The organism is Pseudomonas persica, assembly GCF_900291015.1.
GTDB lineage: Bacteria > Pseudomonadota > Gammaproteobacteria > Pseudomonadales > Pseudomonadaceae > Aquipseudomonas.
Window position 1 is genome coordinate 1 of sequence record NZ_OLKL01000020.1, and the last position, 57,066, is coordinate 57,066.

The following is a 57,066-nucleotide window of genomic DNA, read 5'->3' on the forward strand; positions in this document are numbered from 1 at the left end:
TCTGAACAGTCAGAATCGGGCATTTAGTCCCACCACCCCTTCAAGTCTAACCATACAAGCGGGTTTACCCGCGAAAGGGCCGGCACAGACCACATCAAACATCGGGCAAATGCGGCCAATCATCAGCCACCAGAAACACCCGCTCGGCCTCCTGCCAGGCCCCATCAACATCCGGCTCCAACCGCACCAGCAACTGCGCCGGTGCCTGCCGCTCCAGCACGTGCAGCCACGCCGCAAACTGCTCCACCGCCCAGCACTCATGCGCTTCGACCCGCGCCGGCGCCAGCCAGGCGTGCCGTTGCAGCGGCTGCCACCGCTCGCCTTCAGCCAGCGCCCAGTCCCGCCGCCGCACCCAGCGCCCGCGCAAATGCTGCGGGTTGGCGCCCTGCGGTGGCTGCGCATGCCCAGGCCACGGGTAGAACAGATAGCCGCCCAGCCACACATGCGCCTGTACCTGCGCTACCCCCAGCTGCGCCAGCACCTCGCGGCTGTGCGCCCCCGCCGACATGGGCAACTGGTGCCGCGCCAGGTGCGCCAGTTTGCTTCCCAGTCGGTCATGGCAGCCCGGTCCCAGCCAGGCGGCGGGGTCCTGCCCGGCGTGTTCCGGGCCCAGGTACAGCTTGATGGCCAGTTCCAGGTGGTGCACGCCGTCGCGGTCGCGCAGTACCACGTCGAGCTCGCCCAGGGTGCGCCCGCCGTCGCGAATCGCCAGGTTGGCCGCCAGCAGTTCGATGCCTGGCGCCAGGCCCAGGGCGAATTGCCACAGGCGTTCGTAGTAATGCCCCAGGCGCCGGCTGCCCAGTTGCGCCAGCCAGTCGCGCAACGGGCGGTCATCGTCATCCAGCGCCCGCAGCCAGTTTGCAAGGTGCTGCGGCTGGTCCGCCCACAGGCTGCCCGCCAGCGGGTGGCGCTGGGGGCAGGGCGGGGCGTTGAGCAACGGCGGCGACAGCAGGGCCCAGGCCAGGTCGCGCACGCTGGGGCGGCGTAGCTGCCGGGGCAGGTGGTGGAGCAGGGCGAATGGCATCATCCTGCGAGCATAGCCGGTTTGCCGCTACCCGGTGGTTTCGCCCATAATCGGCGCATCGTCACCCGCCGCAGAGCCTCGCAGGAGCCCCATGGAGCAATTTCGCAATATCGGTATCATCGGCCGCCTTGGCAGCTCGCAGGTGCTCGACACCATTCGCCGACTGAAAAAATTCCTCCTCGAGCGGCACCTGCACGTGATCCTCGAGGACGCCATTGCCGAGGTGCTGCCCGGCCATGGCCTGCAAACCTCCACCCGCAAGCTGCTGGGCGAGGTCTGTGACCTGGTCATCGTGGTCGGCGGCGACGGCAGCCTGCTGGGCGCCGCCCGCGCCCTGGCCCGGCACAACATTCCGGTGCTGGGCATCAACCGTGGCAACCTGGGCTTCCTCACCGACATCCGCCCCGACGAACTGGAAGAGAAGGTCGCCGAAGTGCTCGACGGCCACTACCTGGTGGAAAACCGCTTCCTGCTGCAGGCTGAGGTCCGCCGCCATAACGAAGCCATTGGCCAGGGTGATGCGCTGAACGACGTGGTACTGCACCCGGGCAAGTCCACACGCATGATCGAGTTCGAGATCTACATCGATGGCCAGTTCGTCTGCAGCCAGAAGGCCGACGGCCTGATCGTCGCCACCCCCACCGGCTCCACCGCCTACGCGCTGTCGGCCGGCGGCCCGATCATGCATCCCAAGCTTGACGCCATCGTCATCGTGCCGATGTACCCGCACACCCTGTCGGGTCGGCCGATCGTGGTCGACGGCAACAGCGAGCTGAAGATCGTGGTGTCCAAGGACCTGCAGATCTACCCGCAAGTATCCTGTGACGGCCAGAACCACTTCACCTGCGCCCCCGGCGACACCATCACGGTGAGCAAGAAACCGCAGAAGCTGCGCCTGATCCACCCGCTGGATCACAATTACTACGAGGTCTGCCGCACCAAGCTCGGCTGGGGCAGCCGGCTGGGAAGCAGGGACGACTGATGCTCGATCCGGCGCGAAGTTTCGACATCATCGGTGACGTGCACGGTTGTGCGCTGACCCTTGAACGCCTGCTCGACGCCCTCGGTTACAAGCGTGTGGCCGGCGTGTGGCGGCACCCGCGGCGCCAGGCGCTGTTCCTTGGCGACATCGTCGACCGCGGGCCACGCATTCGCGAGGCGCTGCACATCGTCCACGACATGGTCGAGGCCGGCCAGGCGTTCTGCATCATGGGCAACCACGAGTACAACGCCCTGGGCTGGGTCACCCCGGCGCTGCCCGGCAGCGGCAAGGCTTTTGTGCGCGAACATACGCCGCGCCACGCCCGGCTGATCGACGAGACCCTGACCCAGTTCGCCAACCACCCCGCTGACTGGCACGACTTCGTCAACTGGTTCTACGAATTGCCACTGTTCGTCGACGCCGGGCGCTTCCGCCTGGTGCATGCCTGCTGGGACCCGCGGCTGATCGAGCCGCTGCGCCAGCAGTACCCCGACGGGCGCATCGACGAGCACTTCATCCAGGCCTCGGCGGTGAACAGCAGCTTTGCCGCCACCGTGTGCAACCGCCTGCTGCGCGGCACCGACATGCGCCTGCCGGACGGCCTGACCCTGACCGGCGGTGACGGCCTGACCCGCGCCTTCTTCCGCACCAAGTTCTGGGAAGAAGACCCGCAAACCTACGGCGACATCGTGTTCCAGCCCGACGCCCTGCCTGCGGAAGTGGCCAGCACCCCGCTCAGTCACAGCCAGAAGAACGCCTTGCTGCGCTATGCCGAAGACGAGCCCATGCTGTTCGTCGGCCATTACTGGCGCAGCGGCCGCCCGGCGCCGATCCGCGCCAACCTGGCCTGCCTGGACTACAGCGCCGTGCTCTACGGCAAGCTGGCTGCCTACCGGCTGGATGATGAAACCCGCATCGACCCGCACAAGTTCGTCTGGGTCGACGTTGACCGCCCACAGGCCAACCAATGAACGTTATCGAAGTGATGCGCCTGCCGCTGTCGGTCGACCTCAGCGGCTTCGTCCAGTTGCTGCAGCGCCTGCAGGTGCCGCACCGGGTCAGCGAGGAAGGCGAGGTACAAGTCCTCTGGGCCCCCGATACCCTGGCCGCAGACGTCCGCGAACTTTACCACCGCTACCCCGACGGCAACGCCGATCTCGAACTTGCACAGGACCCTGTGGGAGCGGGTTTACCCGCGAATAGCCCCACACAACCCTCCCTGGCAGAGCAGGCCAAAGCCTGCAAAGTCACCACTATCACCCTGCTGCTGTGCTTCATCGTCGCCGGCCTCACCGGCCTGGGCGACAACTTCACCACCATCAGCTGGTTCACCTTCCTCGACTTCCGGGTCCAGGGCGCCTACCTGTACTTCAGCCCGCTGGCGCAAAGCCTGGACGAAGGCCAGTGGTGGCGCCTGGTATCGCCCATGCTGCTGCACTTCGGCGTGCTGCATCTGGCCATGAACAGCCTGTGGTACTGGGAACTGGGCAAACGCATCGAACTGCGCCAGGGCCCGTGGGCGCTGCTGGGCCTGACCCTGCTGTTCAGCCTGGTGTCCAACCTGGCCCAGCACTACACCAGCGGGCCGAGCCTGTTCGGTGGCCTGTCCGGCGTGCTGTACGGCCTGCTCGGGCATATCTGGCTGTACCAGTGGCTGGCGCCCGATCGTTACTTCAACCTGCCCAAGGGCGTGCTGGTGATGATGCTGATCTGGCTGGTGGTGTGCCTGACCGGTGTGATCGACACCCTGGGCCTTGGCCAGATCGCCAACGCCGCCCACGTCGGCGGGCTGCTCATCGGATGCCTGACCGGGCTCTTGGGTGGGGCGCTGGCCCGGCGTAAACTGTCGGCTTGAATCAGGAGACACTATGTCCACTTTCGCGCAAATGATCGAAAACATCACCCCGGAAATCTACCAGAGCCTGAAGCTGGCCGTGGAAATCGGCAAATGGTCGGATGGCCGCAAGCTCACCGCCGAGCAGAAAGAGCTGTCGCTGCAGGCGGTCATCGCCTGGGAAATGAAAAACCTGCCCGAAGACCAGCGTACCGGCTACATGGGCCCGCAGGAATGCGCATCGAAGTCCGCGCCGATCGCCAACATTCTGTTCAAATCGGACTCGGTACATTGATCGAACTCGCTCGTGGCTCGTTGAGCAAGATGGCGGTCAGCCTGCAGGCACCGGTGGTGCAGTACAGCTTCCGCCTGGATGACACGCAGGTGCCGGTCAACCCGCTGATCGGCCAGCGCCTGCGCCTGGAATACCTTGGCGCCATCCACTGCAGCCATTGTGGCAAGCGCACCAAGACCAGCTTCAGCCAGGGTTACTGCTACCCGTGCATGACCCGGCTGGCCCAGTGCGACGTGTGCATCATGGCCCCGGAAAAGTGCCACTACGACGCCGGCACCTGCCGCGAGCCGTCCTGGGGCGAACAGTTCTGCATGACCGACCACGTGGTCTACCTGGCCAATTCCTCGGGGATCAAGGTCGGTATCACTCGCGCCACCCAGCTGCCCACCCGCTGGCTCGACCAGGGCGCCAGCCAGGCCCTGCCGATCATGCGCGTGGCAACTCGCCAGCAATCCGGCCTGGTCGAGGACTTGCTGCGCAGCCAGGTGCCGGACCGCACCAACTGGCGCACCCTGCTCAAGGGCGACGCCGAGGAACTCGACCTGGTTGCCATTCGTGAACAGGTCTTCGACGCCTGCACTGATGGCCTGCGCGAACTGCAGGGCCGCTTTGGTCTGCAGGCGATCCAGCCGCTGCGCGACGCCGAAGTGGTACAGATGAAATATCCGGTCGAGGCCTACCCGAAAAAGATCGTCAGCTTCAACCTCGACAAGGACCCGGTAGTGGAAGGCACGCTGCTGGGCATCAAGGGCCAGTACCTGATCTTCGACACCGGTGTGATCAATATTCGCAAGTACACGGCCTACCAGCTGGCCGTGCTCCAGTAAAAGGACCTCTACATGCGTACCGAACAACCGCAAGTGATCTACCTCAAGGATTACCAGGCGCCCGAGTACCTGATCGACGAGACGCACCTGACCTTCGAGCTGTTCGAGGACCACACCCTGGTTCACGCGCAACTGGTCATGCGCCGCAACCCGGCACGCGGGGCCGGCCTGCCGCCACTGGAACTCGATGGCCAGCAGCTGGAACTGCTGCGCGCCTCGCTGGATGACCAGGAACTGCAGCCGGGTGACTACCAGCTCGACGCCGACAGCCTGACCGTGCAGCCCAAGGCCGAACGCTTCACCCTCGACACCAGCGTGAAGATCCACCCCGAGAGCAACACTGCACTGGAAGGCCTGTACAAGTCGGGCAAGATGTTCTGCACCCAGTGCGAGGCCGAAGGTTTCCGCAAGATCACCTACTACCTCGATCGCCCGGACGTGATGAGCACCTTCACCACCACGGTCATCGCCGAGCAGCATCGCTACCCGGTATTGCTGTCGAATGGCAACCCGATCGGCAGCGGGCCGGCCGAAGATGGCCGCCACTGGGCGACCTGGGAAGACCCGTTCATGAAGCCGGCCTACCTGTTCGCCCTGGTGGCCGGTGACCTGTGGTGCGTCGAAGACAGTTTCACCCGCCAGTCCGGCCGTGACGTGACCCTGCGTATCTACGTCGAGCCCGAGAACATCGACAAGTGCGACCACGCCATGGTCAGCCTGAAGAAGTCCATGCGCTGGGACGAAGAAGTCTATGGTCGTGAGTACGACCTGGACATCTTCATGATCGTCGCGGTCAACGACTTCAACATGGGCGCCATGGAAAACAAGGGCCTGAACATCTTCAACTCCAGCTGTGTGCTGGCCCGTGCCGAAACGGCCACCGATGCCGCCCACCAGCGCGTCGAAGGCGTGGTCGCCCATGAGTACTTCCACAACTGGTCGGGCAACCGTGTGACCTGCCGTGACTGGTTCCAGCTGTCGCTGAAAGAAGGCTTCACGGTGTTCCGCGACGCCGAGTTCAGTGCCGACATGAACTCGCGCACGGTCAAGCGCATCGAGGATGTGGCTTACCTGCGTACTCACCAGTTTGCCGAAGACGCTGGCCCCATGGCCCACCCGGTACGCCCGGACAGCTTTATCGAGATCTCCAACTTCTACACCCTGACCGTGTACGAGAAGGGCGCCGAGGTGGTGCGTATGGTTCGTACCTTGCTGGGTGCCGAGGGCTTCCGCAAGGGCAGTGACCTGTACTTCGAACGCCACGATGGCCAGGCGGTGACCACCGACGATTTCATCAAGGCCATGGAAGATGCCAACGGCGTCGACTTCACCCAGTTCAAGCGCTGGTACAACCAGGCCGGCACCCCGCGCCTGGAAGTCAGCGAGGTCTATGACGCGGCCGCACAGACTTACAGCCTGACCTTCCGCCAGAGCTGCCCGCAGACCCCGGACAAGGCCGAGAAGCTGCCGTTCGTGATCCCGGTGGAGCTGGGCCTGCTGGACGCCGCAGGCAACGACCTGGCGCTGCAACTGGCCGGTGAAGCTACGGCGCAGGGCACTAGCCGCGTGCTGTCGGTGACCGAGGCCGAGCAAACCTTCATCTTCCAGGGCATCCAGGCCAAGCCGCTACCGTCGCTGCTGCGTGGCTTCAGCGCACCGGTCAAGCTGAGCTTCCCCTACGACCGCGACCAGCTGATGTTCCTGATGCAGCACGACAGCGACGGCTTCAACCGCTGGGAAGCGGGGCAACAGCTGTCGGTGCAGGTACTGCAGGAGCTGATCGGCCAGCATCAGCGTGGCGAAGAGCTGAAACTCGACCAGCGCTTGATCGCCGCCCTGGGCACTGTGCTCGGCAACGAGTCGCTGGACCCGGCCATGGTTGCCGAAATGCTCTCGCTGCCGGGTGAGGCCTACCTCACCGAGATCAGCCAGGTGGCCGACGTGGACGCCATCCACGCCGCCCGCGAGTTCGCCCGCCAGCAGATCGCCGAGCAGCTGTTCGACGCCCTGTGGGCGCGCTACCAGGCCAACCGCGAAGTGTCGCGCAGCACCGCCTACGTGGCCTCGGCGGAGCACTTCGCCCGCCGCAGCCTGCAGAACATCGCCCTGTCGTACCTGATGCTGAGCGGCAGGCCGCAGGTGCTGCAGGCGACCCTGGAGCAGTTCGAGCACTGCGATAACATGACCGAGCGCCTGACTGCGCTGGCGGTGCTGGTCAACTCGCCGTTCGAGGCCGAGCGGGCCAAGGCGCTGGAAGCCTTTGCCGAGCACTTCAAGGACAACCCGCTGGTCATGGACCAGTGGTTCAGCGTGCAGGCGGCCAGCGCGCTGCCAGGCGGGCTGGCGCGGGTCAAGGCGCTGATGCAGCACCCGGCGTTCACCCTGAAGAACCCGAACAAGGTCCGTGCGCTGATTGGCGCCTTTGCCGGGCAGAACCTGGTCAACTTCCATGCGGCGGATGGCTCGGGCTATCGCTTCCTGGCGGACCTGGTGATCGAGCTGAATGCGCTGAACCCGCAGATTGCTTCGCGTCAACTGGCACCGCTGACCCGCTGGCGCAAGTATGACGCTGCGCGTCAGGCGCTGATGAAGGGCGAGCTGGAGCGGATTCTGGCGTCCGGCGAGTTGTCCAGTGATGTGTATGAGGTTGTGAGCAAGAGCCTGGCTTGAGCCCGTTAGAAACTGGGGCTGCTGTGCAGCCCATCGCCGGCAAGCCAGCTCCCACAGGTATTCCACTGCCGTCAAGGCCTGTACAGTACCTGTGGGAGCTGGCTTGCCGGCGATGGGTCGCACAGCGGCCCCAGCTTCATAAGGCCGACAACAAAACATAACACCCCGCCCGTTGTATTCCCGCAAACATCCCCGCTACGATCCCCTCAAGCTATTGCAGGCTTCTAGCTCAGGCTTTTCGCGGTACCTGCAGTGCATTGACCCGTCAAATAAGAACACCAAAGGGGACAGTCATGAGGGAACAGAGCAGGCGCCTCGCCTGGCCATTGGCAGCCGCAGCGGTACTGGCGCTGACACTTGGCATGTGGGCTGACAGCGTGCAAGCCGCTGCCGCCGACGAATATTCCACCGAATCGGCCAAGGCCAGCCAAAGCCTGCTGATCGACGCCACTCATGCCGGCAAGCGCCTGGTGGTGGCGGGCGATCGCGGTCATATCCTGTTCTCCGACGACCAAGGCAGCACCTGGACCCAGGCCCGGGTGCCCACCCGGCAACTGCTCACCGCGGTGTTCTTCCTCGACGACAAGCGCGGCTGGGCCGTCGGCCATGATGCGCAGGTTCTTGCCAGCAGCGATGGTGGTGCCACCTGGAGCAAGCAGTTCGAAGACCTGTCCCGTGAAGCCCCCTTGCTCGATGTCGCCTTCCTCGATGGCCAGCACGGCTTTGCCGTAGGTGCCTACGGCGCCTTGCTGGAAACCACTGACGGCGGCCAGCACTGGCAGGACGTGGCCGAGCGCCTGGACAACCCCGACCAGTTGCACCTGAACGGTATCGCCCAGGTGCGTGACGCCGGCCTGTTCATCGTCGGCGAGCAGGGCGGCATGTTCCGCTCCGCCGACAACGGCCAGACCTGGGCCAAGGTCGAGGGGCCCTACCAGGGCTCGCTGTTCGGCGTAATCGGCACTGCCCGGCCGCACACCCTGCTGGCCTACGGCCTGCGCGGCAACCTGTTCCGTTCCACCGACTTCGGTGACAGCTGGCAGCCGATCGAACTCAAGGCCGCACGCGGCACCCTCGAATTTGGCCTGGCAGGCGCTACGCTTGTCGAAGATGGCAGCCTGGTGCTGGTCGGCAATGGCGGCAGCGTGCTGCGCAGTACCGATGATGGCCAGACCTTCAGTGTCTACAACCGCGCCGACCGCATTGCCCTGGCCGGCGTCAGCGGCCTGGCCAATGGCGGCCTGCTGCTGGTAGGGCAGGGTGGCGTGCACCTGGCTGACCCGCAGGGTGCTGACCAGGAGGTGCGTCCATGACCAGCAGGGAGAGCATCACCATGCATCCGCATCACCAGGACAAGGCCACGCTGCTTGAGCGCCTGATCTTCAACAACCGCCCCGTGGTCATCGCCCTGTGCGTACTGGTCAGCATCTTCCTGTTCTGGCAGGCCACGCAGATCCGCCCGTCCACCAGCTTCGAGAAAATGATCCCGCTGCAGCACCCGTTCATCGAGCAGATGATGGCGCACCGCAGCGACCTGGCCAACCTCGGCAACACCGTGCGCATCTCGGTGGAGGCGGTCAATGGCGACATCTTCGACAAGGACTACATGGAGACCCTGCGCCAGATCCATGACGAAGTGTTCTACATCCCCGGCGTCGACCGTGCCGGGCTGAAGTCGTTGTGGAGCCCCAGCGTGCGCTGGAGCGAGGTCACCGAAGAAGGTTTCTCTGGTGGCGAGGTGATCCCCAACAGCTACAACGGCTCGCAGGACAGCCTCGACACCCTGCGCGACAACGTGCTCAAGTCAGGCCAGGTGGGGCGCCTGGTAGGCAACAACTTCAAGTCCAGCATCGTCGACGTGCCGCTGTTGGAGAGCTACCCCGACCCGCAGGACCCGGGCCGGCAGGTGAAGCTGGACTACCAGCAGTTCTCGCACCAGCTGGAAGAAAAGATCCGTGACAAATTCCAGGCGCAGAACCCCAACGTGAAGGTTCACATCGTTGGCTTCGCCAAGAAGGTCGGCGACCTGATCGATGGCCTGGTGATGGTGGTGATGTTCTTCGGTGTCGCCCTGGCGATCACCTGGGTGCTGTTGTACTGGTTCACCTGGTGCATCCGCAGCACTATTGCCGTGCTCATCACCACCCTGGTGGCGGTGGTCTGGCAGCTGGGCCTGATGCATGCGGTGGGCTTTGGTCTGGACCCGTACTCGATGCTGGTGCCGTTCCTGATCTTCGCCATCGGCATTTCCCACGGGGTGCAGAAGATCAACGGCATCGCCTTGCAGTCGAGTGATGCCGACAACGCGCTTATCGCGGCACGGCGCACGTTCCGCCAGTTGTTCCTGCCGGGGATGATCGCCATCCTCGCCGATGCCGTGGGCTTCATCACCCTGCTGATCATCGACATCGGGGTGATCCGTGAACTGGCCATCGGCGCCTCCATCGGGGTGGCGGTGATCGTGTTCACCAACCTTATCCTGCTGCCGGTAGCCATCTCCTACGTCGGCATCAGCAAGAAGGCCGTCGAGCGCAGCAAGCAGGACGCCACCCGCGAGCACCCGTTCTGGCGCCTGCTGTCGAACTTCGCCAGTGCCAAGGTGGCCCCGGTGTCGGTGGCTCTGGCGCTGGTCGCCTTCACCGGTGGCCTGTGGTACAGCCAGAACCTGAAGATCGGCGACCTCGACCAGGGCGCGCCGGAGCTGCGCCCCGACTCGCGCTACAACCAGGACAACAACTTCATCATCAGCAACTATTCGACCAGTTCCGACGTGCTGGTGATCATGGTCAAGACTCCACCGGAAAGCTGCTCGATCCACTCGACCATGGCGCCGATCGACGAGCTGATGTGGACCATGCAGAACACCCCGGGCGTGCAGTCGGCGATTTCCCTTGTGACCGTGTCCAAGCAGGTGATCAAGGGCATGAACGAGGGCAGCCTGAAATGGGAAACCCTGTCGCGCAACCCGGACATCCTCAACAACTCCATCGCCCGCGCCGACGGCCTGTACAACGGCGACTGCTCGCTGGCGCCGGTGCTGGTGTTCCTCAACGACCACAAGGCCGAAACCCTGGAACGGGTCACTGCCGCGGCCAAGGCGTTTGCCGACAGCCACAACAAGGAAGGCCTGCAGTTCCTGCTGGCGGCGGGCAACGCCGGGATTGAGGCGGCGACCAACGAGGTGATCAAGTCGGCCGAGCTGACCATCCTGATCCTGGTGTACATCTGCGTGGCGGTGATGTGCCTGATTACCTTCCGCTCGTTCGCTGCCACCCTGTGCATTGTCCTGCCGCTGGTGCTGACCTCGGTGCTGGGCAACGCGCTGATGGCCTATATGGGCATCGGGGTCAAGGTGGCGACCTTGCCGGTGGTGGCGCTGGGTGTGGGCATTGGCGTGGACTATGGCATCTACATCTACAGCCGGCTGGAAAGCTTCCTGCGCGCCGGGTTGCCGTTGCAGGAGGCTTATTACCAGACCCTGCGCTCGACCGGCAAGGCGGTGCTGTTCACCGGGTTGTGCCTGGCCATTGGCGTGTGCACCTGGATCTTCTCGGCGATCAAGTTCCAGGCGGACATGGGGCTGATGCTGACCTTCATGCTGCTGTGGAACATGTTCGGTGCTTTGTGGCTGCTGCCGGCGCTGGCGCGGTTCCTGATCAAGCCGGAGAAGATGGTGGGCAAGGAAGGGGGCTCCATTTTCGCCCATTGAATCGCAGGGGGCCGCTGTGCGGCCCATCGCCGGCAAGCCAGCTCCCACAGGTACAGCGCAAGCCTCAGAATTTGTGTGGCCTCTGTGGGAGCTGGCTTGCCGGCGATGGGCTGCAAAGCAGCCCCGGGGCTATAATGCCAACTCATTTCAGATTGGTACCCCCATGTCCCCCCTCGCCACCGCCCTGCAGTCCTGCGACATGCTCCTGATCGACGGCCTGCACGCCTTCGACTTCAGCTCCAGCGAATCCGGTCTTACTATCGAATGCATGGACGGCCGCCAGCTCCGGCGCTGGTCCTTCACCCCCGAGCAAGTTAATGCTGCCATCGCCGTAAGTGATGAGTGGCAACTCGACGATGCCAACGGCGAGCATCGACTAGTCTGTATGAGTGCCTTTCGTGCCCCGGATGAAGAAGAAGATGAACCGGATCTGGACGAGCCTGCTGACCGCTAGCCTGATGAGCGTGACTCTCCACGGCCACGCCGCCACCTTGCTGGTGGGCAGTTACACCGATGGCGCCAGCCAGGGCATATATCGCTATCAGTTCGACGAAAAGACCGGCCATATCGACCCTGCACCGCAGCAAGTGGTGAAGAGTGTCAGCCCTTCGTGGCTGGTATTGTCGGCCGATCAACGCCAGCTGTTTGCGGTCAATGAAGCGCCGGGCGGCCAGGTCAGCAGTTTCAGCGTCAGTGCCAAAGGCGAGATCAAGCCTCTCAACCAGGTGGCCAGCTTAGGCGACGAGCCGACCCACGCCAGCCTCAGCCGTGACCAGCGCTACCTGTTCGTGGCCAACTACGCGGTCAAGCCCGACCCCGGCGGCAGCCTGGTGGTGGTTCCGGTGGCCAGGGACGGCAAGCTCAAGCCGGTGGTGCAACAGGCCCGGCACAACGCGAGCGGGGTCAACCCCGAGCGCCAGGCCAGTGCCCATGTGCATTCACTGGTGCTGTCACCGGACGGTCGGCACCTGTATGCCAGCGACCTGGGGGCTGACAAGGTATTCATCTACCGCTACGACGGTGCCAGTGCCGACCACCCGCTGACGCCGGCGATCCCCGCGTCGGTGGATTTGCCGCCGGGTAGCGGGCCACGCCACCTGCTGTTCGACGCCAAGGGCCGGCACGCCTACCTGACCCTGGAGATGAACGCCGAAGTGGTGATGTTCGATGTGCAGGAGGGCAACCTGGTCGAACGCCAGCGCCTGCCGCTGACCGAGCGCCAGGAAGCTGCGGCGAAAGCGGCAGGTGGCTTGCACCTGTCGGCAGACGGGCGCTTCCTGTATGTGAGCAACCGCGGCACGGCCAACGAGATCGTGGCGTTCAGCGTGGGCAAGCAGGACGGCCAGCTGACGTTCCTGCAGCGCCGTTCGGTGGAGGGGGATCATCCCCGCGAGTTCGCCCTCGACCCGAGCGATAACTTCCTGCTGCTGGCCAACCAGAAGAGCAACCAGATCGTGGTGATACGCCGCGATCCGCGTAGCGGCAAGCTGTTGGAGACGGTGCAGAGGCTGAAGCAAAATGCACCGTCGGACCTGAAGTTCATCGAGTGATATCGATCGGCGTGATAAACGATACTGCCGCAATGAATTTTTGCCGGCGGCTTCGGCGGCGTAAGTTTGACCCAAGGCCCAAACGGGCCAACGTCAAACCACCGCCGTCGAGGTCAGCCCAGATGAACTTCAATCTCTTCCCGGTCATTGCTGCATCGGCCATTTCCGCTTCGGTCGTATTGCCGACGCACGCCCATGCCGACAGCAGCGGCAAGGCGTCCGCTACCCACAGCTACACCGAGCAGTACCTGCGCCAGAGTGCCAACTTCCATGCGGCATTGAGTGTTAAACACAACCACTGAATCCTGTACTGGCCCTATCGCCGGCAAGCCAGCTCCCACAGGTGCGGCGCTGGACCTGAGGCCTGCTCAACCCCTGTGGGAGCTGGCCGATAGGGCCAGTACAGGAAACAGGGTTCATTTGGCCATTACGGCCTTGAACAGGTCCGAAGCCAGCCACCCCTCCAGCCAGCTCCGCACCCGCGGATAAGCCGCCTCGGCGAACCACTGCGGTTCGACCCCGGCAAACTGGCGCATCAGGGGCAGCAACGCGGCGTCGGCAATGCTCGGGTGCGTGGCCAGCAAGCAGGGCCTGCCTGCCAGCAGGCCTTCGAGCTCCGCTAGCCACGCCTCGGCCTGCTGGCGGTAATGCTCGCGGGTATTCTCAGGATAGCGCTCGGCATACTTGTACAGGTTCACCTGCGCCTTGAACGTGTTGTCGTTGCGCGTAATCAGTGTTTCAGCCTGCTGCGCCGCCACAGGGTCAGCCTGTAGCCGCCAGTCCTGCGGGTCGTTTTGCGCCAGCGCCCAGCGCATGATGTCCAGGCTTTCTTCGAGTACCCCGGCACCGGTATCCAGTACCGGTACCGTGCCCTTGGGCGACAAGGCCAGCAGTTCTGCCGGTTTGTTCTTCATCGCCACCTCGCGAATCTCCACTTCGCAGCCTGCATAGCGCAGGGCCAGGCGCGCGCGCATGGCCCACGGGCAGCGGCGGAACGAGTAGAGGATCACCCGCACACCTCCACGTCACTCAGGCCGTTGCCTTGGCGGCGCACCTGGATCTGCACCGGGATGCGTTCGTGCATTTCCTGCACGTGGGAAATCACCGCTACCTTGCGGCCCTGGGCCTGCAAGCCGTCGAGGGCATCCATGGCCAGTTGCAGCGACTCGGGGTCGAGGCTGCCGAAGCCTTCGTCGATGAACAGCGATTCGATGCGCAGCGTGCTGGAGGCCATCGACGCCAGGCCCAGGGCCAGGGCCAGCGACACCAGGAAGGTTTCCCCGCCTGACAGCGAGTGCACCGAACGCAGTTCGTCGCCCATCTCAGTGTCCAGCACCAGCAGGCCGAGGGCACTGCCGCCGCGCTTGAGGCGGTAGCGGCGGGCCAGTTGGCGCAGCTGGGCGTTGGCGTGGTGTAGCAGCAGGTCGAGGTTGTAGCCCTGGGCGATCTTGCGGAACACATCGCCCGAAGCCGAACCGATCAGGGCGTTCAGGCGAGCCCAGCGTTGCCACTGCTGATGGGCCTGCTCGATTTCCGCGGCCAGCGCCTGGTGCGCCTGTTGGCGACGCTGGTCATCGGCCTGCTGTGCACGCAGTTCGGCGCATTGCTGCTCGTGGCTGGCCAGGCGTTCGCGCAGTTCGGTCAGGGCCTGTTCCAACGCGTCGGCCGAGGTGTCTACGGTCATTTGCGCAGCATGTTGCTGCAGGCGTTGTTCACGTTCCTGCAGCAGCACGCGGCCCTGTTCGATGGCTTTTTCGGCGTTTAGCAGGCGCTGGCGCAGTTCATTGACCTGCGCGTCATCCATGCCCAGCAGGCGATCCAGGCCGGCGTCGTCCAGCTCCGGGTGCTCACCGCGCCACTGGGCGATCTGGCCCTGCAACTGCTGGCGCTCGGTGTCCAGCGCCTGCTGCTGTTGGGTGTTGGCCTTGAGTTCGCTGGCCAGTTGCACGCCTTGGGTGCGCAGGTCCTGCAAGCGCTGGGCAGTATCGGCGTCGAGGGCGCGGGCCTGCTCCAGCGCGGCGTCCATGTGCTGTTGCCAGGCTTCGGCGCTGGCGTGCTCGCCAAGCAGTTCGCCGAGCGAGGCCTGGGCTTGTTGGCGCTGCTCGTCGAGGACGGCACGTTTCTGCTGCAGCTGCTGCAGGGTCTGCACGCGCGCCTGTTGCTGGTCGCGTAGTTTGTCCAACTGGGCCTGGCGGGCTTGCTGTTCGTCCTGTTCGTCCTTGCGCTGCTCCAGTTGCTGCAAGCGCTGGGCGATCTGCTGGTCCAGGGCGAGGAAAGCATTGGCCGGGTCGTCGTTCAAGGCCTTGAGAGCCTCTTCGGGCAATACGCCGGCCAGGTCGTCAAGGCCTTGCTGCAACTGCTGCTCGTCGCTGGCCAGGGCCTGGTGCTGTTGCTCCAGGTGGCGCTGGGCCTGCTGTTGCGCCTGCTGGGCGGCCTGCAGTTGCTGGTTGAGACGGGCTGCATCTCTTTGCAGGGCGAGCAGGGCGCTCTGGCGTTTCTCGTCCAGGCCGATTTCGTCGTCCAGGCGCTGCAGCTGGCTGTCGAGCCAGGCACTGCGGGCCTTGTCGTCCTGCGGGGCGAGGGCAGGCCACAGGCTGTGCGCCTGCACCTGGGCCACCAGCGGTTGCAGCTGTTCGCCCAGTTGCTGCTGTTGCTGCTGGTAGTCCTTGAGCTGGGCATTGACCACACCCAGCTGGGTGCGCAGCTCCACCAGCGTGCTGTTGAGGGTTTCGACCTGCTTCTGCGCGGCGTCTTCCTCGGCCTGGTCATGGCGACCCAGGCTTTGCAGCAGCGCTTCAGGCTGGTGGAACGGGTGCTCGGCGCTGCCGCATACCGGACAGGGTTCGCCGTCGCGCAATTGGCCGCGCAACTCTTCGACGCTGGTATTACGTGCCAGGCGCTGGCGTTCCAGCAACTGGCGGGTGAGGTTGAGCGCTTGCTCGGCGGCTTCCAGCTCGGCCTTGGCGGCGGTGCCTTCGGTAATCAGCTGCTGGCGTTGCTGCATGGCCTGCTGTTGCCGCTGGCGCACGGCCTCCAGCTGCTGGCGCAGTTCCAGTTCACGGCCATGCAGGCGGGACAGTTCTTCCACGGCGCGCTGCTGCTTGCGGTTGTCCTGCAGCATGCCACCCAGCAGGTCGATCTGCTCTGCCAGGGCCTGGGGTTCGGCCTTGGCTTCGCGGAACAGCAATTCGAAGGCATCGCGCTCGGCCTGCAAGTGCGCATTGGCCTGGCTGGCCTGGGCTTGCAGGCCCGGCAGTTCTTCACGGCCCTTGGCCAGGCGGGCACCGATCAGCATCACCTGCTTCAGTTGCGGCAGGTACGCGTGCCAGGCATTGGCCAGGCCCGCCAGGTGCTGGCTGTCGGCAAGCGCGGCGTCGATCTGCGCCAGTTGCTGCAGGCTGCGCTGCTGGTTGTCTTCCAGCTGCTGCAGGTGCTGCTGGCCTTCGGCGACCTGTTGCTCGGCCTGTTGGCTGGCGCTGCGCTGCGCTGCCAGCTCCTGGTCCAGGCGGGCCAGGTTGTCCTGGGCGGCAAAGGCCTGGCGCAGACGAGGGGCGTTTTCGCTGTGTCGGGCCTGGCTATCGGCAAGCGCCTGACGCGCGGCGTGCAGCGCCTGTTCGAGCTCACTGGTGCGCACCAGCAGTTCGGCTTGCTGCTGCTGTTGCTCGGCGATCTTCGCAGCCACCGGTGCCAGTTGCGCGGTCAGTGTCTGTTGGCGGTGGAACTGGTGGCGTTGCGGAGCCAGGCGCTCCAGGCGCACGAGGTCCAGACGCTGGTCAGCCAGTTGTTGCCAGTCCTGTTCGGCGGCCTGCAGCGCGGTGCCGGCTTCGGCGTGCTGGGCCTGCAGCTGGCGCTGCTCGTTCAGCCAGTTGCGTTGCTGTTCCAGCTGGCGCTCGCCGGCCTGGTCGGCCTTGAACTGCTGCTGCGCCTGCTCCAGGCGCCGGTCGAGCTCGGCACGGGCTTCGGCGGCCATCGGCAGAAGGTGGCTGGCACGCTCCTTCAGGGCATTGTGGGCCTCGCCAGCTTCGCGGGCCTTGCTGAAGGCGCGCTGGCCAAGGCGGGTGTAGATGGCGGTATTGGTGAGCTTTTCCAGTAGCTCGCTGCGCTCTTTGTCGTCGGCCTTGAGGAAGGCGCCGAACTCGCTCTGGGCCAGCATCACCGCGCGGGTGAATTGTTCGAAGTTCAGGCCCAGGCGGGCTTCGACCAGTTGTTTGTATTCGTTCTTGCCGCTACCCAGGACCTGCTCGCTGTCCAGGTCGTAGAAGCTCTGGCGGCTGTGCTGCAGCTTGCCGTTGGCCTTGTCGCGGGCGCGGTTGGCTTCCCAGCGGGCGCGGTAGCGGCGGCCATCGATGCCGACGAAATCGACTTCGGCAAAGCCGCTGCCGGTGCCGCGGCGCAGCAGGTTGCGTGGGTCGGAGGTGGGGATTTCACCGTCGGCGTCCGGCACCTTGGCTTCGCGGCCAATGTCGTTCAGCCGTGGCACGGTGCCGAACAGTGCCAGGCACAGGGCATCGAGCAAGGTGCTCTTGCCGGCACCGGTGGGCCCGGTGATGGCGAACAGGCCGGCGCTGGCCAGCGGCTCGGCGGTGAAGTCGATGTCGACCGGGCCGGCCAGGGATGCCAGATTCTTCAGGCGGATGGCGAGAATCTTCATGGCTGTTCCTCTTCCTGCTGCACGTCCTGCAACAGCAGGGCGAAGTCGGCCAGCGCCTGTTCGTCGGCAGGGTTGCCATAGGCCTGCTCCCAGGCGCGGCTGAACAGGTCTTGCGGGGTCATCTGGGCCAGTTCGACAAAGGCCAGGTCATCGTCTTCGGCGTTGTTGCGGCCAGCGTATTCGGCGCTGATGCGGATCAGGCGCACGGCCTTGCCTTCCAGTGCGGTTTCGATCTGCTGGCGCAGGTCGGGTTGCGGCTCGTCCAGTATCACTCGCACTTCCAGCCAGGGCTGGCGGTTGGGGTCTTCGAGCAGGTCGATCACTGGCAGCTCGGTCAGTTGCTGCAGCAGTTCGCCCAATGGGGCCGGGCCGACCCGTTGCAGGGCCACGGCGCGCGGTACCGGGCGCGGTTCGACGCTGACCAGACCGGTGCCGTCCAGCTCCACTTCCAGCACCTGGTGCGGGTAGTTGATTTCGGCGAACGACAGCGGGATCGGCGAGCCGCTGTAGCGGATGCGCTCTTCGCGGTTGACCTTCTGCGGCTTGTGCAGGTGGCCCAGGGCGACGTAGCTGATGGCCTTGTCGAACAGCTTGGCCGGCAGCGCCTCGGCGTTGCCGATGATCAGGCTGCGCTCGGAGTCCTCCGACACCGCGCCACCGGCCATGTGCGCGTGGCTGATGGCGATCAGCGCCTGGTCCTTCTTGCGTTTTTTCTGCGCGGCGGCGATCAGTTGCTGGTGCACCTGGGTGATGCCTTGCAGGTAGTCGTCGCCCAGTTGCGGGCCGGTCACCTCGGCCGGGCGCAGGAACGGCAGCGCCAGGCACCAGGCGGCGACCTTGCCACGGCCGTTGGTCAGCGGAATCAACAGGCGCTCGGCGTCCAGCTGGCCCTCGTCCAGCCAGTGCACACGGCCCAGGGCATGGGTGCGCAGGCGGCGCATGAGCGCGGCGGGCAGCTCGATGCGCGAGCCGGAGTCGTGGTTGCCGGCGATCATCACGATGTCCAGCTTGGGCTGTTGCTCGTGGGCCTGGACGATGAAGTCGTAGAGGCGCTCCTGGGCTTTGACCGGCGGGTTGACCGTGTCGAAGATATCGCCGGCGATCAGCAGCGCATCCGGCTGGCGCAGGCGCAGCTGGCCGAGCAGCCAGTCGAGGAAGCAGGCGTGTTCGAAGTCGCGTTCCTGGCCGTGCAGGCTTTGGCCCAGGTGCCAGTCGGAGGTATGAAACAGACGCATGGATGACCTGTTGGTGTCGAGTCGAGCAAGCGAGGGCTTGGCTTGGGTGATAGGCGTTGCGCAAGGGCGGTATGGTAACCCAAGCATGGGGCCGCTGTGCGGCCCGATCGCCGGCAAGCCAGCTCTCATAGAACTGCACATAACTCGTTGAATTAGCAGGGCCCCTGTGGGAGCGGCTTTAGCCGCGAACACCGGCGCAGCCGGTGCCATGCACCGCGTTGGATTCTTCGCGGCTAAAGCCGCTCCCACAGGATGCACGGACCGCTTGCGAATTCAGTTCTCTATGCGACAGCGCAGCCCAAAGGGCTGGGGCCATCTGCCACAGGATCTGCGCTGCCCTTGAACTTTGTGCAATTCCTGTGGGAGCTGGCTTGCCGGCGATGAGGCCGGTCGATGCTCATGTCTTACGGCGCTGGGTGGTGGTGGTTGGCACCGGCTGCGCCGGGGTTCGCGGGCATGCCCGCGAAGAGGCCCGAACGGGCAGCCGATTACTTGGGATAGAGCGGCGGCAAGCTGCCATTCTCCCCAGTTGGCAACAACACCTGCTCAGCCGGCGGAATGGTGCCGATCGCCCGCCACAAATCCTCTCCCTGCCAATACTGCCCACTCTCGCTGTACAACGCCCCGTTCAACCCATCCAGCGCATCCGACAGCGGCACGAAGCGCGCCGCCATCTCGGCCAGGGTTTCCGGCTGCTGCCGAGCCCAGGCGTCCAGCGCCTGGCGGGTCGCCTGCGGATCGTTGGCCTGGCACGCGCGCTTGAGATCATCCAGCAAGGTCCGCGGGCTTGGCCCGGCCTGCGCGGCGCGCAGCACCGCTGGTTGCGAGCGGGCGCGCCACCACAGGGCGAAGCCGAGCACGGTGGTGAGGGCAAACACCAGGGTGGCCAGCTGCCACGGCCACAGCAGGTTGCTGACACTGCTGTTGTCGCCCACCGGGGTGTCGGCACTCAGCGCCGGGTTGTCCTGCGCGTTCAGCGTGCGCGCTGGCAGGCTGCTGTGCTCCAGGTGGTCTTCGCGAGTGTTCCACCAGGCCACTTCCAGCACCGGCAGGGCCAGCGCGCCGCTGTGGGTCGGCACCAGGGCTTCGCGCTCTTCGCGGTTGGCGATCATGCCACGCTCGCCAATTTCGTTGCGCAGTAGCGGCTGATCGGGGTAGCGGCGCAGGCCGGTGATTTCGGTGGCAGGCAGCGGCGGCAGCTGGGTGCTGGACAAGCCTTCGGCACGCAAGGTGATGTTACGGGTCAGCGAGTCGCCAATCTGCACCTGCTGGTTGCCAGGGTCGGGGTTCCAGTGTTCTTCCAGGGTCAGGCTGCGCGCCGGTAGCCACGGCACGCCAGCGGGCCAGGCCGGCGGAATCGGCCGTACGGCCAGGCGCAATGGCAGTGAGCCGACCTGCACCTGGTGGCCAGCCCGGGCCGCGCCGTTGGCTTGTGGGGCTTGGTCCGGGCTGGCGGCGGCGGTGGCGGTGAAGGTCAGCGGCGGGATGTCGAGGGTGCCGCTTTGCTGGGGATACACGGCATAGCGGGTTTCGATCACGCCATGGCGGACGCCGTTGATTTCCTTTTCATAGGTGCGCGATTCACCCAGCGGTTCGACCTTGGCGTTTTCCAGTTGCAGCGGGCTGAGGCTGCTGTCGTCGTACAGTGCCACCGAGTGGTAGATGCGCAGGGTCAGCACGGCCTGGGCCTGGACGTAGACCTCGTTGCTGTCGAGCGTGGCTTCGATGAACACCTGCGAGGCACTGTCCTGGCGGCTGGCGTCGGCCTGCAGCACCTGCAGCTCGATGGCCTGGCTGTGCGACTGGCCCAGTTGCAGCTCGGGGATGCGCAGGCTGCCGCTGCGCCGTGGCAGCAGGGTGATGATCCAGCGGGTGCTGGCGCGGGTTTCGCCGTCGAGGCTGTGCAGGCTGTTCAGCTGGCGCGTGCCGCGCACTTCGAAGTCACCCTCCAGGGCGCGCAGGTCGGGCTTGCCGAACTGGGTGACGTCCTGGCTTTCCAGGGTCAGCTCCAGGCTTTCGCCGGCCTCCAGGCGGGTGCGGTCAACGCTGGCCTGCAGCAGCGGTTCGGCGTGGGCCAGCACAGCCCACAGCAGGGTGAGGAGCAAGACGCCGAAGCGACTCATCGTGGGTTTTCCTGATGCAATTGCTGTTCATACCAGAATTTGCGCCGCAGCAGCTCCGCCGGGTTGTCGGGGATCTCCCGCAGCCATTGTTCCAGGGCCTGGCGCTGTTCGGCATCGAGGCTGGTCGATACCGGGCGCTGCGGCGGCTGGATGACGCTGTCATCCGCGCCGGCCTGGTTGCCGGCTGCTACCTGGCTGTTGCTGCTGCCTTCGCCGGGCTGTTCGGCGCTGGCTTGTTCGTCGTTGCCGGGCGTGCCCTGGGCCGGGCTGCTGGCCGAGCTGCTGTTGCCTTCGGTTTCGCTGCCGGGCGTGCCTTGGGCATCGTTGCCGGGCGGTTGTTCCTCGGCCTTGGCCTCGCGCTGTTGCAGCAGTTGCTGCACCAGCGCCTGGTTGTCCAGCGCCGCCTGCAGGTCGGGCTGGCGTTCCAGGGCTTGTTCGTAGGCGTCGAGGGCGGCTTCCAGTTCACCGCTGCGGGCCAGGGCATTGCCTCGATTGTAGTGGGCGGCGGCCGTGTCGCCTTGGGAAAAGGCTTCGGCGGCAGCGGTATAGTCGCCCGCCTGGTACAGGGCCATGCCGCGCCATTGTGGGTCCTGGAACTGGTGCGCGGCGCTGGCTGGGCGGTTTTGCTCCAGCAGACGCTGGCCTTGCTGGTCGGGACGCAACCACAGGTCGTTGAACTCGAAGGCCAGGCTAGGCTGGGGCAGGGCCAGCAGCAGCGGCAGGCAGAACAGCCAGCCGCGTCGGCCGGCACAGGCGGCCAGCAGCAACAGCGGCAGCAGCAGCCAGTGACCCTGGTCGGCCCAGCTGTCCAGTTGCAGGGTCTGGCCGTCATTGCGCCCGGCGCGCGGGTTGTCGAACAGGCCCAGGCCACGCAGGTCGAGGTCGTCGATACGGGCATGCCGGTAGCGCCCGCCGGTGCCGCTGATGAAGCCCTTGAGGCTGGCGCTGTCCAGGCGCGGCAACAGAATGCCGCCCTGGTCGTCCTTGAGGTATTCGCCGTTGGCCTGGCGCACCGGTGCGCCTTCGCGGCTGCCGATGCCCAGCATCAGCAGGCTCGGGCCCTGGCGGCCGAGGGCCTGGGCGATGCCTTGACGCTCCGGGGCGCTGAGCGAAGAGCCGATCAGCAGCAGGCGGCCCTGGCCCAGGCCGCTCTGGGCCAGCAGGGCCAGGCCTTTTTGCACGGCCAGGTCAGCGCGTTGGCCAGGTTTGGGCATGATCGACGGGTCGATCGCCTCGAGCAGGTTGCGGCTGGTGGCCAGGTCATCGGACAGCGGCACCAGGGTGTGCGCGGAGCCGGCATAGACCACCAGCGCGGTCTGGCTGTCGCGGCGCTGTTCCAGCAGATCGAGGATTTTGCGCCGCGCCTGTTCCAGGCGGTTGGGCGGGCTGTCTTCGGCGAGCATCCGAGGGGTCAGTTCGAGCAGGATCACCAGCGGGTCGGCCGGGCGCTGGCGGCTTTCTTCCACGCGCTGCCAACTGGGCCCGAGCAGGGCCAGGATCACCAGCACCCAGGCCAGGCCCAGCGCCACCCACGGCAGCTTGCTGGTGCTGCCGCTGCCACCGCCTAGCAGTACGCCATGGAACGCCGGCGGCAGAATCAACTGCCAGCGCCCGGCGCGCTTGCGCCGGTGCCACAGTTTGTACAGCAGCCAGCCGAGCAGGGGCACGGCCAGCAGCCATAGCGGGCGCAACCATTCGGGCCACAGTTCGATCATCGCCGCCTCCTCAGGCGCAGGCGTTTCAGGCGCTGGCGCCATTCCGGGTGCGGTTGCAGGAAGCGCGGCCTGCGCAGCAGGCGCTGCAGCAGGTTGTCGGGCCATTGCACGGCCACCACCAGCAGCACGCTCAGCAGCAGGGCCAGGGCCAGGGGCCAGGCATACAGGGCTTTGGCCGTGCGCGCCTGGGTCGGCTGCTGGGCCACGGGTTCGAGCTGGTCGAGGGTGTCGCCGATGGCGTTCAGTTCGGCACCGTCATGGGCGCGGAAGTAGGTACCGTGGGTGATGTCGGCAATTTCCTTGAGCGAGGCTTCGTCCAGGTCCAGGCTCGGGTTCAGGCCGAGCAGGCCAGGGGTACCACTGGCCTCGGGGTTGGCGCCGATGCCGATGGTGTAGATACGCACGCCTTCCTGGGCGGCCAGGCGGGCGGCGGTCAGCGGGTGGATCTGCCCGCCGTTGTTGGCGCCGTCGGTGATCAGCACCAGCACCCGGCTTTGTGCCGGGCGCTGGCGCAGGCGCTTGACCGCCAGGCCAATAGCGTCGCCGATGGCGGTATTCTTGCCAGCGATGCCGATCTGCGCTTCGTCGAGGAAGGTGCGCACGGTGCGCCGGTCGAAGGTGAGTGGGGCCTGCAGGTAGGCCTGGCTGCCGAACAGGATCAGGCCCACGCGGTCGCCTTCGCGGTCCTGCAGGAAGTCGCCGAGCAGCGCCTTGACCAGATCGAGGCGGCTGATGTCTTCGTTCTGCCACTGCATGTCGGGGAAGTCCATCGACCCGGACACATCCACCGCCACCAGCAGGTCGCGGCCGCTGGCAGCCACTGGCACCGGGTCGCCCAGCCATTGCGGGCGGGCGGCGGCGCACAGCAGCAACAGCCAGATGATGACAAAGGGCGCCTGCTGGCGCCAGGTCGGCAGGTTGAGCCGCGCGCGGCGCCCGGCCAGGCCTTCCAGTTCGTTGAGGAAGCCCACCTTGAGCACCGGTTCGCCGCTGTCGGCGGCCGGCAGTACCAGGCGCGCCAGCCACGGCAACGGCAACAGGGCGAAGACCCACGGCCAGGCCAGTTCAAACATGCTTGCGGATCCAGGTTTCGACGGCCTGGCTGAGCCCGGCGATGGCCTTGTCATCGAGCTTGCACTCGGGTTTGTAGGCGCCTTCGACCAGCACCATCCAGCGGGTCAGACCGGCGGCCGGGCAGCGGTTGTCGAGAAACGCCAGCCACTGGCGGCCGTTGAGGGTATGGCTGTTGGCGCCCGGGTAGTGGCTGCGGCACAAGCGCTTGAGCAGGGCGTTGATCTGCTGCAGCCAGGCCCCGGCCGGGGCGCCATCATAGGGGCGCGGCAGGCGGGCCAGTTCGGCCAGCGCTTCCACGCGTACCGGGTCCAATGGTTGTTCGGCACGCACGATGCGGCGTTTGCCCGGGCGCCAGCGGCGCACCCGCCATAGGCCCCAGGCCAGCAGCGGCAGCACGGCCAGCAGCAGCCACCAGCCGGGCGCCGGTGGCCACAGGCCGATCGGCGCGGGGGCGATCAACGGCTGCAGTTGGTCAAGCGGGTTCATCGGCCGCTGCCCTTCATGACGCACTCCGTGGCCGCTGGGCGTTCAGGTATTCGCGCAGTTGCTCGATCATTTCGCTTTGGGTGCTCAGTGGCATCAGCAGCACGCGCAGCTTTTGCGCCATCAGCTCCCAGCGCTCGATGCGTGCTTCGGCTTGCTGGCGGTAGGCCTGGCGCAGGTTGGCGTCCAGGGTGTCGAGCTCCAGCTGCGCGCTGCGTTGGGCGAAGCGCAGCAGGCCGGCGGCGGGCAGGGCGTGGTCGAGCGGGTCGGACACCGGCATCAGCAGCAGGTCGCAATGGCGCGAGAGCATGGCCAGGTGCTGCTCCACCTGGGCGGTGAGCGAGCGTTCATCGCAGATCACGATGGCCAGGCTGCCGGGGCGCAGCACTTCGCGGGCGCGGCGCAGGGCGAGGCCGAGGCTGTCAGCCCCGGGGCTGGCTTCGGTGTGCAGCGCCTGGTTGACCTTGGCCAGGCGGTTGAGCAGTTGCAGCAGGCTCTGCTTGCTGCGCCGGGGCTTGATTTCGTGGTGTTCGTTGTCGCCGAACACCAACCCGCCGATGCGGTCGTTGTGGCCCAGCGCGGCCCAGCCGAACAGCGCCGCAGCCTGGGCGGCCAGTACCGACTTGAACATCAGCCCCGAACCGAAGAACAGTCGCTGGCTCTGCTCGACGAGGATGAAGATTGGCCGTTCGCGCTCTTCGTGGAACAGCTTGGTGTGCGGTTCCTGGGTGCGCGCAGTGACCCGCCAGTCGATGTTGCGCACATCGTCGCCGGCCTGGTACACGCGCACCTGGTCGAAGTCCACGCCGCGCCCGCGCAGCTTGGAATGGTGCAGGCCCACCAGCGGGCTGCGCTGGCCGGGCCGGGAGAATAGCTGGATTTCGCGCACGCGGTGGCGCATGTCGATCAGCTCGGCAAGGCCGATGCGGATGCCGGGTTCGGTCAGCGATGCGGTGGGCATGGGCTCAGGCAACGGCGACGACGTCGAGGATGCGCTGGACCACGCGGTCCTGGTCGATCCCCGCTGCCTCGGCCTCGAACGAGAGGATGATGCGGTGGCGCAGTACGTCGAACAGCACCGCCTGGATGTCTTCGGGGCTGACGAAATCGCGCCCGGCCAGCCAGGCGTGGGCGCGCGCGCAGCGGTCCAGCGAAATGGAGCCACGCGGGCTGGCGCCGTAGGCGATCCAGTCGGCCAGTTCGGCGTCGAACTTGGCCGGGGTGCGGGTGGCCATCACCAGTTGCACCAGGTATTCCTCCACCGCGTCGGCCATGTACAGGCCGAGGATTTCCTTGCGGGCGGCGAAGATGGCCTGCTGGCTGACCCGGCGCTCGGGCTTGGTCTCGCCGCCCAGCGCTTCACCACGGGCCTGCAACAGGATGCGCCGCTCTACCGCAGCGTCGGGGAAGCCGATCTTTACGTGCATCAGGAAGCGGTCGAGCTGGGCTTCGGGCAGCGGGTACGTGCCTTCCTGCTCGATCGGGTTCTGCGTGGCCATGACCAGGAACAGCGGCGACAGGTCGTAGGTGCTGCGGCCCACGCTGACCTGGCGTTCGGCCATGGCTTCGAGCAGCGCGGACTGCACTTTGGCCGGGGCACGGTTGATTTCGTCGGCCAGCACCAGGTTGTGGAAGATCGGCCCCTGCTGGAACACGAAGCTGCCGGTTTCCGGGCGATAGATTTCGGTGCCGGTGATGTCGGCCGGGAGCAGGTCGGGGGTGAACTGGATGCGATGGAACTGCGCCTCGATGCCTTCGGCGAGCTCTTTGATGGCCTTGGTCTTGGCCAGGCCCGGCGCCCCTTCGACCAGCATGTGGCCGTCGGCCAGGAGCACGATCAACAGCCGCTCGACCAGTTTCTCCTGGCCTAGGATCTGGGAAGAAAGAAAGGTGCGCAGCGCGATCAGCGCTTCACGGTGTTCCATCGGTGACGGTTCCTGGTATGGGGCCGCAGGCGGCTGGAGGCAGCCGCCCTGGCAAGGGGTGATACTTTAATCCATCCGGGGGGGGGCGACCAATGGCGGTAGGGAAATTTATCCTTGCCGGGGGCCATGCAGGTCCGGAAATGTCCTGCACATGGCTGGCCATTGGCTGATGTTCCGCTGCGGCGTGCTGGCGCCTGCTTGTGCTTTTTGCGCGAGCAGGAGGCACGACGATGGACCTGAACAGCTGTAGCACTGCACGCATTACGCCGGTCACCCTGCGTTTTGGCGTGTTCTTCGATGGCACCGGTAACAACCTGAACAATGTGCTGCCGGTGGATGCACCGGGGGGCGAGGGGGGCAGTTATGCCAATGCCTTGAGCAATGTGGCCCTGCTGCATGCACTGTATCCGGCGCAGGGGGCCAATGCTGATGGGACCATGGCGTTTCTGAGGCGTTATGTCGAAGGCGTGGGCACCCTGGCGGGCGAGGCGGATCATGCCTATGCCTCCGTCACCGGGCGTGGGCGCAGGGGGGCCGAGGCGCGGGTCGCCGAGGCCTTGGCGGGGATTGCCGGGCAACTGCGGGACTGGCGCCAGGCGCATCCACAGGCAAGGGTCGGGCGAGTCGAGTTCGACTTGTTCGGTTTCAGCCGCGGCGCGGCGGCGGTGCGGCATCTGGCCAACCTGCTGCATGATGGCGGTGGCAGGCTGTTGGCTGTGCCCTGTGGCATCGAGATCAACTTCATCGGCCTGTTCGACACGGTGGCGGCGATCATCGCGCCACTGCAGGGAGACTTTGACCCCGCCGATGACCGCAATGGTGGCTTGCGCCTGGGCCTGGGCGCGGGCATAGCCCGGCAAGTGGTGCAGCTGGTGGCGGCGGATGAGCAGCGGCACAACTTCCCGCTGGTGCGCAGTGGCCATGACATCGTGTTGCCGGGCGTGCACTCGAACATTGGCGGGGGTTACCCGGATACCACGCAGGAGCAGGTGCTACTGTGCAAGCCGCAGTCTCAGCGGGTGCCGCTGGGCATGCGCGCCGAGCACACTCGTGTGCATGCCTCGGTCAGTGCGTTGCTGGCGTCGTCGTTTGGCGAAATGGGCGTGCCCAGGCCGCGGGTGCTGGCGTGGGAGGTTCCGATTGCCGGTGGCCGGCCGCGTGAGGCGCAAAAACAGGTATATGCGGCGGTATACCGCGAACGGAAAGTGGCGGGGCAGCTGTCCCGGGTGTACCTGAGCATCATGCGGGAGCTGGCGGTGCGGGCTGGTGTGCCGTTTGCGCAACTGGGCGGGCAGGCCGAGCACCGGCTGCCGGATGAACTGCTGGGCATCAGCCGCAAGTTGCATGCGTTTGCCCTGGGTGAATGCGAACAGCCTGGGTTGACCGAGGATGAACAGCGATGGTTGCGCGACAGGTACGTGCATGCGTCAGCGAACTGGAATGCGTTGAAGGGGTTGCACGGCAGTGTGCTGGACGTGCTGTTCGTCAATCGGCCGGCTGCAGGTGGGCGGGTGGTGCATGCGAACCCGGCAGCTTGATCAGCCTGTACCGGCCTCATCGCCGGCAAGCCAGCCCTCAGGTACTGCACAGGCCTTGAGGGCAGTGCGATCGAGGTGGGAGCTGGCTTGCCGGCGACAGGGCTGCAACGCAGCCCCAGGGTTTATGCAGGGTGTCGACGTTTCCTGACCGAATACGCTTCCTGCGCCAGGGTCAGCAGCACCGTCAGCAGCATGAACGCGATCGACGCCACGAAGACTCCAGTAGGCAGGCGCTGGTCTAGCATCCAGCCAAAGGCCACCGGCCCGAGTGCGCCGCCGATGCTGAAGCCGGTCGAGACCAGCCCGAAGGCTTTGCCCTCGGCCCCGTGCGGTGCTGCCGCCTTGACCAGCATGTCCCGCGACGGGGCGATGACCCCGGTCAGCAAGCCAATGGCACCCAGCACCACGACCAACCCCCAGCCCCGAAGCAGCCCCAGGGCCACCAGCGCCGTCAACGCCGCGGCCAGGGCAAAGGCCAATGCCGCCACCAGGCCATGACGTCGGGTCCGGTCAGCCAGGGCTCCACCGCATAGCACGCCCACGGCACTGCCGAGCAGAAACGCCGTGAGCGCCGTGTTGGCCCAGGCCAGGGTCAGACCTTGGCCCTGGACGAGCGCGGCTACGGAGAACTTCTCGATGGCACTGGTGCTCAGGTTGAGCAACATGAACAGCACAGTCAGCACCCCGAGCATGGGCGTGAACAGTCGTACACGAGCTGTTGTGGCGCTAGCGCTACTTGTGAGTCCAGGCCTGGCGACTTGATAGACGCCACTGCCTGGCACCGATATCAACAGCAAGGCGGCAAGCCCCACTGCCGCGCCTGCCGCCAGGGCTGCCTGCGTGCCGAACACGGCAACAATGCCAAGAACCATTGCTGGCGTTACCGCCGAGCCGAGGAAACCGGCAAAGGTATGGATCGAGAACGACCGCCCCAGGCGGCCTTGTTCGATGCCGTTGGCCAGCAGCGCATAGTTGGCCGGATGGTACACGCCATTGGCCAGGCCGGCCATGGCCATCGCCACCAACAGCAGCGTATAGCCGGGGCTGACAGCCACCAGCAGGAAGCTGAGGCTGCCTAGCAGCAAGCCTGCCTTGAGCACCTTGCGCGCACCGTAATGGTCGACGGCATAGCCCAGCGGCGCCTGCACCAGGGCGGAGACGATGTTGAACACGGCCAGGGCCACGCCGAGTTCGACGAACCCTACCCCCAGCAAGTCGGGGAGCACGGGTAGCAGCGCCGGGATCAGCATGATGTGCACATGGCTGACGAAGTGCACGGCAGCAATTTGGCTTAGAAGCTTGGGGCCAGCTTTGGGCATGTCGATACCTGTTGCAGGGCGTGCGCACCTGGCGCACGGCAGGGTGTTGGAAAGCCCGCTTACCGGGGAGAGTGGCTGAAACCGGGGAGTCGGCCGTTCAGTACGGCATAGGCCAGCAAGCCGATGACCAGCCCCCAGAACGCTCCGCCTATGCCAAACAGGCTGATGTTGGCCGCCGCCGCCAGGAAAGTGATGAGTGCCGCTTCGCGCGAACGGGCATCGACCATTGCGCTGGCCAGGCTGGTGCCGATGGTGCCCAGCAGGGCAAGGCCGGCCAAAGTGGTGATGAAGGTGGCCGGCAGGGCCATGAACACACTGGCCAGGGTGACTCCGAACACCCCCACGAGGATGTAGCAGACACCGGCAGCGATACCCGCGACCCAGCGTTTGTCCGGGTCTTCGTGGGCCTCCTTGCCAGTACAGATGGCGGCGGTGATGGCAGCGATATTGAAGGCGTGCGAGCCGAACGGTGCCATCAGCAACGACCCCAGGCCAGTGACCGCCACGATCGGGTTGGCGCTGGTCTTGAAGCCATCGTTGCGCAGCACCAGCATGCCGGGCATGTACTGGCCGGTGAGGGTGATCAGGAACAACGGCAGGGCCACACTCAGGGCGGCGTTGAGGGAAAAGGTGGGCGCGGTGAACAACGGCGAGGCGAATTCCAGCTTGAGCGTTGCCAGGCCCAGCTGGCCCTGGAGTAGCAGGTAGCCCAGGCCCAGCAGCAGAATGCCTACCACGGCATAGCGGGCGGTAAAGCGTTTGAACGTCACATAGGCCGCGATCAGCAGCCCGGCCAGCGCGGGGTCGACCGACAGGCCGCCGAATGCACCGATGCCGAACTGCAACAGGATACCCGCCAGCAGCCCGGCGGCAATCCCGCCGGGAATGACCCGCACCAGGCGCTCGAAGTAGCCGGTCAGCCCCAGTATCACGAAGCCGGCGGCCGACAGCAGGTAGGCACCGATGGCCTCGCTGTAGGGCACGCTGGCCAGCGCCGTGACCAGGAACGCAGCGGCCGGTGTGGACCAGGCGGTGATCACCGGCTCGCGGCTGTACCAGGACAGGGCCAGGCCACTGACGCCGACGCCGATCGAAACAGCCCAGACCCACGATGAGGTCAGCTCCGGGCTCAGCCCGGCCAGCTTGGCGGCCTGGAACACCAGGATGAAGGTGCCGCCATAATTGACGATGACCGAGACGATCCCCGCCACCATGGGGTGAAGGATGTCTGTCAGCCGCAGCGGGGTTGAAACGGTGTGTGCAGGCGTGTTCACGGGGGCCTCCGGTGTTCTGGCACATAGGGTTGGAAAGCCCGGTTTTTATAGCGCTAGAATGGCCGGTATTGCCCAGCCACTTTTCGATACCTGACCATACCAATGTTCAAACATGCACAGCTGGAGTCGGTGAAAGCCCGGATCGGCGACCCGGCGCGCGGGTCGCAGCCCTTGCACGTACGTATCCAGCGGGCGATACGCCAGCTGATTCTCGAAGGGGCATTGCCCGTGGGTAAGGCCTTGCCCGCCTCCCGTGCGCTGGCGACCTCGCTGGCTGTGTCGCGGGACACGGTCGAGGCCGCTTATGGCCAGTTGCACGCCGAAGGCTTCATCGAGCGCCGGGTGGGCAGTGGTAGCTTCGTTTCACCCCGTGCGCAGCACCTACCGGCGCGCGCCCGGGGCCGGAGGGTGAAAGCCCCGGACGAGCCGCCAGCGCTCAGCCGCCGTGGCCAGGCGCTGTGCCAGGAGGGCGGGGTGCATAACTTCTTCGTCCCGCGCCCGTTTGCGCCGGGGGTGGCCGAAACACGCAACTTCCCGTTGCAGGTCTGGGAAAAGCTGCAGCGACAGGTGTTCAGGGAACATGGCATCCAGGCACTGCAGCACAGTGCCGCGCAAGGCACCGGGCCACTGCGGCGGGCTATTGCCGATTACGTCAATCTTGAACGTGGCGCCCAGGCCACGGCCGAGCGCGTGCTCATCCTCACCAGTTCGCAGCAGGCGTTCAGCCTGTGTGCCCACGTACTGGCCGATGCGGGCGACCAGGTGGTTATCGAAGACCCGGCGTACCATGGCGCCAGGAAGGCGCTGATTGCTGCTGGCCTGCATTGTATTGCCGTGGCCGTGGACCCGGACGGCATGCAGGTCGAGCAGATCCCACGGTTGGCCCCCCATGCCAGGGCTGTTTTCCTGACTCCTTCGCACCAGTTCCCCACTGGCGTGACCCTGTCCCTGGACCGGCGTCTGGCGGTGATCGAGTGGGCGCGGCAACAACGCGCCTGGATCATCGAGGATGACTACGACAGCGAGTTTCACTATGCCGGCAGACCCACCGCGTGCGTGCAAGGCCTGGATGCCCACGACCGGACGGTTTACATCGGCACGTTCACCAAGTCCCTGTTCGCCGGCTTGCGCATTGCCTACATGGTCTTGCCGCCGCAACTGGTCGGGCCGATGACCGCAGCGCGGACGTTGCAGGACGGGCATACGGCTTCGTTGGCACAACTGACCCTGGCCAGGTTTATCGAAGGCGGGCACTTCGGTGCCCATGTGCGTTTGATGCGGGCGATCTATGCCGAGCGCCGCGATGCCCTGGCGGCGCTGGTGCAGGCGCAGTTGTCCGACTTTCTTGTCGCGCGCGTGCCGGCGGGTGGCATGCAGATGCCCTGTGTTTTCACCAGGCCGATGCCTGAAGAACAGGTGGTGAAGGCGGCGCAGGCAGCAGGCATAGACCTGTTGGGGCTCAGTGCCCTGTATGCGTCGTCGAGGGGGGAGGCGGGAGTGTTGATGGGGTTTGCGGCGCATACCCCGGGCGAGCTGGCGATGGCGGTGGCGAAACTGGCGAAGGTATTGCGCCAGGTCGAGGCCAGCCAAGAGGGCGCAAAGCTGTTGCGGTGAGGCCCGGCAGCAGGACGCCGCCGGGCAGTTGTCGTGGTCAGTTGGCCAGCTCTACCAGCAGGCTTTTCAGATAGTCGCTGCCTTGCGCATCCAGCGGCTGCAGGGGCAGGCGTGGAGCACCGACATCCTGGCCGAGCATCTTCAAACCGGCCTTGATGGTGGTGGGCAGGCCACGGCGGGTGATGTACTCCAGCAGTTCGTACTGGCGGTAGAACAGCGCACGGGCTTCAGCCAGGTCGCCTTGCTGCACCGCGTCCCACAGCGCCAGGTTCAGCGCCGGGATCAGGTTGGGCGCGGCGGTGCACCAGCCGGTGGCGCCGGCCACCAGGGCTTCCAGGGTGAGCGGGTTGCAACCGTTGTAGAAGGCCACCTGGCCATCGGTGGCCTTGAACAGGCGGTGCATGCGCTGGATGTCGCCGGTGCTTTCCTTGACCATGGTCACATTGGGCACTTCGTCAAGGATGCGCAGGATCAGCTCCACCGACAGGTCGGTGCCGCTGGTGCCCGGGTTGTTGTAGAGCATGACCGGAATGTCGATGGCCGCGCCCACCGCTTTGTAGTGGGCGACCACTTCGGCTTCGGTGAGCTTCCAGTAGGAGATGGGCAGCACCATCACCGCCGTGGCGCCGCATGCCTGGGCCAGGCGGGCGCGCTGCACGGTGCGTGCGGTGGTCAGGTCGGAGACGCTGACCACGCTGGGCACGCGGCCGGCGATGCGTGCCTGGCTGAAGCGCACCACCGTTTCCCATTCGCTATCGGACAGGTAGGCGCCTTCGCCGGTGCTGCCCAGTGGTGCGATGGCGTGCACGCCGTCGGCGATCAGGCGGTCGATGGACGTGCCCAGGGCATCCAGGTCGGGCGTGCCGTCTGCGGTGAAGGGAGTGATGGTGTAGCCGATAACGCCGCGAATTACAGGTGTAGACATAACCAGGCACCTCTGCCGTTGTTGGGGAAAGATTACAAATTCGATCAGCCCAGGCAGTCGCCATGGGCACGCAAGGCACGGCGCGCGTAGTAGCTGAAGGCGGCGCCATGACGTTTGGGGGTGGAGATCCAGTCGTGGGCTTCCTTGCCCAAGGCATCCGGGATGGGGCGGATGGCACCGGCGCCCATGGCCAGCAGTTGCATCTTTGCTGCGCGCTCGAACAGCAGGGCGAGCACGCAGGCTTCCTCGATCGAGCGGCCGGCGATCAGCAGGCCGTGGTGGGAAAGCAGAATCGCGCGCTTGTCACCGATCGCCCGGGAAATGATTTCACCTTCTTCGTTGCCTACCGGTACGCCGGGCCATTCCTTGAGGAACGCGCAGTCGTCGAACAGCGGGCACAGGTCCATGTGCGAGATGGCCAGTGGCACTTCCAGCATCGACAAGGCGGCGCTGTGCAGCGGGTGGGTGTGGATGATGCAGTTGACGTCGGGGCGTGCGCGGTACAACCAGCTGTGGAAGCGGTTGGCCGGGTTGGCCATGCCGCGGCCTTGCCGCACGTTGAGGTCTTCGTCGACCACCAGCAGGTTGGAGGCCGCGATTTCGTCGAAGCCCAGGCCGAGTTGTTGCGTGTAGTAGGTGCCGGGTTCCTGTGCGCGTGCGGTGATCTGCCCGGCCAGGCCGGAGTCGTGGCCGCCGTCGAACAGGATGCGGCAGGTGAGGGCGAGTTTCTGTCGCGGGGTGTAGGTGTTGTCGGCCAGCGCCGTCAGCATCTGCTGCTGGGCGAGTTTGACCAGTTGGTCCTTGGGGGTCTGCATGGTGGTCGTCATGGGCGCTACCTGCACGGTGAAGGGCGATGGATTGCTGAGCGGCGCGGGGCGTCGTCAGGACACATTGGTGATGATAATGACACATAGTGTCATAAGCAAGCGATGTGTCATCGCCCACACCAGGCATCTGGACTGTGCGGTGGGTGCAGGTGCGGCGGGGTTGTCAGAGGTGGTGCAGGCAAAGATCGGCAGGCCAGCCCTGGTCAGAGGGCTGGCGCGTGTCCTCTCAAGGTGCGCCGAACAGCATCGTCCAGTACACGCCGTTATCGCTACGCGAGTTCTCGGCAAAGGCTGCACCCACCTGGGTAAACAGCGGGTTCATCAGATTGGCGCAATGCCCGGGGCTGGCCAGCCAGCCTGCCATCGCCTTGCTCGCTGAGCCTTGGCCTGCGGCAATGTTCTCGCCGATCTGCCGCCCACGGTAGCCGGCATCCCACGCCCGGTCTGCGGGCAAGTCACCGTCGAGGTCGCGGTGCGCGAAAAAATTGTCGTTGGCCATCGCCCGACTGTGTCGCTGCGCTGCTGTTCCCAGGGCGGTGCTCCAAGTCAGCGGGCGTGCAGCGGCGAAGCGCTGGCGACCGCACAGGCGCGGCTTCGCCCGTGCTGCATTGACCTGTGCCAGTAACGCTTTGCTCGTGGACCGCCCATCGCCGAGCTGAGCATCGAGCAAGGGCCGCGCCAGCAGCACCCGCCACTCGCTGCGCGAGCGACTGACGCCGATATCGGCATATTGGCTATCGAGCAAGGCTGTGCAGTAGTCGCTGCGCAGCATGTCAAAGGCCTCCTCGGCATCTTGCGCGCCGACCAGGCGGATGGCCCGCACCTTCACTGCCTGGTAACCAGCAGCCTTCAACCCTTCCCGCAAACCATCGCCGTAGCCGACCGGCAACGCCAGATTCGACTTCAACACCAGCGGCGTCGAGCCCCGAATCATGCGCCTTTCGCAGCGCTGTGGCTGGGCGCGGTAGTCGTTGATGGCCGCTACCAGTTGCCTTTCTCCGCTGGCATGGGCGGGGCTGACGAACAGGGGGAACAAAGGAAGGAGGCAGAGCGAGACGAAGGGGGAGCGGCGGGCAGCTTGGCGCATGGGCGAACGGCTCTGGTGGATAACGGCGGTAAGGCCAATTGAAGGGCTCGGCTAAGACTGTGCGCCTCAACACAGGTTCACGAGCAGCGGGGACAAATTTTCGCGGGTGCACCCGCTCCCACAGGTGTGCGAATTGCTTGTGAACTCAGTTCTCTGCGCGACAAAGGACTGGGTGATCTCCCACAGGGGCCGCGCCGGTTTCAAGACGTGCGCTTTACCTGTAAAACGGCCCTAGGCATTAATTCGAATGCAACAACTAGGTAAACCGCAATGAAACAAGCTACCGATCAGGCTTTCTACGACCGCGCGGATGCGCATATCGAACTGGCGAACCAGCAGATCGAAAAAATCGAAGACCTGGGCAAGGTCAGTGCCTCACTGACGTTCGGCGCCTCGCGTTTCAACGCCTGGATGAGTGCCCGCAGCTTCAAGACCGGCGCGGAACTGGCTGCCGCCCGGGAGGAGTTGCTGAAGTACTTTTGCGAGCAGTACCGGATGATGCTCGAGGACAACCTGGACGAGCATATCGAGCATTTTGACCGGTATGTGCTGGGCAAAAACGATTGACGATAGCGCGTGCGCGGGCTCTGGGGGAGCGGCCGCGCATGTCTTATCGGGCCTTCTTCTCCAGAATTCGCGCCCCGGTGCCTTCCTTGCCCAACACATCCTCGGGGTTGCGCAGCGGGCATTCCTCCAGCGACAGGCAGCCGCAACCGATGCAGTTGTCCAGGCTGTCGCGCAATGCTTCCAGGGTGCGAATGCGGGCGTTCAGGTCTTCGCGCCAGGCAGTCGACATCTCGCCCCATTGCGCCGCCGTGAGTTTGCTGTTGGGTGCATAGCGGCTGAAGGCCTGCTTGATCTCCTCAAGCGGAATACCCGTGCGCTGCGCCACCTTGATAATGGCCAGCGTACGCAACACCAGCGAAGGATAACGGCGCTGGTTACCCGCCGTACGGACGCTGGCGATCAGCCCCTTGGTCTCGTAGAAGTGCAGCGCAGACACTGCCACGCCGCTGCGTTTGGCCACTTCACCTACCGTTAGCATCCGTGTGTTGTCCGCTGTCATGCTTGTTGACCTCAAGTTAAGTTGAGCTCTTATAGTCCTGCCCGAATTTCTCCGCAACCGCTTTCCCTGGTGATCGGAGCACTGCATGAACCAGAGGGCGTTACGTTGCGGGCCAAGCTGCGTAATGCCTAAGTGGTGCTGCAGCGCAGCCGCAAGCTACGCGCGGTGAACGCCGTGTCACAGGAGCTGCTCGACAATGCCTGACGACGGTGCGCGGGCCGCAGTTGGCGGAGGCCGAACGGGTGGTGGATATGTGAGGGTGAAGCAGGGCTACGCCTTATGTTTGTCGGTCAAGGTCATTGGGGCCGCATAGCGGCCCCGATTGCCCGATCAGGGCGGCGAACGGTCCCGGTGCATCTGGCTAACCAGGGTAAAGCGGTCATCCGGGTGCACCGTCTCGGAAACCGCCATCAGGTCGCCGTTTTCCTCGCGGTAATGGCGAATGATCTTCAGCCCCGGTGAACCCGCATCGGTCTTCAGCACCCGGGCCATTTCCGAGGTCAGCAACACTGCCCGCACCTGCTGGTCGACCACTGCGATCGCCCGGCCATAGTGCTGCTCGATCAACCCCGCAATCAGCTGGTCCGGGTGCTCGCGGGCCAACTCGATGACTTCGGCATAGTCGCGTTGTGCGTACACATCGGCCCAGCACAGCGGCGTTGCGTTGTGCATACGGTCGACGCGGATGCTCGACACACAGAAGTAATGCTCGCCCGGTACCAGCCCCAGCCGCGCCGCCTCGTTCAGGTCGGCGACGAAGTGGCGCACGTTCTGGATTTGCCGTTGCTGGTTTTCTGCCAGGTGCGCCAGATCCTCCACGCTGGCCAGTGACTGCGAGTAGCCGCCACGCGGGCTGCTGGCCTCGACCCGGGTGCCGACGCGCTTGCGCCGCGACACCAGGCCTTGAGTGAGCAACTGGTTGATGGCAGCGCGCACCGTGTGCCGGCTTACAGCGTAAAGGGCACACAGCTCGATCTCGGTCGGCAGCAGGCTGCCTACCGGGTAGCGGCCGCTGGCGATGCCATCGATCAAGTCCTTTGCCACGGTGGCATAGCGTGTCGGGTTCATGCCTTGGCTCTGTCGGGCAGGCTCATGTGCAGCAAGGGGAACGGCCGACCTTCGCCATCCAGCGGCGAGCGGCCTGTCTGGATGAAGCCGTAATGCCGGTAGAAGCCCACGGCTTGAGGATTCTGCTCGTTGACATCGACGCTCATCGTGCTGCGCGACTGGCGGCCGAAATCCAGCAGCGCGCGGCCGATGCCCTGGCCATGATGCTTGGGGTCGACGAAGAGCATTTCCACGTGGCTTTCGTGGAAACCGATGAAGCCCAGCGGACGGTCATCGGTGTCTACCGCGACCCAGAGCTCGACGGCCTGAAAGTAAACGTCGCGCAATTGCGGCAGCAGCGCGTCGATGTCGGACGCTTGCAGAAAGTGATGGGTGGCGCGCACGGCGCGCAGCCAGATGTCGAGCAGCTGCGGGTGGTCTGCAGCGATGCTTTGGCGAATGATCATCGAGTCATGCCTGGGCAGTGTAGGGCAGGGGAGGCCGGAAGGGAGAAAAAGGGTACCCGGATTGTAGGGGGTGGGGCAATGGGCGGTGTGATGGAGCATCAGCTTATGTGTCGCCTGGGCCGGCCCTTTCGCGGGTTGACCGGCGAACACCGGCGAAACCCGTGCCATCGATGGGCTCGACTGTAATCCACATCGATGCTGCAATTGAACCCGCACAACAAGAATGGCGGGAGCGCCAATGAACCGAAACGAACTGCGCAAAGCCGATATCAACCTGATGGTGGTGTTCGAAGCGCTGATGCAGGAGCGCAACCTCACCCGCGCCGCAGAGAAACTGTTCGTCGCCCAACCCACGGTCAGCGCCGCGCTGGCCCGGTTGCGCACGATGTTCAACGACCCGTTGCTGATCCGGGTGGGCAACCGCATGGAGCCCTCGGCCAGGGCCGAGGAGGTAATCAAGTACCTCACTCCGGCACTGGATGCGATGTCCGTCGCCCTTAGCCTGACCCACGATTTCGATCCGCTGACCAGCAAGATGACCTTCCGCATCGGTTTGTCCGATGATGTCGAGTCGGGGTTGTTGCCGCCGCTGCTGCGGGCGCTGCGAGTGGAGGCGCCGCATGTGGTGGTGGTCGTGCAGCATGTCGATTACTGGCGCATTCCGGACTTGCTGGCGGCGGGCGACGTGACGGTCGGAATCAGCCAGACCCGGGGGCTGCCGGCCAATGCCAAGCGCAAGGTGTTGCGCACCATGCAGGGCCGGGTAGTGCGGGCCGACAAGTCCGTCACGCCACTGACGCTGGATGAGTTCTGCGCGCGCCCGCACGTTCAGGTCTCACCCACCGCCAACACCCAGGGTGTGGTCGATGACTGGCTGAAAGAGATCGGCCGTGAACGCAAGGTGGTGTTGTCGGTGCCGCAGTTCAGTTCGCTGCCGGCGATTCTGGCCGGTACCGACCTGCTGGCCTGCTGCCCGGACTATGCCGCGCAGGGCATGGAGCATTGGGGCAACCTGCAGGCCGAGCACTTGCCGTTCGAGACCACGGCACTGGAGCTGGCCATGGTCTGGTTGAGCACCACTGACAACGACCCGGCAGAACGTTGGTTGCGTAGCCGCCTGGAACACTACATGGGCAGTCGAGATTAGACGCCAGCCTCCAGGCTCAGCAGGTCCTGAACTGTCTGCCTACGGCGAATCATCCGTAGCGCCCCGTCCTCGATCAGGAACTCCGGCAGCAACGGCCGGCTGTTGTAGTTCGACGACATCGATGCGCCATAGGCCCCAGCGTCGTGGATCACCAGCAGGTCACCCACCTGCGCCTGAGGCAGGTCATGCGGAGTCAGCTCCTGGTCATCCTGGGTAAATACATCACCCGACTCGCACAGCGGCCCGGCCACCACGGTCGGCTGCCGTGGGCGCTCCACTGGCTGGCCATTGGCGTCGAGCAGGGTCATGCGGTGGTAGGCGCCATACATTGCCGGGCGCATCAGGTCGTTGAAGCCGGCGTCGATCATGACGAAGGTATTGCGGCCCACCTGCTTCACGGCACGCACCTCGGCCACCAGGTAGCCCGATTCCGCCACCAGGAAGCGCCCTGGCTCGATCTCCATGCGCACGGGGTGGCCCAGCATCGCTTCGATTTCCTTGCGCGCCACGGCCCAGGTCTGGGCGTAGCGTTGCAGGTCGACCGGCTTGTCGCTGCTGCGATAGGGGGTGGAAAGCCCGCCGCCGATGGAGAAGGCCTCGATGTCCATGCCCAGGCGGCCAATCAGCTCGATCATCGACCGGGCCACCTGCTCCAGGTGCTGGTAATCCACCCCGGAGCCAATGTGCATGTGCACACCCACCAGGTGCAGGCCATGGGTCTTGATGCACTCCAGCGCTTCGCCCAGCTCTTCGTGCCAGATGCCGTGCTTGCTGTTCTCGCCACCGGTATTGGTCTTGCGGCTGTGGCCATGGCCGAAGCCCGGGTTGATGCGGATCCATACGCGGTGGCCGGGCGAGCGCTCACCCAGCTGGCGCAGCATGTCGATGGATCCGGCGTTGACTTCGATCTTCTCTGCCACCGCCCGCTCCAGGGTGGGCCGGTCCAGTGCGTCGCAGGTCAGCACCACCCCGGCCGGGTCGCCGTTCACGCTCGCACCGGCGGCGAAGGCGCGCTCCATCTCGCCCAGCGATACCGCGTCCAGCACCAGGCCATGGGCGCGCATCAGGCGCAGCACATGCAGGTTGGGGTTGGCTTTCTGGGCGAAGCGCACGGTGTCGAAGACCTTCAGCTGCTCGACCCGCTCGGCGATGGTGCCGGCGTCGTAGGCCCACAGCGGCGAGCCGTGCTGACGGACAGCCTCGGCCAGAAGGGAGAAGGGTGCAGTCATGGTGGCGCTACTCATATAAGGAAGGCCACGAGGATGCGCCAAAGCATGAATTCATAAAAATAGCTATTTTTCTGCAGGCCATTCATATCTGATATACCCATCGTTGTCGTGCAGGGTATTGCCCGTGAAACTGTCCGTCCGCCATATCGAAGTGTTCCGCGCCATCATGGCCGCCGGCAGCGTCACCGGCGCGGCGCGCCTGCTGTTCACCTCGCAGCCCACCGTCAGCCGCGAGCTGGCGCGGCTGGAGCAGGTGACCGGGCTGAACCTGTTCGAGCGTGAGGGCGGGCGGCTGGTGGCGACGGCGCAGGCACTGCTGTTGATCAAGGAGGTGGAGCGCGCCTATGTCGGGCTGGAGCGGATCGACCGCTTTGCCCAGGCCATCCGCAATTTCGAGCAGGGCCGGCTGGCCATAACGTGCCTGCCGCTGTTTTCCCAGACCTTGCTGCCCAAGGCTTGCCAGCGCTTTCATCAGCAGCACCGGGGCGTGAGCGTGAGTATTCTGGCGCAGGAGTCGCCATTGCTGGAGGAGTCACTGGTGGCCCAGCAGCATGACCTGGGCCTGACCGAGGTCGAGCAGATACCGCGCGGTGCCTACGGCGAATTGCTGTTCAGCGCCAACATGGTATGCGTGCTGCACGACGGCCACCCGTTGCAGGCCAGGGCCGAGCTGGAGTTGAGCGATTTTCACGAGGTCGATTTCATCAACCTGGCCAGCCTCGACACCTACCGCCAGCGCCTGGACCAGCACTTCCGTGCGGCGGGGGTGAACCGCCGCACGGTCATCGAGACCACCAGTGCTGCCTCGGTGTGCGCCATGGTCAGGCAGGGCCTGGGGGTGGCGATCATCAACCCGCTGAGCGGGCTGGAGGCGGCGCAGGGCGGGTTGCCGATCCGGCGGTTGCGGGTGTCGGTACCGTATCAGGTGATGCTGATAAGGCCGGACCATCGGCCGGCGTCGGCGGCGGTGGAGCCGTTTTGCCAGGCGTTGCGGCAACAGGCCCGGGAGATGCAGGCAGCACTGATCTGAAGCCGGGTGCGCTCCAAGGGGTGCTCAAAGTTCGCAGACGAAGGTACCGGTCCCGGCCAGGATGTTCTCCAGGGTTTCCTTCACTTCATCCATGTCACTCAACTCGCTGGTCAGGTTGATCTCAAGCACTTCATCCCCCTTCAGCGCATCCCGGTCGCCGGCCGCCACTTCAATCAGCAGGCGCTTGGCACTCAGGGTCACTTTCAGCCCATCCAGCGTCGACGGCTCGTCATCCAGAGTCAGGTCGACGGTGTCTTCGTCCGGGTAGCGGGTCAGCAGGAACATCTGCCCCTTGTCGCTGTGGCAGCACAGGGTCGCCATGTTGTCTTCCTCGTCATCGCAAGGGGTGGCGAACAGCAAGGCAGTATTGATTTGCATGGACAAGGCTCGGATCAAAGGAAACGGAAGGGAATTCTGACAGCCTTGCCGGCAGGCATAAACGTAAATTTACCGGCCCTTGACCGAAATTGTCGCAGCGCTGCAAGCCTTGATGACCGATCAGTCGTTAAGCTTCGGCGAGCCCTGGGCGTGCCTGCGCACGTTCAACGCCTGGTTTTACCGTCCGCCTTGCCACGGGTTGGCTATCGTTGATCCGTACATGGCGCACGCAGCGACGCTTCAACTATTACAAAGCCCAAGCGGAGTACCACAGATGGCGTTCTTCACCGCAGCCAGCAAAGCCGACTTCCAGCACCAACTGCAAGCGGCCCTGGCGCAGCACATCAGCGAACAGTCCCTGCCACAAGTTGCGCTGTTCGCCGAGCAGTTCTTCGGCATCATCTCTCTGGACGAACTCACCCAACGCAGGCTTTCCGACCTGGCCGGCTGCACCCTGTCAGCCTGGCGCATCATCGAGCGTTTCGACCCCGAATACCCGCAAGTGCGGGTGTACAACCCCGATTACGAGCGCAACGGCTGGCAATCGACCCACACCGTGGTCGAAGTGCTGCACCACGACCTGCCGTTCCTGGTCGACTCGGTACGTACCGAGCTCAACCGCCGCGGCTACAGCATTCACACCCTGCAGACCACCGTGCTCAGCGTACGCCGCGGCGCCAAGGGCGAGCTGCTGGAGTTGCTGCCCAAGGGCACCCACGGCGAGGGCGTACGCCATGAGTCGCTGATGTACCTGGAGATCGACCGTTGCGCCAACGCCGCCGAGCTGACGGTGCTGGCCCGCGAAATCGAGCAGGTGCTGGCCGAGGTGCGGGTGGTGGTGGCCGACTTCGAGCCGATGAAGGCCAAGCTGCGTGAAGTGGTGGCGGAAGTGGAACAGACCGCCTTTGGCCCGGCGCAACACGAAAAGGGCGAGGTCAAGGCGTTCCTCGAGTGGCTGCTGGACAACCACTTCACCTTCCTGGGCTATGAAGAATTCACCGTCAAGGGCGACGCCGAGGGCGGCCAGATGGTCTACGACGAGCAGTCGTTCCTCGGCCTGCCGCGCCGCCTGCGTGTGGGCCTGACGAGCGACGAGTTGCGCATCGAAGACTACGCCGTGGCCTATCTCAACGAGCCGCTGCTGCTGTCGTTCGCCAAGGCCGCGCTGCCCAGCCGCGTACACCGCCCGGCCTACCCGGACTACGTCTCGATCCGCCAGCTGGATGCCGCCGGCAAGGTGCTCAAGGAGCACCGCTTCATGGGCCTGTACACCTCGTCGGTGTACGGCGAAAGCGTGCATGCCATCCCTTATATCCGTGAGAAGGTCACCGAAGTCGAGCGCCGCTCGGGCTTCGATCCCAAGGCCCACCTGGGCAAGGAGCTGGCCCAGGTGCTGGAAGTGCTGCCGCGCGACGACCTGTTCCAGACCCCGGTCGACGAGCTGTTCAGCACTGTCATGTCGATCGTGCAGATCCAGGAGCGCAACAAGATCCGCGTGTTCCTGCGCAAGGACCCGTACGGCCGCTTCTGCTACTGCCTGGCCTATGTACCGCGGGAAATCTACTCCACCGAAGTGCGGCAGAAGATCCAGCAGGTGCTGATGGAGCGCCTGAAGGCCAGCGACTGCGAGTTCTGGACCTTCTTCTCCGAATCGGTGCTGGCCCGTGTGCAGCTGATTCTGCGGGTAGACCCGAAAAACCGCATCGACATCGACCCGCAGCAGCTGGAACGCGAAGTGATCCAGGCCTGCCGCTCGTGGAATGACGACTACTCGGCGCTGGTGATCGAGAACTTCGGCGAAGCCCAGGGCACCAACATCCTCGCCGACTTCCCCAAAGGTTTCCCGGCCGGCTACCGCGAGCGCTTCGCCGCGCACTCGGCGGTGGTCGACCTGCAGCACGTGCTGAACCTGTCGGAAAGCAAGCCGCTGGCGATGAGCTTCTACCAGCCGTTGACCCAGGTCGGCGAACGCATCCTGCACTGCAAGCTGTACCATGCCGACACGCCGCTGGCGCTGTCCGACGTGCTGCCGATCCTGGAGAACCTTGGCCTGCGCGTGCTCGGCGAGTTCCCGTACCGCCTGCGCCATGCCAGTGGCCGCGGCTACTGGATCCACGACTTTGCCTTCACCTACAGCGAAGGCCTGAGCCTGGACATCCAGCAGCTCAACGATATCCTGCAGGACGCCTTCATCCACATTGTCCGTGGCGATGCCGAGAACGACGCCTTCAACCGCCTGGTGCTGACCGCCGGCCTGCCATGGCGCGACGTGGCGCTGTTGCGCGCCTACGCCCGTTACCTGAAGCAGATCCGCCTGGGCTTCGACCTGGGCTATATCGCCAGCACCCTGAACAACCACACCGACATCGCCCGCGAGTTGACCCGGTTGTTCAAGACCCGCTTCTACCTGGCGCGCAAGCTCACCCAGGACGACCTGGATGACAAGCAACTGCGCCTGGAACAGGCCATCCTGACCGCGCTGGACGACGTGCAGGTGCTGAACGAAGACCGCATCCTGCGCCGCTATCTGGACCTGATCAAGGCTACCCTGCGCACCAACTTCTACCAGCCGGACGCCAACGGCCACAACAAGTCGTATTTCAGCTTCAAGTTCAACCCCAAGCTGATCCCCGAACTGCCCAAACCTGTGCCCAAGTTCGAGATCTTCGTCTACTCGCCACGGGTCGAGGGCGTGCACCTGCGCTTTGGCAACGTTGCCCGTGGCGGCCTGCGCTGGTCCGACCGTGAGGAAGACTTCCGCACCGAAGTGCTGGGCCTGGTAAAAGCCCAGCAGGTGAAAAACTCGGTAATCGTGCCGGTCGGCGCCAAGGGTGGCTTCCTGCCGCGCCGCCTGCCGCTGGGCGGCAGCCGTGACGAGATCGCCGCCGAAGGCGTGGCGTGCTACCGCATCTTCATTTCCGGCCTGCTCGACATCACCGACAACCTCAAGGACGGTGGCGTGGTGCCGCCGGCCAACGTGGTGCGCCATGACGATGACGACCCGTACCTGGTGGTGGCGGCCGACAAGGGCACCGCGACCTTCTCCGACATCGCCAACGGCATCGCCATCGACTACGGCTTCTGGCTGGGCGACGCCTTCGCCTCGGGCGGTTCGGCCGGTTACGACCACAAGAAGATGGGCATTACCGCGCGCGGCGCCTGGGTGGGCGTGCAGCGCCACTTCCGCGAGCGCGGCATCAACGTGCAGGAAGACCCGATCACCGTCATTGGCGTCGGTGACATGGCCGGCGACGTGTTCGGCAACGGCCTGCTGATGTCCGACAAGCTGCAACTGGTGGCGGCGTTCAACCACCTGCACATCTTCATCGACCCGAACCCGGAGCCTGCCTCCAGCTTTGCCGAGCGCAAGCGCCTGTTCGACCTGCCGCGTTCGGCCTGGAGCGACTACGACACCAGCATCATGTCCGAAGGCGGCGGGATCTTCCCGCGCAGTGCCAAGAGCATCGCCATCAGCCCGCAGATGAAAGAGCGCTTCGCCATCGACGCTGACCGCCTGACCCCGACCGAGCTGCTCAACGCGCTGCTCAAGGCACCGGTAGACCTGCTGTGGAACGGTGGCATCGGTACCTACGTCAAGGCCAGCACCGAGAGTCACGCCGATGTCGGCGACAAGGCCAACGACGCGCTGCGGGTCAATGGCAACGAACTGCGCTGCAAGGTGGTGGGCGAGGGCGGCAACCTGGGCATGACCCAGCTCGGCCGGGTCGAGTTCGGCCTGCACGGCGGCGCCACCAACACCGACTTCATCGACAACGCCGGCGGCGTGGACTGCTCCGACCACGAGGTCAACATCAAGATCCTGCTCAACGAAGTGGTGCAGGGTGGCGACATGACCGAGAAACAGCGCAACCAGCTGCTGGGCAGCATGACGGACGAAGTGGCCGGCCTGGTGCTGGGCAACAACTACAAGCAGACCCAGGCGCTGTCGCTGGCTGCCCGCCGCGCCCGCGAGCGGATTGCCGAGTACAAGCGCCTGATGGCTGACCTGGAAGCCCGTGGCAAGCTGGACCGCGCCATCGAGTTCCTGCCATCCGAAGAGCAGCTGGCCGAACGCCTGGCCGCCGGCCAGGGCCTGACCCGCGCCGAGCTGTCGGTGCTGATCTCGTACAGCAAGATCGACCTCAAGGAACAGCTGCTCAAGTCGCTGGTACCGGACGACGACTACCTGACCCGCGACATGGAAACCGCCTTCCCGCCGTCGCTGGTCAGCAAGTTCGCCGAGGCCATGCGCCGCCACCGCCTGAAGCGCGAAATCGTCAGCACCCAGATCGCCAACGACCTGGTCAACAACATGGGCATCACCTTCGTCCAGCGCCTGAAAGAGTCGACCGGCATGAGCCCGGCCAACGTGGCCGGGGCCTATGTGATCGTGCGCGACATCTTCCATCTGCCGCACTGGTTCCGCCAGATCGAAGCACTGGACTACCAGGTGCCGGCGGAAATCCAGCTAACCCTGATGGACGAGTTGATGCGCCTGGGCCGCCGTGCCACCCGCTGGTTCCTGCGCAGCCGTCGCAACGAGCAGGACGCCGGGCGCGACACCGCACACTTCGGGCCGAAGATCGCGCAACTGGGGCTCAAGCTCGACGAGTTGCTCGAAGGCCCGACCCGCGAGCGCTGGATGGTGCGTTACCAGGGCTTCGTCGAGGCCGGCGTGCCGGAGTTGCTGGCGCGCATGGTGGCTGGCACTACCCACCTGTACACCCTGTTGCCGATCATCGAGGCTTCGGATGTGACCGGCCATGACCCGGCGCAGGTGGCCAAGGCGTTCTTCGCCGTGGGCAGCGCGCTGGACCTGACCTGGTACCTGCAGGAAATCAGCAACCTGCCGGTGGAAAACAACTGGCAGGCACTGGCCCGCGAGGCGTTCCGCGATGACATCGACCTGCAGCAGCGGGCGATCACCATCTCGGTGCTGCAGATGGCCGATGCGCCGGAAGACATGGACGCCCGCGTGGCGCTGTGGGCCGAACAGCACCGGGTGATGGTGGAGCGCTGGCGCGCGATGCTGGATGACCTGCGCAATGCCACTGGCACCGACTATGCGATGTACGCGGTGGCCAACCGCGAGCTGGTCGACCTGGCCATGAGCGGGCAGGCGGCGGTGGTGCCGTCCTGAACCATGAGCTGAAATGAAAAGCCCCGGCAGCGATGCCGGGGCTTTTTTGTATTCCTTGCCGGCCCTTTCGCGGGCGAACCCGCTCCCACAGGGATATCACAAAGCTCGACTGTGGTGAGGTCCCTGTGGGAGCGGGTTTACCCGCGAAGAGGCCGGAACAGACTTACTTGAACCGACGCTCCACACCTTTCTCCACCAGAATCTTCGCCGAAATCTCTTCCACCGAAAAATGCGTGGAATTGATGTTGGGAATGTTCTCCCGGCGGAACAGGTTCTCCACCTCGCGTACTTCGAACTCGCACTGGGCAAAGCTGGAATAGCGGCTGTTGGGCTTGCGCTCGTGGCGGATGGCGGTGAGGCGGTCGGCGTCGATGGTCAGGCCGAACAGCTTGTTGTGGTGCTTTTTCAGCACCGCCGGCAGTTGCAGGCGCTCCATGTCGTCCTCGGTCAGCGGATAGTTGGCGGCGCGGATGCCGAATTGCATGGCCATGTACAGGCAGGTGGGGGTCTTGCCGCAGCGCGATACACCGACCAGGATCAGGTCGGCCTTGTCGTAATAGTGGGTGCGCGCGCCATCGTCGTTGTCCAGGGCGAAATTCACCGCCTCGATGCGTTCCATGTAGTTGGAGTTGCCACCAATCGAGTGCGACTTGCCGACGGAATACGACGAATGGGCGGTCAACTCCTGTTCAAGGGGGGACAAAAACGACGAAAAGATGTCGATCATGAAGCCATTCGAGGTAGCCAGGATCTCACGGATATCCTGATTGACGATGGTGTCGAAGATGATCGGGCGTACGCCATCACGCTCGGCCGCAGCGTTGATTTGCTGGACCATGGTCCGCGCCTTTTCCGGCGAATCGATGTAGGGACGGGTGAGTTTGTTGAACGGAATGCTCTCGAATTGAGCGAGCAGACTCTGGCCCAGGGTTTCGGCAGTGATACCGGTGCCGTCGGAGATGAAGAACGCGGTTCGTTTCATTTGCGATCTGGGCCTTAAGCTGATGACGTTTCTTGGATATGATAAGTTCGGTTTGCCGAATGCGGCTGTCGGCATTCTCACTTATTTTCCAGGTACAGGCCACAAACGCCCGGCCCAGTCATAGAAGACAGGCGGGCGCCTTTTGAGCTTTTCCAACACAGTTAGTGGAGAGATCACCTTGGTAGAGTACGTAGTTTCCCTCGATAAGCTCGGCGTCCATGATGTGGAGCATGTGGGGGGCAAGAACGCATCCCTGGGCGAGATGATCAGCAACCTCGCAGGTGCTGGTGTATCGGTGCCGGGCGGCTTTGCCACTACGGCGCAGGCGTACCGCGATTTTCTCGAACAGAGTGGTCTCAACGACCGTATCCATGCCGCGCTCGACGCACTCGACGTGGATGACATCAACGCCCTGACCAAGACCGGCGCGCAGATTCGCCAGTGGGTCATGGAAGCCGACTTCCCGGCACGTCTTGATAGCGAAATCCGTACGGCCTTCGCCGAAATGGCTGCCGGCAACGACAACATGGCGGTTGCCGTGCGTTCCTCGGCCACCGCCGAAGACCTGCCGGACGCCTCGTTTGCCGGCCAGCAGGAGACCTTCCTCAACATCCGCGGCGTCGACAACGTGATCCGCGCAGCCAAGGAAGTGTTCGCCTCGCTGTTCAACGACCGTGCCATCGCCTACCGCGTGCACCAGGGCTTCGACCACAAGCTGGTGGCCCTGTCTGCCGGTGTACAGCGCATGGTCCGTTCCGAAACCGGCACCGCCGGCGTCATGTTCACCCTTGACACCGAGTCGGGCTTCCGCGACGTAGTGTTCATCACCGGTGCCTACGGCCTGGGCGAAACCGTGGTGCAGGGTGCGGTCAACCCTGACGAATTCTACGTGCACAAGAACACCCTGCAGGCCGGCCGCCCGGCCATCCTGCGCCGCAACCTGGGCAGCAAGGCGATCAAGATGGTCTACGGCGAAGAAGCCAAGGCCGGCCGTTCGGTCAAGACCGTCGAAGTGGACCGCGCCGAGCGTGCGCGCTTCTGCCTGACCGATGCCGAGGTCAGCGAGCTGGCCAAGCAGGCCATGATCATCGAGCAGCACTACCAGCGCCCGATGGATATCGAATGGGCCAAGGACGGTGACGACGGCAAGCTGTACATCGTCCAGGCGCGCCCTGAGACGGTGAAGAGCCGCTCCAGCGCCAACGTCATGGAACGCTACCTGCTGAAAGAGAAGGGCACCGTACTGGTCGAAGGCCGTGCCATCGGCCAGCGTATCGGCGCCGGCAAGGTCCGCGTGATCCACGACGTATCGGAAATGGACAAGGTCCAGCCGGGCGACGTGCTGGTCTCCGACATGACCGACCCGGACTGGGAACCGGTGATGAAGCGCGCCAGCGCCATCGTCACCAACCGAGGCGGGCGTACCTGCCACGCGGCGATCATCGCCCGTGAGCTGGGCATTCCGGCCGTGGTCGGCTGCGGCAACGCCACCCAGGTGCTGAAAGACGGCCAGGGTGTGACCGTGTCCTGTGCCGAAGGCGACACCGGCTTCATCTTCGAGGGCGAACTGGGCTTCGACATCAAGCAGAACTCGGTGGACGCCATGCCCGACCTGCCGTTCAAGATCATGATGAACGTCGGCAACCCGGACCGCGCCTTCGATTTCGCCCAGCTGCCCAACGCCGGTGTCGGCCTGGCGCGCCTGGAATTCATCATCAACCGCATGATTGGCGTGCACCCCAAGGCACTGCTGAATTACGCCGGCCTGCCAGCCGACCTGAAAGACAGCGTCGACAAGCGCATCGCCGGCTACAACGACCCGGTCGGTTTCTACGTCGAGAAGCTGGTCGAGGGCATCAGCACCCTGGCGGCGGCCTTCTACCCGAAAAAGGTCATCGTGCGCCTGTCGGACTTCAAGTCCAACGAGTACGCCAACCTGATCGGCGGCAAGCTGTACGAGCCGGAAGAAGAAAACCCGATGCTGGGCTTCCGTGGCGCTTCGCGTTACATCAGCGAATCGTTCCGTGACTGCTTCGAGCTCGAGTGCCGTGCCCTCAAGCGCGTGCGCAACGAGATGGGCCTGACCAACGTCGAGATCATGGTGCCGTTCGTGCGCACCCTGGGCGAAGCCAGCCAGGTCGTCGACCTGCTCGCCGAAAACGGCCTGGCCCGCGGCGACAACGGCCTGCGCGTGATCATGATGTGCGAACTGCCGTCCAATGCCATCCTTGCCGAAGAGTTCCTGGAGTACTTCGACGGCTTCTCGATCGGCTCCAACGACCTGACCCAGCTGACCCTGGGCCTGGACCGTGACTCGGGCATCATCGCCCACCTGTTCGACGAGCGGAATCCTGCGGTGAAGAAGCTGCTGGCCAACGCCATTGCCGCGTGCAACAAGGCTGGCAAGTACATCGGCATCTGCGGCCAGGGCCCGTCGGACCACCCGGACCTGGCCAAGTGGCTGATGGAGCAGGGCATTGACAGCGTGTCGCTGAACCCGGACTCGGTACTCGAAACCTGGTTCTACCTGGCTGAAGGCCAGGGCGCGGTCTGATGCAGTAGAACGCGGGGGGACGTCTGGCGTACCCCCGCCTGGTTTTTTCCAGGGCGAGCTCCAGCAATGGATCCCGCCCTTTTTTGTGCACCAAGCAACCCTATGCAAAGCAGCAGCACTCTATTCCCCGTGGCCCTGCTCAGTGCCGAACGCCGCGGCGACCTCTGCGAAGACGTGTACCGGATCAAGGCCGGCAACGGCCCTGACCCCAGCGTCGAGCTGGCTGTCACCCGCCTGGGGCTGGCCGATCAGGGCCAGGCCCAAGGGGTGCCGGTCATTCTCTTGCACGGCAGCTTCTCCAACCGCCGCTTCTGGTACTCACCCAAAGGGGTTGGCCTGGGGGCCTATCTCGCCCGTGCCGGCTTCGATGTGTGGATCCCGGAAATGCGCGGCCACGGCCTGTCGCCGCGCAACCATGACTGGAAGCACAACAGCGTCGCCGGCTATGCCCGCGATGACCTGCCGCTGATTGCCGCGTTCGTGCGCGAGCAATCGGGCCAGACGCCGCACTGGGTCGGCCACTCCCTGGGGGGGACGACCCTGGCGGCAGCGCTGGGCGGTGGTTTTCTGGCTGCCGAGCAGGTGGCCAGCGTGGCGCTGTTCGGTACCCAGATCAGCCGTGTGTACTGGCCGTTGAAGGTACCACCGCTGGCCTGGGGGGCGAAGCTGCTACTCAAGCGCTGGGGGCAGATTTCCGGGCCGCGTTTCAAGCGTGGGCCGGAGGACGAGCCGATTGGCCTGGCGCTGGAGAGCATGCGCTGGCATGGCCTGTTCGGGCGTTTTGGCGACAAGCAGAACGACTGGTGGGCGGGGTTGGCCGAGGTGGATGTGCCGCTGTTGGCGGTGGCCGGCGCGGGGGACTTCCAGGACCCGGTGTGGGCCTGCCGCAAGCTGTTCGAGCAATTGGGCGGTGAGCGCAAGCAGTTTCTGCGGTTGGGCCCCGAGGAAGGCTTCGAGGCTTTCGGGCATGTCGACATGCTGGTGAGCAAGGCCGCGCAGGTGCAGGTGTGGCCGTTGGTGGAGCGGTGGCTGCGTGATCCGCTGGTGCCGGTGCATGAATCCACGGTGATGGCGGAGCCTGTGGTTGCTGGTTGATGTGGTTTCTCCTGTGTCGGCCTCTTCGCGGGTAAACCCGCTCCCACAGGTATCCCACTGCCCTCAGGCCATGTGGAATTCCTGTGGGAGCGGGTTTACCCGCGAAGAGGCCAGTACAGGTAAAACACAACTGACTGCCTGGTCCCGGATGACTGCAATGGGCTCTACGGTGTAGCCTTGACCGATACCCGCTTTCGTTGTGACTGACAGGAGCTTCCCATGCAGCATTACGTAACGCCCGACCTGTGTGACGCCTACCCCGACCTGGTGCAGGTGCTGGAACCGATGTTCAGCAATTTCGGCGGCCGCGATTCGTTCGGCGGTCAAATCGTCACCATCAAGTGCTTCGAAGACAACTCGCGGGTCAAGGAGCAGGTCGAGCTCGATGGCAAGGGCAAGGTCCTGGTCGTCGATGGGGGGGGCTCGCTGCGCCGTGCACTGCTCGGTGACATGCTCGCCGAAAAGGCTGCCAGGAACGGCTGGGAAGGCCTGGTGATCTACGGCTGCGTGCGTGACGTCGACGTGCTGATCCAGACCGACGTCGGCGTGCAGGCCCTGGCCAGCCACCCGATGAAGACCGACAGGCGCGGCATCGGCGACCTCAACGTGGCAGTGACCTTCGCCGGGGTGACCTTCCGCCCGGGCGAATACGTGTATGCCGACAACAATGGCGTACTGGTCTCGCCAAGCCCGCTGAAAATGCCTGCGTGATGCGCCGCCCGCGCTGATGGAGCTTTGATGTTCGAGGAAGACAACGCGCAGTGGGGGCTGGTACACGCCCTGGTGCTCGATGGCAAAGGCGGCGCGCGCTCGATTGCCCGTACCGAACTGGACGGCCTGCAGCTGCAACCCGAGCAGAGCCTATGGCTGCACTGGGACCGCAGCCATCCGCAAACCCGTACCTGGCTGCTGCACGACAGCGGCCTGAGCGCGTTCGCCTGCGAGCTGCTGCTGGAAGAAAACACCCGGCCGCGGCTGCTGCCCATGGCTGATGAGCAGCTGTTGCTGTTCCTGCGTGGGGTCAACCTCAACCCGGGTGCAGAGCCCGAAGACATGGTCTCGGTACGCATCTTTGCCGAGGCGCAGCGGGTCATCTCGCTGCGCCTGCGGCCGTTGCGCGCCAGTGACGAGATTCTCCAGCAGCTCGAAGAGGGCAGGGGCCCGAAATCGGCTGCCGAGCTGTTGCTACTGATGGGCGAACTGTTGACCGAAAAGGTCCAGGGCCTGGTCAGTGACCTGTCCGAACTGGTCGACCTGGAAGAAGAAAAGGTCGAATCCGACGAACGGTACACCCCGGAGAACGGCTGCCTGCAGCAGATCCGCCGGCGTGCCGCTGGTCTACGGCGTTTCCTTGCCCCGCAGCGGGAGATCTATGCCCAGCTGTCGCGTAGCAAATGGAGCTGGTTCGTCGATGCCGACGCCGATTACTGGAACGAGCTGAACAACAGCCTGATCCGCTACCTCGAAGAGCTGGAACTGACCCGCGAGCGGGCTGCGCTGGTGCTGGAAAGCGAGGATCGCCGGCGCAGCGAGCGGATGAACCGCACCATGTACCGCTTCGGCATCATCACTTGCATCTTCCTGCCCATGAGCTTCATCACCGGGCTGCTGGGCATCAATGTCGGCGGCATCCCGGGGGCGGAAAACCCCTATGGCTTCCTGTTTGCCTGCATCGTCGTGCTAGGGCTGGCGGTGGGGCAGTGGTGGCTGTTCCGGCGGTTGCGGTGGGTATAGATGCTCATTGACCTGCACCGGCCCTATCGCCGGCAAGCCAGCTCCCACAGGTACACCACAGGTTTCAAGGCTTGTGGTATCCCTGTGGGAGCTGGCTTGCCGGCGATAGGGCCAGCGCAGGCAAACGCTATTCATTTTGAAACATTCGTCCCAATGCGATGTGTGACCCATCGCCCGGCCATCTCGTCTCTGACTGACACTGCGCGAGGTGCCCATGCACGATCCGTTTGAAGAATCCCTGCGCGACCTGCTCAAGGCGTCACCCTCCGGCAATGACCGGGATGACCGGGACGACGCCGCTTGCCTGGGTCGCGTGCTGAAAACCGCCAACCGCCAGGTTGGCGCAGGTGATCTGTTCAGCCTGCTTGGCCGCTGGAGCCAGGCGCTGCTGATCGCCGTGAACAATGGCGCGGCGCATGTTGCGCCGGTACGTCGACACTCTTCCCGCAACGCTGCCAACGGCAGCAAAGCAGATAAGGCCGATTGAATATGGAACTCGATCTCTGGACTCAGAGCCTGGTCACCGCCATGACTGCCCTTTGGACCAAGGTAGCGAACTTCATCCCCAACCTGTTCGGCGCGCTGGTCGTGGTGCTGCTCGGTTTCGTGGTGGCCAAGCTGCTCGACACGCTGCTGTCCAAACTGCTGGCCAAGTTCGGCCTGGACCGCCTGATGGCCGGCACCGGTCTGACCAAGATGCTCGGCCGAGTCGGTATCCAGGTGCCGATCTCGACCCTGATCGGCAAGATCGTCTACTGGTTCGTGCTGCTCATCTTCCTGGTCTCGGCCGCTGAATCACTGGGCCTGGAGCGGGTTTCGGCAACCCTCGACATGCTCGCCCTGTACCTGCCGAAGGTGTTCGGCGCGGGCCTGGTGCTGCTGGCAGGCGTGCTGCTGGCCCAGGTGGCCAACGGCCTGGTGCGCGGCGCTGCCGAAGGCATCGGCCTGGAATACTCGGCAGGTCTGGGGCGCATCACCCAGGGCCTGGTGATCATCATCAGCATTTCGGTGGCCATCAGCCAGCTGGAGGTGAAAACCGACCTGCTGAACCATGTGATCGTGATCGGGCTGATTACCGTCGGTCTGGCCGTTGCACTGGCGATGGGCCTTGGCAGCCGCGAAATCGCCGGGCAGATCCTGGCCGGCATCTACGTGCGTGAGCTGTACCAGGTGGGCCAGCAGGTGCGGATTGGCGAGGTCGAAGGGCATATCGAGGAGATCGGTACGGTCAAGACGACGCTGCTGACCGATGATGGCGAACTGGTGTCGCTGTCCAATCGCGAGCTGCTTGAACAGCGAGTCAATAGCCGCTAACCGCACAAAGCTGTTAATGTATGCCGCCGCGAAAATCGACCCACGGGGTCGCGCGGCGACATTGACCTGACTGTCGGCCAGATCCGTTTTGAATAAAGTTCATTCGCCGCCCATGCGCTATGACCCCCGCGAACTCACCGACGAAGAGTTGGTGGCGCGTTCGCATGAGGAGCTGTACCACGTTACCCGCGCCTATGAGGAGCTCATGCGGCGCTACCAACGGACCCTGTTCAACGTCTGTGCGCGTTATCTGGGGAACGACCGTGACGCGGACGATGTCTGTCAGGAAGTCATGTTGAAAGTGCTGTACGGGCTGAAGAACTTCGAGGGTAAGTCCAAGTTCAAGACCTGGCTGTACAGCATCACCTACAACGAATGCATTACCCAGTACCGCAAGGAGCGCCGTAAACGTCGGTTGATGGATGCCTTGAGTCTGGACCCTGTCGAAGAGGCGTCCGAAGACAAGGCTCCGAAGCCGGAAGAAAAAGGCGGGCTGGATAAATGGCTGGTGCATGTGAACCCGATTGACCGGGAAATCCTGGTGCTACGTTTTGTCGCAGAGCTGGAATTTCAGGAAATTGCCGACATCATGCACATGGGCCTGAGCGCGACGAAAATGCGCTACAAGCGCGCGCTAGACAAGCTTCGAGAGAAATTTGCCGGCCTCGATGAAACTTAGTGGCGTGCAAATATCTCTAACGAACCGGCGAGTTCTGCTAGACTTGCCGTCGAGTTGTCCCCCTTGTTTGTGGTGGGACTGCTTAACTATCACCAGATGGGGATTTAACGGATGAAATTGAAAAACACCTTGGGCTTGGCCATTGGCTCGCTCGTCGCTGCCACTTCGTTCGGCGCTCTGGCTCAAGGCCAAGGCGCGGTCGAAATCGAAGGCAACGTTACCAAGCAGTACTACGACAGCGAGCGTAACTTCAAGAACGACGGCACCAATCCTGGTGTTCGCCTGGGTTACTTCCTGACTGACGACGTTTCCCTGGACCTCGGCTACAACGAGACCCACAACGCTCGTGGTGAAGTCTTCAACAAAGACATCAAAGGTTCCAAGGCCAAGCTCGACGCCACCTACCACTTCGGTACCGTGGGCGACGCTCTGCGTCCGTACGTTTCCGCCGGTTTCGCTCACGAGAGCCTGGGCCAGGCCACTCGTAGCGGCCGCGACCACTCCACCTTCGCCAACGTTGGCGCTGGCGCCAAGTGGTACATCACCGACATGTTCTTCGCCCGTGCCGGCGTAGAAGCCATGTACAACATCGACAACGGCAACACCGAGTGGGGTCCGACCGTTGGTGTTGGTCTGAACTTCGGCGGTAGCCCGAAGCAAGCTGAAGTCGCTCCGGCTCCAGTTGCCGAAGTGTGCTCCGACTCCGACAACGACGGCGTTTGCGACAACGTCGACAAGTGCCCTGACACCCCGGCCAACGTTACCGTTGACGCTGATGGCTGCCCGGCTGTTGCCGAAGTCGTTCGTGTTGAGCTGGACGTCAAGTTCGACTTCGACAAGTCGGTCGTCAAGCCAAACAGCTACGGTGACATCAAGAACCTGGCTGACTTCATGAAGCAGTACCCACAGACCACCACCACCGTGGAAGGTCACACTGACTCCGTCGGCCCAGACGCTTACAACCAGAAGCTGTCCGAGCGTCGTGCCAACGCTGTCAAGCAGGTCCTGACCCAGCAGTACGGCGTGGAATCCAGCCGTGTTGACTCGGTTGGCTACGGCGAAACCCGTCCGGTTGCCGACAACGCCACCGAAGAAGGCCGTGCTATCAACCGTCGCGTTGAAGCTCAGGTAGAAGCCCAGGCCAAGTAATTGGTTTGAAGCTTCATGAAAAACCCGGCCTCGGCCGGGTTTTTCTTTGCCTGTTTTTTGGGTTTGTGTGCCCCTTGTGGGAGCGGCCTTGTGTCGCGAAAGGGCTGCACAGCAGCCCCGGCAATACCTGCGGCGAAGCTGAAAAGCTGGGGCCGCTACGCGCCCCTTTCGCGACACAAGGCCGCTCCCACAAAGGCCGGTGCAGGCAGCGCATCACCCTGCAATTGCCACCGATTCCTGAACCACCTGCTCCCCAACTACCTCACCAATCACCAGTATCGCCGGGCTACGCAAGCCAAACCCCCGCGCATCCGCCACCATCCCCCGCACATCGCTCCTGCACTCCCGCTGTTGTGGCAACGAGGCATTCTCGATCATCGCCACCGGCATCCCCGGTGCCATGCCGCCGTCCAGCAACCCTTGGCGCAGCTGCTCTAGCCTGGCCACGCCCATGTACACCACCAGCGTCGTCCCGCCCTGGGCCAAGGCCGTCCAGTTCAGCTCGCTGTCATCCTGGGTATGTGCGGTGACCAGCGTCACGCCCCGGCTCACGCCGCGTGAGGTCAGGGAGATCCCGCATTGCGTGGCGCCGGCCAGGCCGGCGGTGATGCCGTTGACCACTTCCACCTCGATGCCATGCCCCTGCAGCCACAGCGCCTCTTCACCGCCCCGGCCGAAGATGCACGGGTCGCCGCCTTTGAGCCGTACCACGCAGCGGCCTTGCCGCGCATGGCGCAGCATCAGGCGCTGGATGAACGCCTGCGGCGTAGAGCGGCAGCCGCCGCGCTTGCCCACGGCAATCACCCGGGCCTGCGGGCAATGCTCCAGCACCGCCGGGTTGACCAGGTCGTCGATCATCACCACGGCGGCTTGCTGCAAGGCGCGTACAGCCTTGAGGGTGAGCAGTTCGGGGTCACCAGGGCCAGCACCAACCAGCCAGACTTTTGCATTCATCAGGATTTCCTCATCGGCAAGCTGCCTTCAGCCCTTGAGCAGGGTGAGCAGCAATATCAGGTTGAACAGCAAGGACAGCAGGGCCAGGGTGCGCCAGACCTTCAACGGCTCGCGCTCCAGCAACGGCCGTGGACGGCTTGGCAGTTCCTGGCGGTCGCCTCGTTCGAGCAGCAGCAACCAGTGTTCAGCGGTTTCGAAGCGTTGCGCCGGGTCGGCTGCCAGCGCCTGCTGCAGGTTATGCTGTAGCCATTCCGGCAGGTCGGGGCGGTAGCGTGCGGCGTTGACCGGCTGGCCGAAGCGCGGGCGCTGGAAGGCCTCCACCTCGCCGTACGGGAAGTGGCCGGTCAGCAGGTGATAGAGCGTCACGCCCACCGCATACAGGTCCTGGCGTGGACTGGGCGGCTGGCCGTCGAACGCTTC

The 57,066-nt window shown here is 64.6% G+C and carries 48 protein-coding genes (1 of these 48 only partly in view); 25 read left to right on the forward strand and 23 right to left on the reverse strand.

Going from position 1 to position 57,066, the window contains the following annotated elements; translation table 11 throughout:
- Positions 1-94 precede the first annotated feature (94 nt).
- A complete protein-coding gene (locus tag FQ664_RS10290; RefSeq protein ID WP_144171823.1) occupies positions 95-1,027 on the reverse strand; it encodes a DUF1853 family protein in 933 nt (310 codons plus the stop codon).
- Between the two features lie 88 nt (positions 1,028-1,115).
- Between FQ664_RS10290 and FQ664_RS10295 the strand changes: the two genes are divergently transcribed.
- The 11 genes from FQ664_RS10295 (at position 1,116) to FQ664_RS10345 (ending at position 13,193) form a co-directional block, all read left to right on the forward strand.
- Entirely contained in the window at positions 1,116-2,006 is an 891-nt protein-coding gene (locus FQ664_RS10295) for an NAD(+) kinase (RefSeq protein ID WP_144171824.1), read from the forward strand.
- Positions 2,006-2,977, forward strand: a complete 972-nt coding sequence (locus FQ664_RS10300; RefSeq protein WP_144171825.1) for a metallophosphoesterase — start codon at positions 2,006-2,008, stop codon at positions 2,975-2,977. The genes FQ664_RS10295 and FQ664_RS10300 overlap by 1 nt, the downstream gene beginning before the upstream one ends.
- A complete protein-coding gene (locus FQ664_RS10305) occupies positions 2,974-3,861 on the forward strand; it encodes a rhomboid family intramembrane serine protease (protein ID WP_144171826.1) in 888 nt (295 codons plus the stop codon). Before FQ664_RS10300 ends, FQ664_RS10305 begins: the two co-directional genes overlap by 4 nt.
- Before the next feature lie 13 nt (positions 3,862-3,874).
- Complete coding sequence (locus tag FQ664_RS10310; RefSeq protein ID WP_003247224.1) at positions 3,875-4,135, forward strand: YeaC family protein; 261 nt, start codon at positions 3,875-3,877, stop codon at positions 4,133-4,135.
- Positions 4,132-4,962, forward strand: coding sequence for a DUF2797 domain-containing protein (locus FQ664_RS10315; protein WP_144171827.1), 831 nt, complete (start codon positions 4,132-4,134; stop codon positions 4,960-4,962). Before FQ664_RS10310 ends, FQ664_RS10315 begins: the two co-directional genes overlap by 4 nt.
- Positions 4,963-4,974: 12 nt before the next feature.
- The gene (gene pepN, locus FQ664_RS10320) at positions 4,975-7,632 is read left to right on the forward strand and encodes an aminopeptidase N (protein WP_144171828.1); all 2,658 of its coding nucleotides are present in this window, start codon (positions 4,975-4,977) and stop codon (positions 7,630-7,632) included.
- A gap of 293 nt (positions 7,633-7,925) precedes the next feature.
- Positions 7,926-8,945: a WD40/YVTN/BNR-like repeat-containing protein gene (locus FQ664_RS10325; RefSeq protein ID WP_144171829.1), complete on the forward strand. Its 1,020-nt coding sequence runs from the start codon at positions 7,926-7,928 to the stop codon at positions 8,943-8,945.
- Between the two features lie 20 nt (positions 8,946-8,965).
- Positions 8,966-11,341 (forward strand): efflux RND transporter permease subunit, encoded by a 2,376-nt coding sequence (locus FQ664_RS10330; RefSeq protein WP_144171994.1) that lies wholly within the window; start codon positions 8,966-8,968, stop codon positions 11,339-11,341.
- Between the two features lie 163 nt (positions 11,342-11,504).
- Positions 11,505-11,795 (forward strand): DUF5629 family protein, encoded by a 291-nt coding sequence (locus FQ664_RS10335; RefSeq protein WP_144171830.1) that lies wholly within the window; start codon positions 11,505-11,507, stop codon positions 11,793-11,795.
- Entirely contained in the window at positions 11,761-12,891 is a 1,131-nt protein-coding gene (locus tag FQ664_RS10340) for a lactonase family protein (protein ID WP_256675915.1), read from the forward strand. The genes FQ664_RS10335 and FQ664_RS10340 overlap by 35 nt, the downstream gene beginning before the upstream one ends.
- A gap of 122 nt (positions 12,892-13,013) precedes the next feature.
- The gene (locus FQ664_RS10345) at positions 13,014-13,193 is read left to right on the forward strand and encodes a hypothetical protein (protein WP_144171832.1); all 180 of its coding nucleotides are present in this window, start codon (positions 13,014-13,016) and stop codon (positions 13,191-13,193) included.
- Positions 13,194-13,307: 114 nt separating this feature from the next.
- Here FQ664_RS10345 and FQ664_RS10350 read toward each other — a convergent pair whose 3' ends face one another.
- The 9 genes from FQ664_RS10350 to FQ664_RS10390 all read right to left on the reverse strand — a co-directional run bounded on the left by FQ664_RS10350 (position 13,308) and on the right by FQ664_RS10390 (position 26,097).
- Complete coding sequence (locus FQ664_RS10350) at positions 13,308-13,901, reverse strand: glutathione S-transferase (RefSeq protein WP_144171833.1); 594 nt, start codon at positions 13,899-13,901, stop codon at positions 13,308-13,310.
- Positions 13,898-17,542: an AAA family ATPase gene (locus tag FQ664_RS10355; protein ID WP_144171834.1), complete on the reverse strand. Its 3,645-nt coding sequence runs from the start codon at positions 17,540-17,542 to the stop codon at positions 13,898-13,900. Before FQ664_RS10355 ends, FQ664_RS10350 begins: the two co-directional genes overlap by 4 nt.
- On the reverse strand, positions 17,539-18,777 hold the full coding sequence (locus FQ664_RS10360) for an exonuclease SbcCD subunit D C-terminal domain-containing protein (protein WP_144171835.1): 1,239 nt from the start codon (positions 18,775-18,777) through the stop codon (positions 17,539-17,541). The genes FQ664_RS10355 and FQ664_RS10360 overlap by 4 nt, the downstream gene beginning before the upstream one ends.
- Positions 18,778-19,265: 488 nt before the next feature.
- Complete coding sequence (locus FQ664_RS10365; RefSeq protein ID WP_144171836.1) at positions 19,266-20,900, reverse strand: BatD family protein; 1,635 nt, start codon at positions 20,898-20,900, stop codon at positions 19,266-19,268.
- Positions 20,897-22,615: a vWA domain-containing protein gene (locus FQ664_RS10370; protein WP_144171837.1), complete on the reverse strand. Its 1,719-nt coding sequence runs from the start codon at positions 22,613-22,615 to the stop codon at positions 20,897-20,899. Before FQ664_RS10370 ends, FQ664_RS10365 begins: the two co-directional genes overlap by 4 nt.
- Complete coding sequence (locus FQ664_RS10375; RefSeq protein WP_144171838.1) at positions 22,612-23,688, reverse strand: vWA domain-containing protein; 1,077 nt, start codon at positions 23,686-23,688, stop codon at positions 22,612-22,614. The genes FQ664_RS10370 and FQ664_RS10375 overlap by 4 nt, the downstream gene beginning before the upstream one ends.
- Entirely contained in the window at positions 23,681-24,175 is a 495-nt protein-coding gene (locus FQ664_RS10380) for a DUF4381 domain-containing protein (protein ID WP_085625249.1), read from the reverse strand. Before FQ664_RS10380 ends, FQ664_RS10375 begins: the two co-directional genes overlap by 8 nt.
- Positions 24,176-24,188: 13 nt before the next feature.
- Positions 24,189-25,133 (reverse strand): DUF58 domain-containing protein, encoded by a 945-nt coding sequence (locus FQ664_RS10385; RefSeq protein ID WP_144171839.1) that lies wholly within the window; start codon positions 25,131-25,133, stop codon positions 24,189-24,191.
- 4 nt (positions 25,134-25,137) lie between these two features.
- Positions 25,138-26,097 (reverse strand): AAA family ATPase, encoded by a 960-nt coding sequence (locus tag FQ664_RS10390; protein ID WP_013971644.1) that lies wholly within the window; start codon positions 26,095-26,097, stop codon positions 25,138-25,140.
- Between the two features lie 230 nt (positions 26,098-26,327).
- On the opposite strand from FQ664_RS10390, the gene FQ664_RS10395 reads away from it, so the two are divergent.
- A complete protein-coding gene (locus tag FQ664_RS10395) occupies positions 26,328-27,635 on the forward strand; it encodes a DUF2235 domain-containing protein (protein WP_144171840.1) in 1,308 nt (435 codons plus the stop codon).
- A gap of 122 nt (positions 27,636-27,757) precedes the next feature.
- On the opposite strand, the gene FQ664_RS10400 is transcribed toward FQ664_RS10395, so the two are convergent.
- Both FQ664_RS10400 and FQ664_RS10405 read right to left on the reverse strand, forming a co-directional pair.
- Positions 27,758-28,954: an MFS transporter gene (locus FQ664_RS10400; RefSeq protein ID WP_144171841.1), complete on the reverse strand. Its 1,197-nt coding sequence runs from the start codon at positions 28,952-28,954 to the stop codon at positions 27,758-27,760.
- Positions 28,955-29,013: 59 nt separating this feature from the next.
- Entirely contained in the window at positions 29,014-30,228 is a 1,215-nt protein-coding gene (locus FQ664_RS10405; protein WP_144171842.1) for a benzoate/H(+) symporter BenE family transporter, read from the reverse strand.
- 102 nt (positions 30,229-30,330) lie between these two features.
- On the opposite strand from FQ664_RS10405, the gene pdxR reads away from it, so the two are divergent.
- A complete protein-coding gene (gene pdxR, locus FQ664_RS10410; protein WP_144171843.1) occupies positions 30,331-31,842 on the forward strand; it encodes a MocR-like pyridoxine biosynthesis transcription factor PdxR in 1,512 nt (503 codons plus the stop codon).
- 37 nt (positions 31,843-31,879) lie between these two features.
- Here the strand turns inward: pdxR and FQ664_RS10415 are convergent, their stop codons facing one another.
- From FQ664_RS10415 to FQ664_RS10425, 3 genes are all read right to left on the reverse strand, one after another.
- The gene (locus tag FQ664_RS10415; protein ID WP_144171844.1) at positions 31,880-32,767 is read right to left on the reverse strand and encodes a dihydrodipicolinate synthase family protein; all 888 of its coding nucleotides are present in this window, start codon (positions 32,765-32,767) and stop codon (positions 31,880-31,882) included.
- Between the two features lie 44 nt (positions 32,768-32,811).
- Entirely contained in the window at positions 32,812-33,594 is a 783-nt protein-coding gene (locus FQ664_RS10420; protein ID WP_144171845.1) for an aldolase, read from the reverse strand.
- 226 nt (positions 33,595-33,820) lie between these two features.
- Positions 33,821-34,681 carry a CAP domain-containing protein gene (locus FQ664_RS10425; protein WP_144171846.1) on the reverse strand — a complete coding sequence of 287 codons (861 nt, stop codon included), beginning with the start codon at positions 34,679-34,681 and terminating at the stop codon, positions 33,821-33,823.
- Between the two features lie 270 nt (positions 34,682-34,951).
- Here FQ664_RS10425 and FQ664_RS10430 point away from each other — a divergent pair, with 270 nt between their 5' ends.
- On the forward strand, positions 34,952-35,248 hold the full coding sequence (locus FQ664_RS10430) for a DUF3144 domain-containing protein (protein WP_144171847.1): 297 nt from the start codon (positions 34,952-34,954) through the stop codon (positions 35,246-35,248).
- 43 nt (positions 35,249-35,291) lie between these two features.
- Here the strand turns inward: FQ664_RS10430 and soxR are convergent, their stop codons facing one another.
- The 3 genes from soxR to FQ664_RS10445 all read right to left on the reverse strand — a co-directional run bounded on the left by soxR (position 35,292) and on the right by FQ664_RS10445 (position 37,261).
- A complete protein-coding gene (soxR, locus tag FQ664_RS10435) occupies positions 35,292-35,747 on the reverse strand; it encodes a redox-sensitive transcriptional activator SoxR (RefSeq protein ID WP_144171848.1) in 456 nt (151 codons plus the stop codon).
- 330 nt (positions 35,748-36,077) lie between these two features.
- Positions 36,078-36,815, reverse strand: a complete 738-nt coding sequence (locus FQ664_RS10440) for a GntR family transcriptional regulator (protein ID WP_144171849.1) — start codon at positions 36,813-36,815, stop codon at positions 36,078-36,080.
- Entirely contained in the window at positions 36,812-37,261 is a 450-nt protein-coding gene (locus FQ664_RS10445; protein ID WP_144171850.1) for an acetyltransferase, read from the reverse strand. The genes FQ664_RS10440 and FQ664_RS10445 overlap by 4 nt, the downstream gene beginning before the upstream one ends.
- Before the next feature lie 238 nt (positions 37,262-37,499).
- Between FQ664_RS10445 and FQ664_RS10450 the strand changes: the two genes are divergently transcribed.
- A complete protein-coding gene (locus FQ664_RS10450; protein ID WP_144171851.1) occupies positions 37,500-38,408 on the forward strand; it encodes a LysR substrate-binding domain-containing protein in 909 nt (302 codons plus the stop codon).
- On the opposite strand, the gene lysA is transcribed toward FQ664_RS10450, so the two are convergent.
- A complete protein-coding gene (gene lysA, locus FQ664_RS10455; protein ID WP_144171852.1) occupies positions 38,405-39,637 on the reverse strand; it encodes a diaminopimelate decarboxylase in 1,233 nt (410 codons plus the stop codon). The genes FQ664_RS10450 and lysA overlap by 4 nt on opposite strands.
- Positions 39,638-39,761: 124 nt before the next feature.
- Between lysA and FQ664_RS10460 the strand changes: the two genes are divergently transcribed.
- Positions 39,762-40,667, forward strand: a complete 906-nt coding sequence (locus FQ664_RS10460; RefSeq protein WP_144171853.1) for a LysR family transcriptional regulator — start codon at positions 39,762-39,764, stop codon at positions 40,665-40,667.
- Positions 40,668-40,691: 24 nt separating this feature from the next.
- Here FQ664_RS10460 and FQ664_RS10465 read toward each other — a convergent pair whose 3' ends face one another.
- Complete coding sequence (locus FQ664_RS10465) at positions 40,692-41,045, reverse strand: hypothetical protein (RefSeq protein ID WP_013971664.1); 354 nt, start codon at positions 41,043-41,045, stop codon at positions 40,692-40,694.
- A 274-nt stretch (positions 41,046-41,319) separates the two neighbouring features.
- On the opposite strand from FQ664_RS10465, the gene FQ664_RS10470 reads away from it, so the two are divergent.
- Entirely contained in the window at positions 41,320-46,185 is a 4,866-nt protein-coding gene (locus FQ664_RS10470) for an NAD-glutamate dehydrogenase (protein WP_144171854.1), read from the forward strand.
- Positions 46,186-46,348: 163 nt separating this feature from the next.
- Here FQ664_RS10470 and ppsR read toward each other — a convergent pair whose 3' ends face one another.
- Positions 46,349-47,167: a posphoenolpyruvate synthetase regulatory kinase/phosphorylase PpsR gene (gene ppsR, locus FQ664_RS10480; protein ID WP_144171855.1), complete on the reverse strand. Its 819-nt coding sequence runs from the start codon at positions 47,165-47,167 to the stop codon at positions 46,349-46,351.
- Between the two features lie 178 nt (positions 47,168-47,345).
- Here ppsR and ppsA point away from each other — a divergent pair, with 178 nt between their 5' ends.
- From ppsA to FQ664_RS10525, 8 genes are all read left to right on the forward strand, one after another.
- Positions 47,346-49,721 (forward strand): phosphoenolpyruvate synthase, encoded by a 2,376-nt coding sequence (ppsA, locus tag FQ664_RS10485; protein ID WP_144171856.1) that lies wholly within the window; start codon positions 47,346-47,348, stop codon positions 49,719-49,721.
- Positions 49,722-49,823: 102 nt separating this feature from the next.
- A complete protein-coding gene (locus FQ664_RS10490; protein WP_256675916.1) occupies positions 49,824-50,816 on the forward strand; it encodes an alpha/beta fold hydrolase in 993 nt (330 codons plus the stop codon).
- 219 nt (positions 50,817-51,035) lie between these two features.
- Entirely contained in the window at positions 51,036-51,527 is a 492-nt protein-coding gene (gene rraA, locus FQ664_RS10495; RefSeq protein ID WP_144171858.1) for a ribonuclease E activity regulator RraA, read from the forward strand.
- Between the two features lie 27 nt (positions 51,528-51,554).
- The gene (locus tag FQ664_RS10500; protein WP_144171859.1) at positions 51,555-52,550 is read left to right on the forward strand and encodes a zinc transporter ZntB; all 996 of its coding nucleotides are present in this window, start codon (positions 51,555-51,557) and stop codon (positions 52,548-52,550) included.
- A 214-nt stretch (positions 52,551-52,764) separates the two neighbouring features.
- Positions 52,765-53,037: a hypothetical protein gene (locus tag FQ664_RS10510; protein WP_004376140.1), complete on the forward strand. Its 273-nt coding sequence runs from the start codon at positions 52,765-52,767 to the stop codon at positions 53,035-53,037.
- 2 nt (positions 53,038-53,039) lie between these two features.
- Positions 53,040-53,864: a mechanosensitive ion channel family protein gene (locus FQ664_RS10515; protein ID WP_144171861.1), complete on the forward strand. Its 825-nt coding sequence runs from the start codon at positions 53,040-53,042 to the stop codon at positions 53,862-53,864.
- Between the two features lie 112 nt (positions 53,865-53,976).
- Entirely contained in the window at positions 53,977-54,543 is a 567-nt protein-coding gene (sigX, locus tag FQ664_RS10520; RefSeq protein ID WP_003248665.1) for an RNA polymerase sigma factor SigX, read from the forward strand.
- 111 nt (positions 54,544-54,654) lie between these two features.
- A complete protein-coding gene (locus FQ664_RS10525; RefSeq protein WP_144171862.1) occupies positions 54,655-55,692 on the forward strand; it encodes an OmpA family protein in 1,038 nt (345 codons plus the stop codon).
- A gap of 213 nt (positions 55,693-55,905) precedes the next feature.
- Here the strand turns inward: FQ664_RS10525 and cobA are convergent, their stop codons facing one another.
- Both cobA and FQ664_RS10535 read right to left on the reverse strand, forming a co-directional pair.
- Positions 55,906-56,646 (reverse strand): uroporphyrinogen-III C-methyltransferase, encoded by a 741-nt coding sequence (gene cobA / locus FQ664_RS10530; protein ID WP_144171863.1) that lies wholly within the window; start codon positions 56,644-56,646, stop codon positions 55,906-55,908.
- A gap of 27 nt (positions 56,647-56,673) precedes the next feature.
- Positions 56,674-57,066, reverse strand: the 3' portion of a protein-coding gene (locus FQ664_RS10535; RefSeq protein WP_144171864.1) for a bifunctional protein-serine/threonine kinase/phosphatase. Its footprint extends 1,278 nt past the window's final position; 393 of the gene's 1,671 nt are visible here — the last part of the coding sequence; its start codon lies beyond the right edge, outside the window — the gene reads right to left on this strand; its stop codon occupies positions 56,674-56,676.

What these genes read in the sequence shown, in the direction of transcription:
- FQ664_RS10385 (WP_144171839.1), bottom strand. Translation starts at nt 25,133, where the DNA reads ATGCCCACCGCATCGCTGACCGAACCCGGCATCCGCATCGGCCTTGCC.
- FQ664_RS10420 (WP_144171845.1), bottom strand. Translation starts at nt 33,594, where the DNA reads ATGACGACCACCATGCAGACCCCCAAGGACCAACTGGTCAAACTCGCC.
- soxR (WP_144171848.1), bottom strand. Translation starts at nt 35,747, where the DNA reads ATGACAGCGGACAACACACGGATGCTAACGGTAGGTGAAGTGGCCAAA.
- sigX (WP_003248665.1), top strand. Translation starts at nt 53,977, where the DNA reads ATGCGCTATGACCCCCGCGAACTCACCGACGAAGAGTTGGTGGCGCGT.
- FQ664_RS10390 (WP_013971644.1), bottom strand. Translation starts at nt 26,097, where the DNA reads ATGGAACACCGTGAAGCGCTGATCGCGCTGCGCACCTTTCTTTCTTCC.
- FQ664_RS10425 (WP_144171846.1), bottom strand. Translation starts at nt 34,681, where the DNA reads ATGCGCCAAGCTGCCCGCCGCTCCCCCTTCGTCTCGCTCTGCCTCCTT.
- FQ664_RS10290 (WP_144171823.1), bottom strand. Translation starts at nt 1,027, where the DNA reads ATGATGCCATTCGCCCTGCTCCACCACCTGCCCCGGCAGCTACGCCGC.
- FQ664_RS10330 (WP_144171994.1), top strand. Translation starts at nt 8,966, where the DNA reads ATGCATCCGCATCACCAGGACAAGGCCACGCTGCTTGAGCGCCTGATC.
- FQ664_RS10300 (WP_144171825.1), top strand. Translation starts at nt 2,006, where the DNA reads ATGCTCGATCCGGCGCGAAGTTTCGACATCATCGGTGACGTGCACGGT.
- FQ664_RS10355 (WP_144171834.1), bottom strand. Translation starts at nt 17,542, where the DNA reads ATGAAGATTCTCGCCATCCGCCTGAAGAATCTGGCATCCCTGGCCGGC.
- FQ664_RS10345 (WP_144171832.1), top strand. Translation starts at nt 13,014, where the DNA reads ATGAACTTCAATCTCTTCCCGGTCATTGCTGCATCGGCCATTTCCGCT.
- FQ664_RS10340 (WP_256675915.1), top strand. Translation starts at nt 11,761, where the DNA reads ATGAACCGGATCTGGACGAGCCTGCTGACCGCTAGCCTGATGAGCGTG.
- FQ664_RS10490 (WP_256675916.1), top strand. Translation starts at nt 49,824, where the DNA reads ATGCAAAGCAGCAGCACTCTATTCCCCGTGGCCCTGCTCAGTGCCGAA.
- FQ664_RS10400 (WP_144171841.1), bottom strand. Translation starts at nt 28,954, where the DNA reads ATGCCCAAAGCTGGCCCCAAGCTTCTAAGCCAAATTGCTGCCGTGCAC.
- FQ664_RS10415 (WP_144171844.1), bottom strand. Translation starts at nt 32,767, where the DNA reads ATGTCTACACCTGTAATTCGCGGCGTTATCGGCTACACCATCACTCCC.
- FQ664_RS10310 (WP_003247224.1), top strand. Translation starts at nt 3,875, where the DNA reads ATGTCCACTTTCGCGCAAATGATCGAAAACATCACCCCGGAAATCTAC.
- FQ664_RS10515 (WP_144171861.1), top strand. Translation starts at nt 53,040, where the DNA reads ATGGAACTCGATCTCTGGACTCAGAGCCTGGTCACCGCCATGACTGCC.
- FQ664_RS10500 (WP_144171859.1), top strand. Translation starts at nt 51,555, where the DNA reads ATGTTCGAGGAAGACAACGCGCAGTGGGGGCTGGTACACGCCCTGGTG.
- FQ664_RS10445 (WP_144171850.1), bottom strand. Translation starts at nt 37,261, where the DNA reads ATGATCATTCGCCAAAGCATCGCTGCAGACCACCCGCAGCTGCTCGAC.
- FQ664_RS10370 (WP_144171837.1), bottom strand. Translation starts at nt 22,615, where the DNA reads ATGATCGAACTGTGGCCCGAATGGTTGCGCCCGCTATGGCTGCTGGCC.
- FQ664_RS10470 (WP_144171854.1), top strand. Translation starts at nt 41,320, where the DNA reads ATGGCGTTCTTCACCGCAGCCAGCAAAGCCGACTTCCAGCACCAACTG.
- FQ664_RS10510 (WP_004376140.1), top strand. Translation starts at nt 52,765, where the DNA reads ATGCACGATCCGTTTGAAGAATCCCTGCGCGACCTGCTCAAGGCGTCA.
- FQ664_RS10335 (WP_144171830.1), top strand. Translation starts at nt 11,505, where the DNA reads ATGTCCCCCCTCGCCACCGCCCTGCAGTCCTGCGACATGCTCCTGATC.
- FQ664_RS10375 (WP_144171838.1), bottom strand. Translation starts at nt 23,688, where the DNA reads ATGTTTGAACTGGCCTGGCCGTGGGTCTTCGCCCTGTTGCCGTTGCCG.
- FQ664_RS10295 (WP_144171824.1), top strand. Translation starts at nt 1,116, where the DNA reads ATGGAGCAATTTCGCAATATCGGTATCATCGGCCGCCTTGGCAGCTCG.
- FQ664_RS10450 (WP_144171851.1), top strand. Translation starts at nt 37,500, where the DNA reads ATGAACCGAAACGAACTGCGCAAAGCCGATATCAACCTGATGGTGGTG.
- pdxR (WP_144171843.1), top strand. Translation starts at nt 30,331, where the DNA reads ATGTTCAAACATGCACAGCTGGAGTCGGTGAAAGCCCGGATCGGCGAC.
- FQ664_RS10525 (WP_144171862.1), top strand. Translation starts at nt 54,655, where the DNA reads ATGAAATTGAAAAACACCTTGGGCTTGGCCATTGGCTCGCTCGTCGCT.
- rraA (WP_144171858.1), top strand. Translation starts at nt 51,036, where the DNA reads ATGCAGCATTACGTAACGCCCGACCTGTGTGACGCCTACCCCGACCTG.
- FQ664_RS10380 (WP_085625249.1), bottom strand. Translation starts at nt 24,175, where the DNA reads ATGAACCCGCTTGACCAACTGCAGCCGTTGATCGCCCCCGCGCCGATC.
- FQ664_RS10305 (WP_144171826.1), top strand. Translation starts at nt 2,974, where the DNA reads ATGAACGTTATCGAAGTGATGCGCCTGCCGCTGTCGGTCGACCTCAGC.
- FQ664_RS10325 (WP_144171829.1), top strand. Translation starts at nt 7,926, where the DNA reads ATGAGGGAACAGAGCAGGCGCCTCGCCTGGCCATTGGCAGCCGCAGCG.
- FQ664_RS10430 (WP_144171847.1), top strand. Translation starts at nt 34,952, where the DNA reads ATGAAACAAGCTACCGATCAGGCTTTCTACGACCGCGCGGATGCGCAT.
- FQ664_RS10395 (WP_144171840.1), top strand. Translation starts at nt 26,328, where the DNA reads ATGGACCTGAACAGCTGTAGCACTGCACGCATTACGCCGGTCACCCTG.
- FQ664_RS10365 (WP_144171836.1), bottom strand. Translation starts at nt 20,900, where the DNA reads ATGAGTCGCTTCGGCGTCTTGCTCCTCACCCTGCTGTGGGCTGTGCTG.
- lysA (WP_144171852.1), bottom strand. Translation starts at nt 39,637, where the DNA reads ATGACTGCACCCTTCTCCCTTCTGGCCGAGGCTGTCCGTCAGCACGGC.
- ppsR (WP_144171855.1), bottom strand. Translation starts at nt 47,167, where the DNA reads ATGAAACGAACCGCGTTCTTCATCTCCGACGGCACCGGTATCACTGCC.
- FQ664_RS10440 (WP_144171849.1), bottom strand. Translation starts at nt 36,815, where the DNA reads ATGAACCCGACACGCTATGCCACCGTGGCAAAGGACTTGATCGATGGC.
- pepN (WP_144171828.1), top strand. Translation starts at nt 4,975, where the DNA reads ATGCGTACCGAACAACCGCAAGTGATCTACCTCAAGGATTACCAGGCG.
- FQ664_RS10465 (WP_013971664.1), bottom strand. Translation starts at nt 41,045, where the DNA reads ATGCAAATCAATACTGCCTTGCTGTTCGCCACCCCTTGCGATGACGAG.
- cobA (WP_144171863.1), bottom strand. Translation starts at nt 56,646, where the DNA reads ATGAATGCAAAAGTCTGGCTGGTTGGTGCTGGCCCTGGTGACCCCGAA.
- FQ664_RS10360 (WP_144171835.1), bottom strand. Translation starts at nt 18,777, where the DNA reads ATGCGTCTGTTTCATACCTCCGACTGGCACCTGGGCCAAAGCCTGCAC.